This is a genomic window from Desulforhabdus sp. TSK (assembly GCF_022836495.1).
Taxonomy (GTDB): domain Bacteria; phylum Desulfobacterota; class Syntrophobacteria; order Syntrophobacterales; family Syntrophobacteraceae; genus Desulforhabdus.
In genome coordinates this window covers 115,343-173,013 of sequence record NZ_BQXM01000005.1, presented here as the reverse complement: position 1 = coordinate 173,013, position 57,671 = coordinate 115,343, and the positions used below count along the sequence as shown (strand labels likewise).

The window sequence follows — 57,671 nt, the reverse complement described above, 5'->3', positions numbered from 1 at the left end:
GTTTCGATGTTATGATTCAACACATCCGGCCGAGCTTCAACCACCTTCCGAAGTGCCTCTCCCTGACCCTGGAAGTCCGGGATCAGGACTTCAATTTGCGCCTCGGGGATTTTGTCGCGTATTTGTCTTATGGTTTCCGTAAAAAAAGAGGCCCCGCCATCCTCGAGGTCGTCGCGAGTGACCGATGTCACCACCACATAACGCAGGCCCAGCCTGGAGGCCGCTTCCGCCACTCTTGCCGGTTCTTCGGGGTCCGGTGGACTCAGCGGGCCGTGCTCTATGGCGCAAAAACGGCAGTTGCGGGTGCAACGTGGGCCCATGATCAGAAAGGTGGCGGTTTTGCATGAAAAGCATTCATACTGGTTGGGGCATTTGGCTTCCTGGCAGACGGTATGCAGGGCACCGTCCTTGAGCAGAGACCTTACCCGTTCGTATTCGGGCCCCGTGGGCAATTTTCTTCTGAGCCATTGAGGCTTGCGAAGACGTGGTCCAGCTTCCGATTGTTCCGGCATGATTCCCTCGATAAGTTTTACTCTTGCAGGTTAAAAAGCTTCATTTTCACGCTCAGGCGCAGGCGACACAGAGATGATTGCCAGGTGCTTTTCTCCGTGCTCTCCCAGTCTCTGCGTGAGTCAAGAAAGGCAGCTTCTCAAGCTGGGTGCAGTCCAAAGTGATGGGAATCAAGCTGTATGTTGGATCTCAGAGTCCCAATATGCGTCCCAGCCACCATTACTATAGAGGTAAAATCCCCAAACGGACAGCCCGATGCGGGAGTCGCACCTGCCCGGTTCGGAGGGAGATGCGGCGCAAACCCATGCGTTGTCCCGCCCCTACAGCGTTTTCAGCCATTTTCAGCCCACCTGGACCCCGGTTTTCACTGGGGCGACGGCCTCTTGAGAATCCATCATTGCCGCGCTTTCAGGCAGAAAGCCTCCATTTACACTTCGTACAAAATTGTTCCGCTTTTTCCACGGAAATCAGTTGATATCCTCCGATTAATCGTTACAATTGCTCGGCTGATATTTCGGAGGCAGCACGTTGTGAGCCCATCTGAAAGGCCGATGGTTCCGAAACCTTTCGTGCTTCGAGTCCCCGTGGCGGGTGGATGGGATTTTTGATCATCTCGGAGGGACAATCATGACTTCTCCATGGAAGCGAAGGAAAGCCATGCTCCTGCTGGAGGATGGCGTCCTGTTCAAGGGATACGCTTTTGCCGGCCAGGGGTATGCGCTGGGCGAAGTGGTCTTCAACACCAGCATGACCGGTTACCAGGAGGTCTTGACGGACCCTTCCTACAAGGGACAGATCGTAGCCATGACCTATCCTCTGACGGGCACTTACGGCATCAACCCTGAAGACATGGAATCGGCGGCCGTACAGGTGGAAGGCTTTGTGGTCAAGGAATACCAGGAATTTGCCAGCAATTGGCGCAGCACCGGGAGCCTGGCCGATTTCCTGAATGAGCACGGTAAGATCGGTATCGAAGGAATCGACACCCGTGCCCTCACTCGACACATTCGACAGGCCGGAGCCATGCGCGGCATCATCGCGACAGATACGGACGACCTGCACCGCCTCATGGAGCGGGTGCAGGGCTTTCCCGGGCTGAGCGGAGCCGACCTGGTCCAGTATGTTTCCTGCGACAAAATCTACCGCTGGGAGGGATGCCCCCGCCTGGACGACACGGCAGCGACATGGACACCGGGCAAGCCGGGTTTCAATGTTGCGGCCATCGACTGCGGTGTCAAATACAATATCCTGAGAAAACTCGAGGCATCCGGCTGCCAGGTCATGGTTTTCCCGGCCCGTTCAACGGCGGAGGAGATTCTGGCGAGACAGCCCGACGGCGTCTTCCTTTCCAACGGCCCGGGCGATCCGGCGGCGGTTCACTACGTCGTCGATACGGTGCGGAACCTCCTGGGAAAGCGACCGATTTTCGGCATCTGCCTGGGCCATCAGCTCATGGGCCTCGCCCTGGGAGGGCAAACCTTCAAGCTGAAGTTCGGCCATCGCGGAGCCAACCAGCCGGTGAAGGACCTCACCACAGGCAAAGTGGAAATCACCTCCCAGAATCACGGGTTTTGCGTCGACCTGGAATCCCTCAAGGATAAGCCCCTGCGCCTGACGCATATCAATCTCAACGACAATACGCTGGAGGGAATGGAGCATCTCGAGATTCCGGCCTTCAGCGTGCAGTACCACCCGGAAGCGGCCCCCGGGCCCCATGATGCATCATACCTCTTCCAGCGATTTGTCGAGCTCATGGAAAACCAGAAAAAGTAGAAGGAACGGGAGCACATGCCCAAGCGTACAGACATCCACAAGATTCTCATCATTGGCTCCGGCCCCATCATCATCAGTCAGGCCTGTGAATTCGACTATTCGGGAACGCAGGCGTGCAAGGCGCTCCGGGAAGAAGGATACGGAGTCGTCCTCATCAACAGCAATCCCGCCACCATCATGACGGACCCTGAAACGGCCGACCGCACCTATGTCGAGCCCATCACGCCCGAAGCGGTGGCCAAGGTCATTGCCCGCGAGCGCCCCGACGCCCTCCTGCCCACCCTGGGGGGCCAGACCGCTCTGAACGTCGCCGTCAGGCTGGCGGAGATGGGAGTCCTGGAAAAATATGGTGTGGACATGCTGGGCGCCCGAGTGGATGTCATCAAGAAGGCCGAAGATCGCGAGCTCTTCCGCGATGCCATGAAGCAAATCGGTCTCAAGGTCCCAGCCAGTGGGATCGCTCACACGCTGGAGGAAGTGAAAAGCATCGCCGGCGAGATCGGCTTCCCCATCATCGTCCGTCCGTCCTTTACGCTGGGAGGGACCGGCGGGGGAGTCGCCTACAACCGGGAGGAGCTCCTGGAGCTTTCTCAGGGGGGCCTCGATGCGAGCCCCATCCACACGGTCATGCTCGAACAGTCCGTCCTGGGATGGAAGGAATTCGAGCTGGAAGTCATGCGCGATGGCATGGACAATGTGGTCATCATCTGTTCCATCGAGAACATGGACCCCATGGGGGTCCACACGGGGGATTCCATCACCGTGGCGCCCGCTCAGACCCTGACGGACCAGGAATACCAGGTTCTGCGGGACGCCTCCATAGCCATCCTGCGAGAGATCGGCGTGGAGACGGGCGGCTCCAATGTTCAATTCGCCGTCAACCCCGAAAACGGTGAAATGGTGGTCATTGAAATGAACCCGCGCGTTTCCAGGTCTTCCGCTCTCGCCTCCAAGGCCACGGGCTTCCCCATTGCCAAGATCGCCGCCAAGCTGGCGGTAGGCTATTCCCTGGATGAGCTCGCCAACGATATCACACGGGAAACCCGCGCCTCCTTCGAGCCCACCATCGACTACTGCGTGGTGAAAATTCCCCGGTTCACCTTTGAAAAATTCCCCAACACCGACGATTTTCTCACCACCTCCATGAAGTCCGTGGGAGAGACCATGGCCATCGGCCGCACCTTCAAGGAGGCCCTGCAGAAGGCTATTCGCTCCCTGGAAACCGGCCATTTCGGTTTCGGGGATCCCCCCGTCGACACGAGCCGCGACTACCTGGATGCCCTCAAATTGAAGCTGCGGCGCCCCAATTCCAAGCGCCTGCTCCAGGTCGCCGAGGCGCTGAAGCTGGGTGTTTCCGTGGAAGAGCTTTACCGCCTCACCTGGATCGATCCCTGGTTTTTGCATCACATCCATCAGATCGTCCAGATGGAAGCGGCCATTCGGGCCTCCGGGTCCGACGGGAGCTTTCTCGACGATCCCGACCACCTGCGCTTCACCAAAACATGGGGGTTTTCCGACAGGCGCCTGGCCGACCTGACCGGAACCGACGAGGAAGCGATTCGGCAGAAGCGTATCCAGCACGGAATCAAGCCCGTGTACAAGCTGGTGGACACCTGTGCCGCGGAATTTGAGGCGTATACACCCTATTATTATTCCACCTACGAGACCGAAGACGAATCCCGTGCGACGGACCGCCCCAAAGTCGTCATCCTCGGGGGAGGCCCCAACCGTATCGGCCAGGGCATCGAATTCGATTACTGCTGCGTGCACGCTTCCTTTTCCCTGCGGGAAGAAAATCACGAATCCGTCATGGTCAACTCCAACCCCGAGACGGTTTCGACGGATTACGACACCTCCGACAAGCTTTACTTCGAACCCCTCACTCGTGAGGACGTCCTGCATATCCTCGAAACCGAAAAGCCCAAAGGGATCATCGTGCAGTTCGGGGGGCAGACGCCTCTCAATCTCGCCGTGCCGTTGGAAAAGGCCGGAGCCAAGATCCTGGGCACTTCTCCCGACGCCATCGATCTGGCTGAAGACCGCAAGCGGTTTCAGCAGCTTTTGCAGAAGTTGGGCCTGAAGCAGCCCCGCAATGCGACGGCCTTCACCGTCGAAGAGGCTCGGGCAGCGGCTCAAAGCATCGGCTACCCCGTGGTGGTGCGCCCCTCCTATGTGCTGGGCGGACGGGCCATGGAAATCGTGTACGACGATGCCATGCTGAACAAGTTCATGGAAACGGCCGTACACGTGTCTCCCGGCCACCCGATACTTCTGGACCAGTTCCTGGAAGATGCCGTGGAGGTGGATGTGGATGCCATCAGCGACGGGAGCATGACTGTAATCGGCGGCATCATGGAGCACATCGAAGAGGCCGGCATTCATTCCGGAGACAGCGCCTGCGTGCTCCCGCCCATTTCCATTCCCAAAGAGACGCAGGAGGAGATCAAGCGACAGACGAAGCTCATGGCCGGGGAACTGGGCGTCGTCGGGCTCATGAACGTTCAGTTCGCCCTCCAAAGGGGGGAGATATTTATCCTGGAAGTCAACCCGAGGGCTTCCCGCACCATCCCTTTTGTCAGCAAGGCTATCGGGCGCCCCCTGGCAAAACTTGCCACAAAGGTTATGCTTGGAATGTCTCTTAAAGAATTGGGATTTGACCGTGAAGTTGAGCCGCGGCACCTTTCCGTGAAGGAAGCTGTTTTCCCCTTCTCACGATTTCCTCAAGTGGACCTTCTCCTCGGGCCCGAAATGAAATCGACGGGGGAAGTCATGGGCATTGGAGAGAATTTCGGCATCGCTTTCGCCAAGGCGCAGTCGGCGGCCGGCTACGATCTCCCGACTGGGGGGACCGTGTTCATCAGCGTCTACGATGCCGACAAGCCCAAGGCCCTCCCCGTCGCCAAAAAATTCAAGGAATTGGGCTTCCGCCTCATCGCTACGTCAGGAACCGCTGCATACCTGCGCGAGCACGATGTTCCCACGGAAACGGTCTTCAAGCTGAAGGAGGGGCGTCCCAATGTCATGGACTATATCAAGAACGGCGAAATACAGCTGGTGATCAACACCAGTTTTGGCAAGCGAACCTTTTCGGATTCCTACGAAATCCGGCGTACAACGCTTCTGTACAACGTTCCGTACACAACAACGATCTCCGCGGCAAAGGCCATGGCTGAAGCGGTGGAGGAGCTGCAGCGGGGCGACTGGGATGTGAAGACGCTTCAGGAATATCATGCCGGAACGTAACGGAGGCAGAACCCATTATGACCGACTACCCTACCCGCATCACTCACAAGGCATCGCTCCTCCCGCAACGCTATTTTCCACGAAAGCGTGAAGAGTGTGGAATCTTCGGCGTTTTCGGCAACAGTGATGCGGCCAAACTGAGCTACTTCGGGCTTTACGCCCTGCAGCACCGGGGGCAGGAGAGCGCCGGCATCGCCGTATCCGACGGGTGCCAGGTTCTCGAATACAAGCACATGGGGCTGGTCCACGACGTCTTCAAGGAACGGACGCTTCAAAAGCTCAAGGGGCACCTGGCCATCGGGCATGTGCGTTATTCCACGACCGGGTCTTCTCTGCTTGCCAATGCACAGCCGTTCGTCATGTTCCATGGCAACGAGTATTACGGCATCGCCCACAACGGCAACATCGTCAATGCGGTGGAGCTGCGGCGGGAACTGGAAAAGGAGGGTGCCATCTTTCAGTCCACCATGGACACGGAAATCATCATGCACCTGGTGGCCCGGAACCTGAAATACGGCATCGAAGAAGCCCTTGTCGAGGCTCTGAAAAGAGTCAAAGGCGCATATTCACTTGTCATGTGCACCCGCGACAAGCTCATCGCCATGCGGGACCCCAGAGGATTTCGCCCCCTCTGCCTGGGAGAAATCAACGGCAGCTACGTTCTGGCTTCCGAAACCTGCGCCTTCGATCTCATCGAAGCGACCTACATCCGAGATATCGAACCGGGTGAAATCCTCATCATCGACGCGAACGGATTCCGGTCCCTCAAACCGTTTCCCGAGACACCGCCCGCCTACTGTATCTTTGAATTCGTCTACTTCGCGCGCCCCGACAGCAACATCTTCGGCCAGAATGTCTACCTCTGCCGCAAGCGCCTCGGGAACCTCCTGGCGCAAGAAAACTGCCCGATTTCTGCGGATTTCATCATGCCCTTTCCCGATTCAGGCAACTACGCCGCCATCGGGTTTGCGGAGGCGTCCAGGATCCCCCTGGAGATGGGCATCATCCGGAACCACTACGTGGGGAGGACCTTCATTCAACCCAGTCAGGCCATGCGTGATTTTGGAGTGCGCGTCAAGCTCAATCCCGTCAAAGAGCTTTTGAGAGACAAGCGGGTTGTCCTGGTGGAGGACTCCATCATCCGCGGGACCACCACGCGCACCCGCATCAGCTCCCTCCGCCAGGCAGGGGCCAGGGAGGTGCACATGGTGGTGAGTTGCCCGCCCCATCGCTTTCCATGCCCCTATGGCATCGATTTTTCCACCAAGGGAGAGCTCATTGCCTCTTCCCATTCGGTTGATGAAATTCGAGACTTCATCGGGCTCGATTCATTGAACTACCTGAGCCTCGAAGGGCTCCTGAAGGGTGCGCAGGCTTCGCCTCAGAATCATTCCTTCTGCCTGGCCTGCTTCACAGGGGATTATTCCATTCCCATGCAGGAGCAGTACGGTAAGAATTGCTTTGAGCATCAACCCTCCTGAGAGGGATACCCGATTGAGATAGAAAGGAAGATGGATTGAAAGACGGAATTCCGGCACGTGCGGCCTCTGAGGGGAAAAAGCCCTTGGGCGAAACGGCAGCCGACAGCACTTCCGCGCTTCTTTGCAGGGGCCAGAATGTCATCGAGATCGCCCGGGAAGTGCTCCGCATCGAAGCCGAAGGAATCATCCACCTTTTGGATCACATGGATGAAAAGTTCGCCCGGCTGGTCCAATGGATTTATGAGGCCCGAGGGAGGGTCATTGTCACGGGGATTGGGAAGTCCGGCATCGTCGGCCGCAAGATTGTCGCCACCCTCAGCAGCACGGGAACTCCCTCGCTGTTCATCCATCCCGTGGAAGCCATGCACGGGGACTTGGGAATGGTGCGGAGTGAGGATATCGTCCTGGCACTCTCCAACAGTGGAGAGACCGACGAGCTCAACATCATCCTCCCCAGCCTCCGAAGCCTCGGCACACGGGTGATTGCCTTCACGGGCGCCCTTTCTTCCACTCTGGCCCGATACAGTGATTTGGCCATTTACACGGGAGTCCCGCGAGAAGCATGCCCTCTCGGCCTGGCACCCACCGCCAGCACGACAGCCCAGCTGGCCATGGGAGACGCCCTGGCCGTGGCCCTCATTCGCATCCGCAACTTCCAGGCACAGGATTTCCGCCGCTTTCACCCCGGGGGGCATCTGGGTGAGCGCCTTCAGGTTCCCCTGTACGACGTCATGCGCCAGGGAGACGCTATTCCCACCGTGCGCCAGGACACGCTCATTCCCGAAGCTCTGAAGGTTATGAACGACAAGGGGCTCGGAGCCACCCTCATCGTGGGCGATCGCAACGAGCTGCTGGGAATTTTCACCGATGGCGATCTGCGCAGGCACCTCAACACCTGCCCGGATCTCAGCCGAAAATCCATTTCAGAGGTTATGACTCCACACCCGCGGTCTATTTCCGCTGAACATTCCGTGGCAGAAGCGCTCGAGGTCATGGAACAGCATCTCATCACGGTCATGCCGGTGGTCGACGCCGAGGGGTGCCTGCAGGGCATCCTGCACCTGCACGATTTGCTGGGAAAAGGAAGGATCCGCTTCACGCTCCAGCCGGAATCCAAATGCTGAAATGTTGTGCGCATACGGACGCGGGGATGTGTGGCCGGCCGGCCCCCTGGTCAAACTTGCGTTGAACCGCCGATAGCAGACCGATCATGTACAGCCAGCTCATTTATTTCATCGTCGCACTGATGCTCTTCAGCATTCAGCAGCCGGGACACAAAGCCTCGTTTCCTCCGTTGCCCACGCTCCTGGCGGCAATGGGAATCGTGCTCCTGTACACTTCGCTTTGCCGCGCGGCCTTTCGCCGCCTCCTTTTCGCCGCGTGGCAGGATGCCCCGCAATCTGCATTGAGCTACCGGTACCACCGGATGCAGTCCCGGCTCTCCATTGTGGCCATCGGAGTCTTCGCCCTCCTTGTCTATTTTCTCAATATCAAATTTTACCTCCAACTGATCCCGGGCTTTCAAAAGTTCCTCACCCTTTCAGAAGCCTCCGGCTTGGCGATTTATCTTTTGCTCCTTGGGATCATGTGGTTCTTCAGCTATCCGGTCTATCGGCATATTACCCGCTCAGAGCTTGGAATCACGGAATTCATGAAGGGTCAGTTCTCGCTTCAGGCCGCCATACTCTTCCCGTGGTTTTTCCTCTCCGGTTTACTGGACCTGTCTGAATTTGTGGAGGCGACCTCATTTCTGAAATCCGATTCGGGCCAGGGGGTGTCGCTCCTCATCATCCTTCTGACCTTCATCCTTTTCGCGCCGTTTTTCATCGTGCGCCTCTGGGGATGCCGGCCACTCCCTCAGAGCCCGTTGCGGGAAGAACTGGAGGGCTTCATCCACGCCCATCGCTTCAAAATTGGAAATTTTCTCCATTGGCCCCTCCTGGGAGGTGAAATGCCGACGGCCGGCATCATGGGCATTCTGCCGCGGCTGCGTTACATTCTCATCACCCGCGGCCTGATTTCTCTTCTCTCCATCGATGAACTGAAAGCCGTCGTGGCCCACGAAATGGGACACGTCAGGCGGCATCACCTGTTGTTTTACCTCCTCTTCTTCCTTTCTTATTCCGTCATGCTCTATTCCCTGAGCGACCTGCTGCTCCTGGCGCTGTTCCGGAGTGATGCTTTCCTCGGGTGGGCTTTGAAAGACGACGCCATCCATCTCACCCTCTTTTCCGCTATGTACAGCATCCCCATCCTGGTGCTCATGGTTGTCTATTTTCGCTATATCTTTGGCTTTTTTTTACGAAACAGTGAAAGGCAGGCTGATCTCTACGCCATGCAGCTCATCGGGCATCCGTATACACTCATTGCATCGCTGAAGAAAATTGCGGTACAAAGCGGTCACATCGAGGATCTGCCGAGCTGGCATCACTTCAGCATTCGCCAGCGGGTGGAGTTCCTCCTTCGATCCCATGAGGACCCTACTCTTGTCACGAGGCACCATCGCAAGCTCTACGGGATGGCGGCACTCCTGTTCACCACCATGGCGGCCATCACTTTTGGGGCAGGGCATGTGGAAGACTCTTCTCTCGTGAAAAACTGGCGGGCTGACCTGCAGGTCGAGATCCTGACAGAGGAAATCTTGAGGAAACCGGAAAATCCTGAATTTTATGCGGCTTACGGCGGGGCACTTTTGGAAAAGGGCCGCATCGCCGAGGCCGAAACCGTCCTGTTAAAAGCCATGGAGAAATCCCCCAGGAACCCGACGATACTCAACAATCTGGCCTGGCTGTATGCCACCTCCCCCCCACCTCATTTCGATCCGGCGAGGGCTCTCGAGCTGGCCCTGGCTGCAGTGGCCCTGGAGCCCGCACCTCATGCCCTGGACACGCTGGCGGAAGCCTACCATGCTACGGGCCATCATCAGGAGGCCCTGCAAACCATCGAGAGGGCTTTGGCAGCGGATCCCGAAAACAAGGCTTATTTTCAGGGGCAGCGGCAGAAGTTTCTCAGAGCCCTGGAAAGCAGTCAAAAGACGACGGCTGAAGAGAGCGACAAATGAAACTCCTCCGGCGGCATCCCTCGCCCCCAATGTTACTGATTTACTTTCGTCATTCCGGCGAAAGCCGGAATCCAGGAATATAAAGACTTTTTGTACCCCGGTTTTCACCGGGGTGACGTTAAGGCAGCACCATCGTCCTCGCCCCGCCGTGCAGCGGACCGAATAGCCGCTCCCGGGATCAGAACTGAGACATGATCCCCAGCAGGTGAGTGACCTCGCTCAGGGGAGCGTTGATGTTGGCACGGTGGTTGGCGATAAAACCATCTAAATTACCGTCCGTGATGAGCCAAGGATCCATCTCCTCCACACGATACAGCTCGTGGATGATCTCATCCATCACATCGATGCCGTAGAGTGTCATGCCGAGCTGATTCTGGAATCCCACCCGCACGACCCGCAGGATTTCGTAATAAACATGGGCCACTCCCTTGGCATAGTAAAAATAATCGTCCGATTTGAAGAGGCTGACGTTGGACAGGATGAGGGTCTTGTTGACGTTACCCAACAGATCCTTGTAGGAGGAGAGCAACGCAAGAAGCGTATCTTTGCGATAGTAAAAATTGCGCTTTCCCGTCTTCAATTTGACCAGGAAGTTTTTCAAATGATCCACAGCTTCACTGTAAGAGGTCTCCGCAGAAGGAAACCAGAACAGCGTGGCCCGGTTCATGAAGAGGTTCAGGGCCTGTTCCAGTTCCGGATCGTACACGTCGGCATCCCCCATGCGGGTCAGGCTGTCTTTCAACCGCAGCGTGGTGAAACGAAGGGCCTCCAGGACGCCCAACTGGTAATAATTGATGTTGTCCGTGAACAGTCCGACCACGATATCGTTGGGACGCCACCCGAAGAAACGGCCGTGCAGCTCGGCATCCATGAGGTTGATCATGGTTTCCACGAAAGTGACACCGGGAATGGGAGAGATCTGGGGCAGCTGTGGCCCATGCTCCCCATGGGCTTCAGCTGCCGCTTCATGGGGCACGGGAAGCTCTTCCCCGGACTTCAGGGATTCCAGCTCTTTGGCGGCAGACCCTGGAGGAACGGGCGATGGGTTAAGGGTTGGGGGCTCCTTGGCCGTCTCGTGTCCCCCGGCAGCGGCAGGCATTCCGGGAGTTGCTTCTCCGCCCGGACCGGCTGAGGCATGGACACTTCCCCACTGCACCACCCAAAAGGTCAGTAGACAACACAACAGGAGTAACCCGCGTCTTTGCGGTTCAAATCTCACCTGACAGCCATCGACATGTCCAATCGGAACTCCCATTGTCGCCACTCCTTTTCTATGGTCCTTCTATCGTAACTTTGAATCATTCATACATGAAGGTTGCAGAGGCGTCAGCCGATTCCCAGGCCGAAACTCGATAAAGCCAGCGATTTTCGTTGTCGAGCTTTTCGGACAATCGTTCGAACAGGTAACGGGCAATGTTTTCGGAAGAAGGATTTCGATCTTTAAAAAAAGGCAGATCATTCAAATAGAGGTGATCCACCTCGGACAGGATCTCGCGAGTTGCCTGCTTGACTTCCCCAAAATCCACCAGGACTCCACAGCCTTCCAGTTCCGTCCCCCTCAGTACGACTTCCACTTTCCAGTTGTGGCCGTGGAGATTCTCGCACTTGCCTCGAAAGTTTCTGAGCTGGTGGGCCGCCGCAAAATCACTGATGATCTTGACTTCATAAATCCCTTTTTTCAAGACAGATTCTCCTTGTGAACCTCATTCTTTTTCAGAGCAGATGTCCCAAGAGACCGTTCCCCAGCCCGAAAGTGTCGGCTCAATTGTCGCATCCAGGGAACCGGGCAGAGCCGGATGGGATTGTTGGGAGCCCACTGGCTGAAAAACAGCAAAAAGCCCTTTCCTTCAATGGGTTATCCACATTTAACTGAAAGGTATTTTTTTGTCAATCTCAATCCCGCCTGTCCTTTCACGAGTGGTTTCGCCGAAAATAATGTTCATTTTGCTATTGACGGAGATGCATTTTTCTTTTACATATCTCCCTGCTCAGCGGCGGTGTAGCTCAGGTGGTCAGAGCATACGGCTCATATCCGTAGTGTCCGGGGTTCGAAGCCCTGCACCGCCACCAAATGAAAACGACGGGGTTCCAAACTTGGTCTGGAGCCCCATTTTTTTGTTGAAAAACAGCGAATTATCCATTAATAGATTCAGAGCGGCGTGTTTTGTGGCGGGATGATCGAGAAGTCGCGGGGCGGTTCATCTTCCAGAAATTGGATCAAGGAACGAAAGGGACACACAATGACACTGACGAAGGCACATATTGTCGAAAATTTGTTCGCCAAGAATATTTTCACCAAGACCGAGTCGGCACAAATCATTGAAACCCTTTTTGAAATCGTCAAACAGACCCTTGAGACCGGGGAAGACGTACTCATCAGCGGATTCGGCAAGTTCAGTGTCAAGGAGAAGAATCAGCGTCGCGGCCGCAACCCCCAGACGGGCGACCCTATCATGCTCTCACCCCGTAAGGTCGTTACGTTCAAGTGCTCCGGTGTTCTGCGTGAGAGGATCAACGTGGGCAAGTGATTGGGGGTATGCCTCCTACCCGCAATGCCGCCTCCAAGGGAAATTCAGTTTCGTCCTGCGGGCGAGAGGCTGATGTACCATGATCACTTCCCATACATGAACGCACGGGGTTTATGGCTGCAATTCCTCAACAGGGTCGGCCCCCTCATCTCAATCTTTCCTGTCAGAATGAAAATTCCCCTCGTAACATACCCGCGAAAACTCCGTCATTGTCGTCGTTGCCGAGAGGATTGAGCACGTACTGGATGTCGGGACTGATGGCGAAGTGCTCCGCCAGAACAATGCGGTAGTAGGCTTCCATGTGAAATTCAGTGCCGTCCTTGGGGTCTTCGCCGCTGCCTTTTAGCCCCGCCAGGCCGATTCCGAGCTCATCATTCTCCCGGCAGGGCAGGATTCCCTTGAGGTTTGCTCCCACGGACCAGAACCATTCCACCTCGTAGGCATCCTTGTTGCTATACCCCAGCCGAGAGAAAAGCCCCACCATATCCGTAATCTGTTGATCCATGCTGATCCCGACGCCCCAGCCGGCTGTTTCGGAATCTCCATGTGAAACGGAATGCTCATGGAGCGCGTCCCAGGCATAGACACGGTAATTCCCCTGCCGCCCTCCAAACTTGGGAGACCAGGCCAACTCGCCGGCCACCAGAGGCGTGGTGAAAATATCGTCCCAGATGCTCTTTTGCTCTTCGTCCGAAGCATTGGGAAATGTCGAGGAGGCACAGAGCGCCGTGAAGGTCAAGGTTTCAAGGGGAGTAATAGAAGCTGCCACGATGGGACCGTATTCATCCTCACTGTCGAGCACGGGGTTGTTCACGAAAGGCTTTCCCACAAACTGCGTTATCTCGTCATTGGCAAAAGTGTTGTTGTCGATGAAGACCAGGGGTTCCGTCTTGCCGATGGAAAAAAGCGCTTTGCCCCCAAAAAATTCATGCGCATAGTAGGCTTCCAGCAAGCGGAAAGTCTCGTCATCGCTGTCATCGGCAATGGTATTGAGATTGGCAAAAAGCCGGTCTCCCAGATTCTCATCCGCCCCCCTTCCCTCTCCCACATGGGCCCTCATGAAGAAGCGACCGTTTTCAAAAAGATCCATTCCGGGCTTCCAGGTCAATTCGAGATCCGCGCTGATTCCGGCTCCCGAGGAACTGTCGATATGCTCGTCCTCGATCTCCACGGAAGGAGAACCCTGGTAGAAAGGAACCGCCCTGCCATGGAATTCCAGCCCCAGCTTTTCCTGGATCTCTTCCTTCACTTCCGTCAGGCGGGGCTTCACTTCCTCGGCCCCCTCCCGACTCTCGGCAGCGTTCTCTGCTGCAAGCGTCTCCTTCTCCTTGTCCGCCGCCTCCACCTTGGATTCCAGTTCCAAAATCCGCTGCTTGAGCATCTCCACTTCTTTTTTAAGGGGCTCGTCGTTTGCCTCGGCACAATTCACCGGACAGAATGCCAACAGTGCTGCAGTCAACAAAAAAATCATCTGTCTCAACGCCATACCTGCCTCCTCAAAGTTTTCTCGGATCCAATTTAAAAATTCCATGTAAATACAAAATGTTATAGCAACAAAAAAAGCCACGAAGGCTTTTGACCCGGATGGGTCGAAAGCCTTCGTGGCTTCATTGTCCATTCAGTGAAAATGAATGGAAGAACCAGTCTTTCTATGGAAGGACCCTGCCTCAGGCGGATTGGATCACCGGGGTGAGGGCAGCCCGTGATCAGCCATGCTGAGGCAATCCCGGCATTCGTGCCGGCTGTTTTCGTGTTTTGCTACGGACAGAATAAACCCTGAAAAATCCCTCCGTCCATGCTATGCACGGACCGGATTGCACACCGGGCATCCCTGGAGCCGCAGCGGCTTCTCGAGACTGCAGGCGTGGAGGAGCGGCTCGTTCTGGAGGATCTCCTCCGTAGGTCCGTCGGCGGCAATGTGTCCCCCCTTGAGAATCATCGTCCGACCGCAGACATCCAGGACCATATCCAGGTCATGAGTAGCGATGATCATGGTGTGCTCGAAGCTCTTGAGCAAATGAATGAGCTGCCTGCGGGCCTTGGGATCCAGGTTGGAGCTCGGTTCATCCATGATGAGAATGCTGGGCCCCATGGAAAGGACGGAAGCGATGGCGACAGCGCGCTTTTCTCCGCCGGAAAGCCTGTAGGGGGGACGGTTCCGCAGGTGCGCGGCTCCCACGGTGGCGAGGGCTTCCATCACCCGATCCTCGATTTCGTCGGGAGGGAGGCCCAGGTTGAGGGGGCCGAAGGCCACGTCATCGTAAACCGTGGGCATGAAAAGCTGATCATCAGGATCTTGAAAAACCATTCCCACCGTCTGCCGCACATGGGGCAGCGTCTTTTTGGTCAGAGGGAAATCCCCCATCCGCACCGTGCCGGCCTCGGGGATCAGGCACCCGTTCAAATGAAGCAGGAGCGTAGACTTGCCCGCACCGTTCGCCCCGATGAGAGCGACCGACTCACCGTGAGTGATGCGAAACCCCACACCGCCCAGAGCGGCAGTTCCATCCGGGTAGGTGTAGTGCAGGTCTTTCACTTCCACAATGTGATGGCTCATCCAAGAACCTCCGTCACCAGCAGGCCCATCCACTGGGGAATGTTGACCAGGCGCATGAGAATGAAGAGGCTCGACCAGCCCGCAAGAAAACCCATGTCACGCCACGAAAATTTCAAGGGAACGGGAAGACGAAGCTCTCCGGTGAAGCCGCGGCAAAGCATCGCCTGGTGAATCCGTTGTGCACGGTCCATGGTGCGCAGCAACAAATGCCCGATCATGTAGCCGAAAACCTTCACCTCTGTTCCCTTTATGCCGAAAGACCGCAGGGAGCGTGCCCGCACCATGCGCGCGGCTTCATCGGTGAGCACAAAAAGATACCGGTAAAGAAAGGTGAGCTGTACCGCAAAACTATTGGGAGCTCCCAATTTTTCCAGTCCTGCGCCTATGCCGTTCATCCCCGTTGTGGCCACGAGCACCAGGGCAGCACCCACTGTCAGGCCAAAGCGGAGCATGATGGAAGCAAAGGAAACCCACCCCCCGGAGATGCCCACCGGTCCGAGGTGTATGAGGACCTCGCTATCGAGAAGCGGATTGAAGATTCCCACAAAGAATGCGAACGGTGCCGCCAGGAGTACCTTTTGGAAGAGATAACCCGGGGGAAGGTTCGCCAGAGCGATGAGCACCACGGGGTAGAGCGTGAAAGGAACCAGGGCGGTTACTTCGTGTTTGGGAAAAGAAACGACGATAAAAATGAATATGAGGGTGGTGACGATCTTGGCGCGGGGATCCAGTCCATGAATGAGAGTCCGCTGGGATGCAAGGGCATCCAGGCGGCTGATATCAAGGAAGGAAGATTCGATTTTTGGCATGCAGCGGTGTCTCAGTCAAAAAGGCACAGCAGACCGGCAAGCCTGCCGTGCCCATGGTCCATGGATTGAAACAGTCATCGATGATGTGGGGGCGATCAAGAAATGCTTTCAACCGCCGCCATTTTTCATGCGCCGCGAATCAAGCCCGCTGCTGATACCTTCTCAAACCGAAACCGATCAGTCCGGCCATGGCCAGGGTCAACATGGCACCGACGATGCCCGAAACAGATGTTCCCCCGTTGACGGAAGGCCAGGATTCCACTTCCTGGACTTTGGCTGCCGGCTCCCGGGGAACGACCTTATCCTGTTCTTGCTCCTTGAAGCCGTAGTCGGGCAAAAAGGCCGTCGCCTTTTGTGCTGCAGCCAGCAGAGCATGGAGCCCGTGCTCCGGCGCTTCCAGTTCTTCTTTCCCCGAAGTGCGTGCCATGGACCATTCCAGACCGTCGGGGCTGGCCGAGGCAAACCAGGAAAGCACGCCTGCTGTAATGAATGCCACCGCCAGCAGCCCAACCAGTACGGGCTTCAAAGAAACCCGCGTCAGCGGCTCCGGTGCTGCAGCCAATTCCATGACTTCCGGACGGGCCTTCCACACGAAAGTCACGACAGCGGCTGTCGCCATTCCCTCCACGATGCCGATGGCCAGGTGAATGGGCTGCATCACGAGCAGAAAGGTGGAGAAGGGCAATTCAGATATGCCCGAAAAGAATGTTTCGAGCACCACGCCCAGGGCTCCCATTTGCAGCGCCAGAATGGCGGAAATCATGGAGCCCGTCAGGATACGCCTGGCGTTTGCGCCTGCACCCACAATATTCCTGAAGATGAAAGGGTATGCAACGAAGCACGGGAAAAAGCCAAGATTGAAGATGTTACACCCAAGCGCCAGAAGACCTCCATCTGCAAAAAAGAGTGCCTGGACCGTCAGGATGGAAGCCATAGTGAGAAAGGCGGCGTAAGGCCCCAGGAGAATCGCCAGGATCATTCCACCTCCCAGGTGCCCGCTCGACCCTGTGGCGGGTATGGTGAAATTGATCATTTGGGCAGCAAAGATGAAAGCCCCCAGGACCCCCATGAGCGGGACTTTGCGGTCATCCAATTCTTCCTTGACCTTCCGGGCGCTGTAAACGGTCAGTCCAGCCGTGGCCGCCCACATGAGACCACCAACTGCAGGGGAAATCAGTGCATCCGCCATGTGCATCGCATCTGTTCCTTTCGTTCAAAAGCATTTATTCCAGACGATTCACCAAGACTCCGCCGAAGAATCGCCGCCCGAACCGACAAAAAAAGGCCAAAAATATCTCCTTTCGGATCCATTTTTGGCCTTCATGACCTGACTCTCGATTGCAAATTTCTTTAATTTGTCGCGCACATTCCTGGACTGGAAAGGCTTCATGCCCCCGGTTTACCGCACCTTACACAGGCGGTGGATCCGTGTCAACAGGTTTCTGTCGAGGGGAGCTCGGGACACTTGCAGGGCAACACCATGTCTACCGGGGTTCAGAAAAAGTTCAGCAGGACCCCGGTCAAGACGGCAAAGCAAAGGACGACTGCGCTTGCCAGCGCGCACGAACCGGCCAGCGTTTTATGGAGCAGGGTCTCAGGGGTTCTCTCCCTGTACCCCAGCAGGAATCCCAGCACGATTCCCGCCAAAAGCCCACCGCCGTGCGCCCAGTTGTTGATGCCGGGAAACAGCAGTCCGAAGGCAAACAGGCCGATGACCCACCCGCCGATTTGCTTGTAGATAGCTTCACCGTAAATCCCTCCACGGCTCTTTCCATAATAGAGCCCCGCCCCGATCAGCCCGCACACCGCAGCCGACGCCCCAAGAGTGAAAGCAACCCCGGCGACATATGAAACCACATACCCCAGGACTCCAGCCAAGGTGTAGATAATGAACATGCGATAGGGTCCATATTCCGCAATCACAAGTGCACCGATCTGCTTGAGAGCCATCATGTTGAAAAGGATGTGGAGGATGCTCGCATGCAGATAGTTAGCGGACAGCAGCGTCCACCAGCGGTGAAACCGGGCGATGGGAATCGAACCCGTTGCCCCCAGGAGCAGGAGGCTCTGATTGTCTGGGGATAAAAAGGAAAAAGGGCTCATGGAGAAGCCCATCCCGCGTGGATTGAGCAAAAGCGACAGAATGAACATCCCCGCATTGACATAAATGATGGTCTGAATGAGCTGGTCCGGATTCTGGAATCCCCGCATCCAGGGGTTATTTTTCCAGCGTGATCCGGGATTGCTGATGCCGCAGTAAGGGCACTGGGGCTCATCTTCACTGATGAGCTTCCGGCAGTTGGGACAGAGGATGGAATGCCTTCCATGTTCTTGCACGAGTTGAATCCCCTTCAATAGGGTTCGGCAGTTAAGGGATTTCAATGCATGGGAATCTCATCCTCGCGAAGGGACGCAAGGGAGACACCCCACAGAGCTTCTGTTGATAACATCGACTCCCCGGGTTGTAAAGGACCGACTCCCCATGGGGTCGGGTATGTAACAGGAGGGCAAAAATAAGATGCTCCTGCGGAGGAAGGGGGACATGGAACTTCCGACGGCAACCTTTTGGAATATGGATTAAAACGTTGACACGACGACCTGAGATGATACATTGATTGGACTGAAAAAAACACTAAATCCCTTTCCACATTTTTCGTGTCCATTCAGCCCGAAAGGGGCCTCCATGACCGTCACAGCCCGCGATGTTATGGATACCGTTTTCTTTACCCTCCGACCCGGCATGTCTGTTGCCGAAGCCGTCAAGATTTTCAAGCTGGCCAGTGAAGAACAGAAATCCAAGAGCTTTGGTCTTCTGGTCACCAACGATCACTCAGAGCTCGTGGGGATGGTTTCCATGTTTGACATCCTCCTCCTCATGCGCCCCAAGCACATTCATATCTGGGGAGAGATGAACGACATGGACGTTGGAGGCTTTCTGGACGAAACCTGCCGCCGGGCCAAGATTGTACGGGTGGAAGACATCATGACCACCGACCTGACCTCGATCACCCCGGATACGCAGCTTCTTTTCATCGTGGACATCATGATCCGAAAGCACATGCGCCGCATTCCCGTCCTGGAAGACGGAAAACTTGTCGGGATCGTGTACATTTCCAAGGTGTTTTACTACCTCATGGAGCGATCCGGCTGCGAGACCACCTGATCTCTTCAGGCCGCCTTCACCGCATCATTTTTTGTGAGCTGACCATGCCCATCATCGACAAAAAAAGCGTCCTGAGTGGTCTCAAGGTCCGAGACGCCATGCGGAGGATTGCCACTCATCTGCATAAACAAGCATCCATCAACGAGGCAGCCAAGCTGCTCATCAAGTTCCGCATCAACTCGCTCCTCATCGTCGATGCAAATGACGAAGTCATCGGGGTGGTTTCCAAGACCAACATCATGGGAGCCTATTACGCGGGCATACCCATCGAGACACCCCTTGAAGCCATCATGATGCCGTCCCCAGTGCTCTGTTCTCCTGAAGACACCCTGGAATCCGCTCTCGACCTCATGCGCACTCACAAGGTTCACCGCGTGTTTGTCACGGGAGATGATCCGAAGCAGGCATCGGGGGTCTTGGCCTATTACGACATTTGCGGACTGCTCTACAGGTATTGCCATAGGTGCGAAAGAAATGTAGCCCGGCCACGGGCGAGTCTTTCGGACAGCAGCATGGCAGATGCTCTCCGGGTCCACGAGGTCATGACTCCTTCGGTCTTCTTCAACCGCAAGGATGAAAGTATCATGACCATCATGGAAGGTCTCGAAGCCGGCAACGTGGGCGCGGTGCTCATCTTGAGCCGCGAGGGGCAGCCCGTGGGGGTGGTTTCCAAAACGGATCTGCTCATGGCCTACAAACGCGGGATCTCTCCGGAAGATCCCGCAAAATCCATCATGAACAGCCCGGTCCGGTCATGTGATTACGACGATCCGCTGGTTCTCGTCATACGAGAAATGGTTTTTGCTGACGTTCAAAGGCTCTTCATTCACAGGGAAACCCCTGCAAACATCGTGGGGGTGCTCTCACTCTCGGATGCCGCCCGCATTCGATCGGGGTCTTGCCGTGCCTGCCTCAGCAGCCGCATCGAGGTTTTGGACGGCCCTTGACCTCCCCGCATCAAATATGTATCTGCCGGACCCACTCCCCGGCTACTGCCCCCCTTTTGACGCTTTCGAGCTTAGAGAAGTTTAGACATATAGGGGTTGGAAAACTTCTGAAAGTGCGTTACTATTTGTACATTTTGATCGGATAACTATTTAAACTTTCAATGAAATTAATGAATGCTATGCCTGTTCACGGTCTAAGAAGAATGTTCCCCTGGATGGCCCTGCTTTTTTTCAGCGCCATCGCTGTGCTGTTGTGGCAGGCACAAAACAGGCATGAACGCCAAATGATGCTTCACCTCCTGGAAACCACCGCAGACCAGCTCCGGATACGCATTGAAGGGCTCATCCACGCGCGCATCGCATCCCTGGAAATTCTGGCCGACCGGTGGGTGGAGCGAGAGCCCCCCGATTTCAGGAAAGAGCGTTTCCTGGCGTTTGCCGCCTCTTTGTATCGACGCTATCCCGGGTTCACATCCCTCCACTGGATGGACCCCGAAGGCACCGTCCGCTGGGTTTACCCCGAGCATGAAAATTCCCAGGCAAACGGAAAAAATGTTTCTGCGCATGAGGATCCCCGCTACGCTGAAACCCTTAAGAAGGCGATGGAAGAACGGCATTACGCCGTGACGCCCGCCATGGATCTCTACGAAGGAGGAACCGGGTTCGAAGTGCTCCTTCCCCTGATGCACGACGACAGACTCCAGGGCTACCTGGCTGGGGTCTTCCGCATGGACACTCTGCTGAATATTTCCGTGTCCGGTAAAATCTTTGAGACCTTTCGAGTCATCCTTTCCGAGGGGGAGCAAACTGTCTATGACTCGCGGAAGACACTCGGAGGGCATGGGGAAGCCGGCGGATCCGACCCGCTCCAGGTGGTCCGGGAAATTTCTTTTGCCGATCGGACATGGCAACTGCGTCTCGAGCCCACCGGGGAGCTCCGCAGTGCGGAACGGACACCCAATCTCGCCTACCTCGCCTTTGGACTGGCCTTGTCGGGAGGCCTTGCACTTCTCCTTCACCAGCTCATCCGACGCGTCGAGCTGTACAAGGGATCCCGGGACCTGGCGCTCCACGAAGTCAGCGAGCGCAAGAAGGCGGAAGACGCTCTGCGGGAAAACGAGAAAAAACTGAAGGCCGCCATGAACGAACTGAGTGCCGCCAACGTGGAGATGGAATCTTTTGTCTACACGGTCTCTCACGATCTCAAGACACCCATCGTCACCATCGAGGGATTCATCGGGGCACTGAGAGAAGATTACGGACAGGTTCTGACAGGCGATGCGGAGAAATATCTTCGGTACATGAGCGATGCCGCCCTCAAGATGGAATCTCTCATCAACGACCTGTTGAATCTCTCGCGCATTGGCAGAATGACTGAAGAGAAAACGCTTTTTCCCATGGGACCCATCGTCCACCAATCGCTGGAGCTGTTGAAGCCTCGAATCGACGCCCGCGGCATTCAGGTCACTGTCCAGGAAAACCTCCCGGAGGTGTATGGCGAAAGCAAACGCATCGCCCAGGCAGTGGACAACCTGCTGTCCAATGCCGTCAAGTACATTGGACCAGACAATCCCGCGCCGCGCATCGAGATCGGGGTACGGAAAGAGGACGGGGAGAACGTCTTCTACATCCGCGACAACGGCATGGGGATCGAGGAAGCCTATTTCGAAAAAATATTCAAAATATTCCAAAGGCTTCCATCGGCAAAGCGGGTGGAGGAAGGGACCGGCATGGGATTGACCATTGTCAAACGCATCATCGAGTACCATGGCGGCAGGATCTGGCTGGATTCCAAGCCCGGTGAGGGAACGACCTTCTTTTTCACCCTCGGTTCATCTTAAGGATTTCTTGCCATGAACAGTTATTCAGCTCATGTTTTGATCATCGAAGATGAGGAAGCTCATGCGGAGCTGACCAAGCGGGCCATCCGCAAAGCCGGGCGGGCCACCCGCATCGATGTTGTGGGCGACGGTGAACAGGCCCTTGAATATCTTTTCAACCAGGGCGCCTACAGCGACCGCACGGAATACCCTCCCCCATCCCTGATCCTCCTCGACCTGAAGCTCCCCGGCATCGACGGTATCGAGGTTTTGAAAAGGATCAAGGAAGACGTCCGATTGAAAAAGATCCCGGTGATCATGCTGACGACGTCTCAGAGAGAAGAGGACATTGCGGCATCCTACAGTCATTATGCCAACAGCTATCTCACCAAGCCCGTGGGATTCAAGGAGTTCGAAGACAAAGTCATGCAAATCGATTACTATTGGATGAGCCTCAATGAATCACCGAAGACAACCGATAAATAGGCATGTATACAGGCATGGCATGCGGACAGTGTACGGAACCTGAAAGGTTATGAAATTGGAAGAACCGCTGAACATAGTCATCATAGAAGATGAGGAACCTCATTTTCAGCTCATGAAGCGAGCGATCCTGAAGACATATCCCCATTCCAATGTCCACTATTTTGAAGAAGCGACGGCATGCTTCGAGAAAATCAACGAGATTCACCCCGATATCATCATGGTGGACTACCTGATGCCGCGAATGAACGGCATCGAATTTTTGGAAGCTCTTCAGGCCGGGGGCATGAATATTCCTGTCATCATGATCACCGGGCAGGGCGACGAAGGGATCGCCGTCAAGGCCATGAAGCTCGGGGCTTCGGATTACCTGGTAAAATCCTCCGATTTCTTTGCCCAGGTTCCCCGCCTCATCGAGCGTGTCATGCGGGAGAGACACCTCAAGAATACCCTGGACGAAACGGAAAAGCGCTTCAGAGACCTGGCGGAAGGGACTTCAGACTGGATCTGGGAAGTGGACATGGAAGGTCGCTATGTCTACTCCAATCCCATGGTGGAGCGTATCACGGGCTACACGACGGAAGAGATTCTTCAGAAGCACTTTTACGACCTCTTTCCGACCAAGGAGAAGGAAAGCCAGCGGCGCGTCACCTTTCAAGTCATGCAGGAGGGAAAGCCTCTCACCGGCTTTGTCAACCGTATCCTGCACAAACAGCAACGGGAAGTCATTCTGGAAACGAACGGCGTCCCCATCGTGGACAAACTGGGGAAGCTCTGCGGATATCGGGGCATCGACCGGGATATCACGCGGAGAAAAAGAACGGAAGAGGCCCTGCGGGAGAGCGAGGAGCGCTTCCGGAGCATCTACGAGGAATCCCCCATCGGCATCGGACTCTATAGCGCATCGGGCACCCTCATCGACGTCAATGAGGCAAGCCTCAAAATTTTCGGCATTTCCGATGCCGCGCGTCTTCAAAAGGTGAATCTTTTCAAGGACCCCAATCTGCCGGCCGGCATGGGCGAAAAACTCCGCCAGGGCCAAAGCGTGCGTTATGAAATCCCCATAAACTTCAGGAAAATCAGGGAGCAGAATTTTTTCGAAACGCGGAAGACCGAAACCATCTATGCCGATATCCTGATCACTCCTCTCTACGATGGTGGCCAGATCCAGGAGTATTTGGCCCAGATCCAGGACATCACGCACCGCAGGCGGGCCGAAGAGGCGCTCAAGATCTCTCACCAATTTCTGGAAATTTCCAACAGAGACCTGGACATGCCCGTGCTCCTCCAGGAATATGTGACGGAATTGAAGCGATTCACTCAGTGCGCCGCTGCGGGAATACGCATCCTTCACGAAGATGGGAGCATACCGTATCAGGCATGGGAAGGCTTTCACCCCGATTTTCTCGAACAGGAAAACCTTCTTTCCACGGCCTGCCATGACTGCCGGTGTACCAGCATTGCCGGAGGAAAATCGGATTTCCACTGGTCCTGCAGCACCCGCGGCGGATCATTGCACATCTCCAGCAGCTCCCGATTTCTCGCCAGCCTGACTGCAGAGGAAAGACGGAACCTCCGCAACAAATGCAAGGAGTTCGGTTTTGAGACGCTTGTATTGATCCCCATCCGCTGGGAAAATTCGATCCTCGGTCTGATCCACCTGGCAGATCCCAGAGAAAATGCCGTCCCTCTTGAAATGGTGGAGGTGCTGGAAGGGGTTGCCATGGGACTGGGAACTTCCATTAAACGCGTCCAGGCGAAAGAGGAGCTGAGCCGGGCTCATGATGAGCTCGAACTGAGGGTACAGAGGAGAACCCGAGAGCTTGCTCTGGCCAACAAGATGCTGACGGAAGAAATCGAAGAGCGCAAAAAGGCGGAAGAAGCGCTCCGCCAAAGCTCTGAAAAGCTGAAACTTTTTGCCTACTCCGTCATGCACGACTTGAAAAGCCCGGCCATAGGCATTCACGGGCTGACGAAGCTCCTGCAAAAGCAGTATGCCTGCCAGCTGGATGAAAGAGGAAAGCGTTATTGCGATCAAATCACCAAGGCATCGGAGCTGAGCGCGGCCCTGGTGGAAAAGATCAACAATTACATTGCCAGCAAGGAAGCACCCCTGGAGATGGAAAGGCTGCATTCCTCGGACTTGTTCCAATTCATACGGAACGAATTCACTGAACGGATGCAGGAGCGTCACATTCGATGGACTGAGCCGGAATACGATGTGGAGATATTGGCAGACCGCCTGTCACTGCTCCGGGTCATCCGGAACCTGGTGGACAACGCTTTGAAATACGGAGGCGAAAAGCTTTCATGCATTCGCATCGGCCACGAGGCGTCCCACGATTTTCATACCTTTTCTGTCGAGGATGACGGCATCGGGATCAAGAAGGAAGACTGTGAAAAAATTTTCGGCCTCTTCAAACGCCACACGAGCTCCAGCGGTGTGGCGGGAACGGGCCTGGGGCTCAGCATCGTGCGGGAAATCGCTGAGCGGCACGGAGGCAAAGTCTGGGCGGAGCCCGGACAGGGAGGTGGAACCGTCTTCTACATTGCCCTTCCTCGGAAGGAGCCTGAAGAGCGATCCCTTTCCCTGGTCGGATGATCCGTGCAGCAACGGTCATGAAAACGACGGTGTCCACCCCCGTCAATAAAATCCCCCTGCCCCCTTTGCAAAAGGGGGGAAAACGCAACGCTTCCCCCTTTATCAAAGGGGGATTGAGGGGGATTTTCACGGTAATCAGCATGTTGTCGTTGAGTGCGAAACAGAACACGCATAAGGAGCAAAAAATGCCCGAATTCACGTATCAGGATCCCTTTCCCCTCGGAAAAGACAACACAAAGTACAGACTGCTGAGCAAAGATTATGTTTCGGTCGCCAATTTTGAAGGAAAAGAAATCCTCAAGGTCGATCCCGAAGGGCTGACTTTCCTCGCCAATAACGCCATGCGGGATGTTTCTTTCCTGCTCCGGCCCGCACACCTGGAAAAAGTGGCCGCCATTCTGGATGATCCTGAATCTTCACCCAACGATCGTGGTGTGGCTGTCGCCATGCTGCGGAATGCCGAAGTCGCCGCCAAAGGAGTCCTTCCCCTTTGCCAGGACACGGGAACGGCCACCATCGCCGGTAAGAAGGGCCAGCAGGTCTGGACGGGCGTCAACGACGCAGAATATCTTTCCAAAGGTGTATACAAGACCTACACGGAAGAAAATCTTCGGTATTCCCAGACCATACCCCTGAACATGTACGACGAGAAGAACTCCGGCACCAACCTTCCCGCTCAGATCGACCTCTATGCCACGGACGGCATGGAATACAAGTTCCTTTTCGTAGCCAAGGGGGGCGGTTCGGCCAACAAGACCTACCTTTACCAGGAAACCAAGGCTCTGCTGAACCCCGCAAGCCTGGAAAAATTCCTCGTGGAAAAGATGAAAACCCTCGGCACGGCAGCGTGCCCCCCCTATCATCTGGCCTTCGTCATTGGCGGGACATCGGCGGAAGTGTGCTTGCGCACGGTCAAGTACGCATCCACGGGCTACCTGGATGCTCTGCCGACCGTGGGCAATGAAGGGGGCCAGGCCTTCCGTGATTTGGAACTGGAAGAAAAGCTGCTCCAGGCCGCCTGCAAGTGTGGCTTTGGAGCCCAGTTCGGCGGCAAGCACTTCGCTCTCGATGTGCGTGTCATACGCATGCCCCGCCACGGAGCCTCCTGCCCTGTGGGCATGGGAGTATCCTGTTCGGCGGACCGAAACGTCAAGGCCAGGATCAACAAGGACGGCATCTGGCTGGAAGAGCTCGAAGCCAATCCCGGCCGTTTCATCCCCGAGAAGTACCGTGGCAAACACGAGCATGGGGTCGTGAAGATCGATCTCAATCGCCCCATGAAAGAGATCCTCGCCGAGCTGACACTCTACCCCGTGACTACCCAGCTCTCCCTTACGGGCACCATCATTGTCGGCCGCGACATCGCCCACGCCAAGCTCAAAGAGCGCATCGACAGAGGGGAAGGACTGCCCCAGTACATGAAGGACCATCCCATTTATTACGCGGGTCCCGCCAAGACGCCGGCGGGCATGCCCTCGGGCTCCTTCGGCCCCACCACGGCAGGCCGCATGGACTCTTATGTCGATCTTTTCCAGGCCCACGGCGGTTCCCTCATCATGATCGCCAAAGGCAACCGCAGCCAGCAGGTGACGGATGCGTGCAAGAAGCACGGCGGCTTCTACCTGGGCTCCATCGGCGGTCCCGCCGCACTTCTGGCCCAGGAGAACATCAAGAAGGTCGAGGTGCTCGAATACCCCGAACTGGGAATGGAAGCCATCTGGAAAATCGAGGTGGAGGATTTCCCGGCTTTCATCCTGGTGGACGACAAGGGGAACGACTTCTTTCAGCAGCTCACCTGCTGAAATGGCTGAATAGGTGAAAAACTTCATTTTCACGCGGAGCCGCAGAGGGCGCAGAGTCTATTGCCACTTGCTCTTCACCGCGCTCTCCGCGTCTCTGCGTGAGTCAAGAAGGGCAACTTTTCAAGCGAAGCAAGTATAGTTTACTGACTTTCCTTCGCCCTGGCCTTTTCCTTCGCTTCCACGACGCAGTAGAGGCCTTTCCCGGTCATGGCCGGTTTGAAGCACTGGTTATCCGAAAGGCAGGTCGACTTGCGGGTATCGCCCGATTTCCACCGGTTGACGAGGTGCGGTTCGCGGATGAGAGGGCGCGAAAGGGAGACGAAGTCCGTCAGTCCCTCCTCCACGAGCTTTGCAGCCACCTCGTAGGACCGGATGCCCCCCACAACCATGAGGGGTATTCGGATCTTTTCCTTGAACAGGCGGGCTTCCTGCCGGTAGTAAACCTCTTTGTCCGGTGATTCCAGCTTCCCTACCCGCACGGGACTGAGCTTTGCCCCGGAATGAGCGGTTCCTCCACTCAACTCGACGGCATCCATCCCGGCCTGTTCCAGGAGGGAAGCCACGCGGACCATTTCCTCGGCGCTCAGGCCTCCTTCCACAAAGTCCTGGGCATTCATCTTGATGAGCACCGGAAAGTCGGGGCCTACGGCTTTGCGTATGCTGTCGTAGACTTCCAGGACAATGCGCGCCCGGTTTTCGATGCTTCCGCCATAGGCATCCTGTCTTTTATTGTAAAAGGGAGACAGGAACTGGCTCAAACAATAGCCATGGGCGCTGTGGATCTGGACGGCATCGAAACCGGCCCTCTTTGCCCGCTCGGCTGCCTGACGGAAGGCATGGACAAGGCGGGAAATGTCTTCCAGGGTGGCTTCCCGGCCACGAGACCCCTTTTCTCCCTCCCAGACGGAGGGGCCGAGCGGGGGCAGACCTGTCAGCGCCTCTGCGGCGTTACAGCCGGCATGCGCCAGTTGGAGGGCTATTTTGCCGCCGGCGTGGTGGACGGCAGCCGTCATGCTCGCCAGAGCGGGTATCAGAGCGTCGTCATAAATCCCGAGCTGCCCGGGTCCTGCCTGTCCCTCGCGGCTGACATACGCATGCCCGGAAATGATCAAACCGACTCCTCCTTCCACGAGCTGCACCATATAATCGGTAAGCTTTTGAGTGCAGGAACCATCTTCTGCCGCCATTCCTTCCCAGGTGGCGGAACGCACGAAACGATTCTTCAGGGAGAGACTGGAGATGCGCATGGCATCGAAAAGATTGGACATGATCTGCCTTCCTCCATCAGAAAATGTTTTTGAAATTTAATGGGATCAAAAGGTTAAACTCCCATTCCAGGCTTATCATCATCACATGAGTACTTGCTTTGCACCACAAATATGAGCACAATACTTCAAATACAAAAAAAGCGAAAGGACAGCTGGCGCCGACAGGCTCCGGAGCATTTGAGTCCTCACGAGACAGCGAAATTACGGTCATCTCCAGAACAAGCTTCTGCAGAGGACGATGCGGAAGCGTTTTTCATCCAAACCTTTTGAGGTGGACGCCAACAGGTATGCACAAGGATTCGAATCAAGAGCTGAAACGGAAGGCCGCCATCAAAGCGGTGGAATGCATCGAAAGCGGTATGGTCGTGGGAATCGGCCATGGCAGTACCGCCATGGAAGCGCTTCATTGCCTGGCGTCTCATTTGAAAGATGGCCGGCTCCAGAGCATAGTGGCTGTGCCCTGTTCGACCCTGATGATCCAGGAGTCACAGCGCCTGGACATCCCTCTCAGCACGCTGGATGAACATCCCGTCGTGGATCTCACCATCGACGGCGCGGATGAGGTCGATCCACAGCTGAATCTCATCAAAGGGGGAGGCGGTGCTTTTTTGCAGGAAAAAATCCTGGCGGAAGCCAGCCGACGGGAAATCATCATCGTGGATGAAACGAAGCTCTCGCCGACGCTGGGGATGCGCTGGGCCGTCCCCGTAGAGGTCATCGACTTCGGCTGGCGGTCTCAGGCCGATTATCTCGAAAGTCTGAGCGCCCGTGTGCGGCTGCGTCGCGATGCCTCGGGCAGTCCCATCCGGACGGATCAAAACAACCTCATTCTGGACTGTAACTTTGGCCCCATCACGGATCCCGCAGCTCTCGCCGTCCGCATCAAGGGGCGCGCCGGCATCGTAGAGCACGGTCTTTTCCTCAGCCTGGCCTCGGAAGTCATCGTTGGCTGCTCCAACGGGGTGCGTCGGCTCACGAGATAAAGATCACCCCGGATGGATGAGGAAACATGATGAACCCCACAGCTCAAGGACATCCTGCCTGGCGCTCGCGAAGCGATGCGCTCCATGTAAAGGAAGCTTCATGGAAATGACCTCGTGCCGACCCGTTGAAAACCGTCGAAGCACTTTTTTGAAAGCGTTTATACTTTTCGCCCTCATCCTGACGGCCTACATCACCGTTCGCCATACCCCAGCTCGTCACTATCTCGACGGTGAGGTTCTGACCGCGTTCGTAGACAGCGCCGGTTTTTGGGCGCCTGCCGTTTTTCTTCTCATTTATACGGTGGGCGTCACTCTTTTTGTCCCCGCCACGGTTTTCATGGCCCTCGGAGCCGCTCTTTTCGGGCCTTACTGGGGATTCCTCTATCTCATGGCAGGCGCTCTGTGCGGGGCTACAGTGGGATTTTGTATCGCACGCTACCTCGGGCGTGGGTTCATTGCGTCGGTAGGGGGACCCTGGCTGAGGAAATACGATGAAGCCATCGCCCGCAATGGCTTTGCCACAGTCCTCTACCTCCGCCTCATGTATTCCCCCTTTGCTCCAGTGAACTTCGGGATGGGACTGAGCAAAATCAGCTTTTGGGACTACTTCATTGGAACCGCCCTGGGCATTTCCGTTGAAACCTTCGTCTTCAGCTCACTCTTCGGGACTCTGCGGCAAATTTGGATGTCAGGTAACTGGCAGGAGCTTTTTTCCCTCAAAGTGCTATCCCTTTTCGGCCTTTTTGCCGCTTCATTTCTAATTCCCGTAGTCGTCAAAAAATTCAGCCGAAGGAGCGGAGATGTCTAAGACGATGGAAAATCGGAGGAAATGCCCTTGCTTTGAAGGGAGGGCGATGCATTCCTGCTGGAAGTCGCCGGGACGGCGGAGCCTTTTTGCTCCTGCCGTCCATGACGTGCATGAGTCTGAAGGAAAAGGACGCCTCACCGTTTGACGATGAGAATGGGCGCCTTGCATTTACGAACGACTTTTTCGGCAACGGAGCCCATCAGCGCATCCAGAATGTTGCTCTTTCCATGAGAGCCCATGACCACAAGGGAGAAATCACCGATTTCCTTCTCCATGGCCAGGATCTGCGCGAAGGGAACCCCGACCCGGACGAAGGTCTGGACCCTCAGTCCGGCATCCTCCAATTCCCTGGCCAGGTCGGTCATGCTCTTTTGCGATTGGTCCTTCAACTGCTCCAGAATTGAGTCGACGTAGCCAGCCTCGATGAGGGTTCGATCATCGATGGCATGCAGTGCGACCACCTCCTCAGCACCGGCCGCTTTCAATTGTTTGATATGCTCCAGAGCCTTCTTGGAGATGTCCGAAAAGTCTGTGGGAAAAAGAATTTTCTTAAACATTTTCATTCCTCCTTTGGTCAAAAGATGCGCTGCGCAGTGGTGAGAAAGGATGATAAACTTTAATAAATATCATATCCCAACCACCGCCGGCGTCAACTCTCTGTTCAAAGGCTCTGAGATTGACACTTTATGCAGCCGCCGGCTCGTGCTCAGAGATCGGTATCTGCACCGAACCTTCGAAGGGCAGGAGTAGCCCAGACCCTCTGCCACCCCTGAATAAATGTACTTCGTGAGGTATAAAATTTTAGAGTGGATGAATCCCGGTTTTTTGTAGGAGCGGCATCCTGCCGCGACTGGCTTACCGTCGCGGCAGGATGCCGCTCCTACAAAGATGAAGATTTCAATCCTCAATGCGTATAGTTTGTCTTGACGAACGTTTTTGTTCAGGCATTCAATTTGGCGCCAAAACTGGTCCCTACGGAAAGCGCCGTCCTGATGAGGGGGGAATCCAGGGGCACCAGCCGCTGCCTCCCAGCCACATCTTTCAGAGGCACCGCCACCATTTGGGTTCCATTCAGGGCTGCCATGTGATTGAATTGTCCCGTGGCGACGAGGTCCATGGCTTTCACGGCCAATTGGGTCCCCAGCAACCGGTCGCTCGGCGATGGAGAACCTCCCCTCTGCACGTGGCCCAGGATAGCAACACGGCACTCAATGCCCGTTTCTTTTTCCAATTGGTCGGCAATGACGTGGCTGACTCCTCCCAAACGCACCGGATCGGGACTGTCTTCCACGATGCGCTTGATCGTCTGCTTCCCCCCTGCAGGCAGGGCACCTTCAGCCACTGCAATGATGCTGAAGCGTCGGCCGAAGTGACTCCTTTTTCGAATCATGCTGGTGATTTCTTTGATATCGTATGGAATCTCCGGGATGAGAATGACATCGGCACCGCCTGCTATCCCGGATTCCAGGGTGAGCCAGCCGGCATTTCTTCCCATGATTTCCACCAGCAGCACCCGGTGATGGGACTGGGCGGTGGTATGCACCCGGTCCAGTGCTTCCGTGGCAATGGCCCGCGCCGAATCGAATCCAAAGGTGATGTCCGTTCCTTCGATGTCCTTGTCGATGGTTTTGGGTAATCCCACAATTTTGGCGCCTTTCTCAGCGAGCAACCCCGCAATGGTCATGGTGCCGTCCCCGCCGACACAAATCAAGGCATCGAGTCCGAGATCCTCATACAGCTCCATGCACTGCTCGGATACATCCACCTTGACCGGCTCGTTGCACTCCGTCACGGTAAACTCAAAGGGATTCGCCTTGTTGTCCGAGCCGAGGATGGTTCCGCCCTGGGTAAGGATCCCGGACACGCTCTCGAAGCTCAAAAGGCTGAACCGCTTTTCAATGAGTCCCAAAAATCCGTCGTGGAACCCGATCACCTCCATGCCATGTTCATTGATGGCGCATTTAGTGACGCCGCGGATGACCGCGTTCAATCCAGGACAGTCGCCCCCCCCAGTCAAAATGCCGATTTTCTTCTTGCTCATGCAGCCCCCCTTCCTTGCTTCTTGTCATAATTGTTCCATCAGTAATCTCTTTGTAAGCGTGACGGGGAGTTAAAGAAAGGAAAAAAATCCTGGATTGGACACCCGATTTTGCCGAGGGCTTCGGAATCGCGGGCATAATTTTTCCCATTTATTGTCCAACAAGGCTATAAACTGCGCGGCCGTGCCATGGATATCCGGTGGAATAGCTGGAAGCTCGGGAAAAGAAAGTGTTATACTTTATGCCCAAAAAGTGAGATTCTGCAGAGCCGACAACGACTTCGATGCACAACCGGAAACAGCATGCCAAAGAGCAAGAAGATTTTCAAAATGAATCAATGGGGATACCATTCGGCATGCCGGATCCGGAGCGGGGGACTTTCCGACATTCCACAATATCCGGTTATCCTCACGAGGCCCCTGCGATCTCCACGGAGGTGCCATGACCATTCTTGAAGCACAGCAACTCACAAAAACCTATCGCTTGGGAGATCGTGAGATCTGCGTTTTGGACGGGGTGTCCGTTGCCGTGGCGGAGGGAGAGTTCCTCGTCATTCAAGGCAGCAGCGGAAGCGGGAAAACCACGCTCCTTACCCTCCTGTCAGGGCTCGACAAGCCCACTTCCGGCCGCATCCTCCTGGAAGGTATAGACATTACGGACTTCAAGGAAGAGGAGCTCGCCCCCCTCCGCAACACGTCCATCGGCTTCGTCTTCCAGTCTTTCCACCTGGTTCCTTCCCTTACGGCAATAGAGAACGTCATGTTCCCCGCCGAGCTAAGGCACGACCACGACGCCGAAGAAAAAGCGAACATTCTGCTGCGGCGAGTGGGATTGCTGGACCGGGCCGGCAATTTTCCCCATCAGCTTTCAGGAGGCGAGCGACAGCGGGTGGCCATCTGCCGGGCCCTCATCAACAACCCCAAAATCGTTTTTGCCGACGAGCCGACGGGAAATCTTGATTCCTCCAACGGCAAGGCCATCCTGGACCTGCTCCTGGAGCTCCAGAAAGAGCGCCGGGCCACCCTGATCCTGGTGACCCACAGCCAGGAAATCGCTCGAACATCCGACCGCATCATTTTCCTGAAGGACGGCAGGATTGCCGCTCACGGCCTCGGCAGTCATCAGGGCGGTCGGGATGGCTTCAGCGAGCAGCACCATGTTTCATAAATCTTTTATCCGGCGTCAGCTCACCCGTTCGAGACAGCAGACCGTAGTGTTCGTGCTCTGTGTCGTGCTCTCCATGGTCACCCTCATCGCCCTGGACAGCTTCAGTCGCAGCGTGAATGAATCCATGCTCATGGATGCTCGAACCCTCCATGCGGGCGATATCATCATCCACTCCCATTACGATTTCTCACCCACATTGGATGATGCAGTAGGATCCCTGGTGAAACAGGGACTTATTCAGGCGGCCAGGGTCTACGATCTTTATTCCGTCGTCCGCACCGCAGGAGACAAAGACTCCCTCCTGGTGGATCTCAAGATCGTGGAACCGGGCTACCCCTTTTACGGTGCTGTCGAGCTGAAGTCTCAACGCCCCTTGGAAAAAGTGCTGACCCAGGGAAATATCATCGTTGAACAGGGAGTTCTGGACCGCCTGCACCTCCAGGCGGGAGACACCCTGAACGTGGGCGAGGCGACCCTCATGATCGCCGATGTTGTCCTCCATGAACCCGACCGACCGGTAAACTTTTTCTCCCTGGGACCACGCGTATTCGTTTCGAGCAGGGACCTCGAAGCTCTGAATCTGGTCCAGAAGGGAAGCCGGGTGGACCACCTGTATCTCCTCAAGGTCCAGGACCCCGGGAACGTCGACCGACTGGCGGCCGAACTGCGCGACGTGGCGACGCCGGACCGGGAGAGGGTCGACACCTACCGGACAGCGGGTTCACGCATCAAGCGTTTTTTCGATAATTTTCTGTTTTTCCTGGACCTCATCGCCATCTTCACCCTGCTCCTGGCCGGAATCGGCATTCAGAGCGCCGTCACTGCCTTTCTCCAGGAGAAGGAAAAGACCGTCGCCATCATGAAGGCGGTGGGCGCCACCAATCGGTTCATCACTCTGCAGTTCATTGTGGTGCTGTGTCTTTTGGGGTTGGCGGGAACGGTATTGGGTGTCCTCCTGGGTTTTTTCCTCCAGAATTTCCTTCCCTTCGTGTTCCAGGGCCTGCTCCCCCAGAACATCCGTACGGGCATTTCGGGATGGGCCGTTTTGAAGGGTTTTTTTCTGGGGGTCTTCGCCGTGGCCATTTTCACCTCCCTGCCCCTCTACCGACTGCGAGACCTCAAACCTGCCGTCATTTTCAGGAAGGAAGAAACCGGCAATCGGCGCGGACTCCCTTTTTACCTGACAGTTCTTGGAGTGGTGCTGGTTTTTGCGGCAATGATCCTCTGGCAGCTCCGGGATGTCAGGATTGGGCTCTATTTCATTTCGGGAGTCGGCGTCCTCATCGCTCTCGCAACACTCCTGAGCGAGGCCGTGCTTCTCTCCATCCGGAAAAGAAAAATAAAATCCCTCCCTCTGCGGCAGGCTTTCAAAGGGCTTTTCCGCCCCCGCAACGCCACCAAAGCCGTTATCGTCACACTGACCGCATCACTTTCGGTCATCTTTTCCATCACACTGCTAGATAAAAACCTGGACGCCAATTTCATCCAGTCCTACCCGGAGGACGCTCCCAATGTCTTTTTCCTTGACATTCAGACATCGCAGTTGGAAGCCTTTTCCAGGGAATTGGGAATCCAGGCGGAATACTACCCGGTGGTGCGGGGCCGCATTCGTTCCATCAATGGAGAACCGGTCGATGTGGCCCGGGAATGGCAGCGGCGGGGAGACAACCTCGCCAGGGAGTTCAACCTCACCTACCGGGATTATCTGTTGAAGGATGAAGCCCTTCTCCAGGGGGAAAGCCTCTTTCGTACAGGCGTAGAGGGCGTGCAGGTCTCGGTCCTCGATACGTTCGCGGAAGCCAACGGCATCAAAATGGGAGATCGCATTGCCTTCAATATCCAGGGAGTCCCCCTGGATACGACCGTCGTGAGCATCCGAACACGCACGAAGGAATTCATTCAGCCCTTTTTTTATTTCGTTTTTCAGGAAAAGGTTCTGAAGGCTGCGCCTCAAACGGTTTTCACCGCTGTGCGCCTTCCGCCCCGCGAGATATCCGCCATTCAAAACAGGATGGTCGCCTCCTTTCCCAACGTCAGTGTCATCGATCTCACGGAGACCGTCCAGGTTTTTGCCAGAATCCTGGGAAAGCTTTCGGGCATCACACGCTTTTTCACTCTCTTCAGCATCATCGCCGGGGTCCTCATCCTCGTGAGCTCCGTACTGGCCACTCGGTTTGTCCGCACACAGGAAACCGTCTACTTCAAGATCCTCGGAGCGCGAAGAAGCTTCATCCTGAAAGTGCTCACCCTGGAAAACGGGATTTTGGGATTGTTGAGCGCCCTCATCGCCCTGCTCCTCTCCCAGGCGGGAAGCTGGACGATCTCCCGGTGGATCTTCGACATCGCCTACCATCCCTTCCCCCTGTGGAGCCTGCTCATGATTTTTTCAACGCTCGCCCTGGTGGTGGCGGTTGGGCTGGTTTCATCCATTTCTATTCTCAGGCAGAAACCGGTCATCTTTTTGAGAGAACAGACGGAGGAATAATCCATGACAAAGCGATTAATCTTGCTGAGCCTCGTTCTGTCGACCTGCCTGCTGGTGCTTGGCCTGGGTGCCCACGCCAGCGGGGCCGGGGTGCTCGAGGCCGGGTCTCAACGGAACACTCCGAAGGGTGAGGGAGTGATTGTCGCCATGGGGAACAGCCTCACGGCGGGCTACGGTATTTCCGAAAGCGAGGCCTATCCCGCCCTCCTGCAAAAGCAACTGGCTGTCGACGGATACGCCTGCCGGGTCGTCAATGCGGGCATCAGCGGAGAAACCAGCAGCGGCGCATTGTCCCGTGTGCAGTGGATTCTGACGCTGAAGCCGGATATCGTGATCCTGGAAACAGGAGCAAACGACGGATTTCGGGGAATCGACCCGGTCCTGGTGGAAAAAAACATCGACGAAACCGTCCGTATCCTTCATGAGAGTGGCGCGACCGTCGTGCTGGCAGGAATGCAGATCGTTCGAAATCTGGGCAAGGAATACACGGATGCCTTCAACGCTATCTATCCGCGGGTCGCCCAGAAGCACGGGGTGATCCTCATTCCCTTTTTCCTGGAGGGAGTGGCGGGAGAACCGGAATTGAACCAGGCGGACACCATTCATCCCACGGCCAGGGGGTATGAAATCATCACCAAAACGGTATATCCCTACGTCGTAAAGGCCATCGAGAAGCGTAAGGCAAAGGGGCCCCAAAATCCGTGAGACGGCAGTGAGCATCCACAGCATGACAAAGACTCTGCCGTGCCGCTGAGCGGCCTTGCCCAATGGTGTTGACTTAACGTCACCCCGGTGAAAACCGGGGTCCAAAAAATCTTTATTTGCCTGGATTCCGGCTTTCGCCGGAATGACGAAAGTTGGTTAAGTCAACGCCATTGGCGGCCTTGCTCTGGAATCGTCCATCGAAAGCGAATTGGCAAAATATTCGGATCGGCCACTTGATGAACCGCTCCGTCGAGCTTAATATATGAGTCATTCAATTTGAGAGCACATTCACAATCCCTTGAATCACGGCACAACCATCGACATTTTCATTTTTTATAGCTGCTTTTATTGCTACGGCGCAATTCGATTTGTATCCCGGAAGAACGATGGCGGAACGACAACGCGTCCAAGTCAATGACAAGCCGTTGAAGGTATAACTGGAGAGGCAAATCAGGACTGCAGGTTTACTCAACCAAGGAGGGTAAAATGAAGGTATTGGTTCCCACCGATGGCTCGGATCGGTCCATGAAAGCTGTAGAGATGGCAGTGAAAATGGCCGAAAAAGAAAGCGCAGAAGTTACCCTGTTGTCGATAGCCCATTATGCGACGGGCGATTTCGAGGCCTTGCCGGCCGATCTTCAGATCAGATTTGAGCTGGCAGCCAAGAGCGTTCTGGAGAAGGCCAAGGCCCTGTTCGATCAAAAGCAATTGAAAGTCGAAACCCGCCTGGAGTACGGTATTATACCCGGCAACAATATCCTCAAACTGGCAGAGGAAGGCGGTTTCGACCAGATCATTATTGGTAGCACCGGCGTGACAGGATTGACTCGCCTCATCATGGGCAGCACCGCCCTGAAGGTGGCACAGCACGCCCCCTGCACCGTAACCATCGTTCGATAGCTACTTTTCAATCGATTGTGTTGTAACCCAACCCAATGCTCCTCATTTCCGGGAATGACGACATACAAAATATGTCTTCATTCCCAACCGTTATACCTCAAATGGACATCCTTACTTAATGCATCCCCCCGGCGGTGAACCCGAATTCATCTTGCCGGGAGTGCAGATTGGCGAAAATTTCCATCCCATTGGACGGTGCGATTCCCCCCTCAACCTGCCTCCCTCGAGACACTCATCCCCTATTGTTTTCTATTGGGACAAGTGGTAATTCAATCGGTGTTCCAAAGCGTTTCACTTGGCATCTTGCCTGAGACTTTGGTCCTCGGCGGTTCCGCCATTGCTTCGCAGAAGGCCATTGCGAAAAGGAGCTCCCATGCGTTGGCCGTTTCCTTTGTACCTGAATATACGACAGAAGGTCCTGGTTGCGCTCACCCTCTGCATCCTTGCCATCGGCTCCATTGGAATGATGTCCTTCCACAACCTGCAGGCCATCGAGGTGAAGCACCATATCCTTGAAGTGGCCGACGATCTGGGAAACGTTATTCTGGAGATTCGACGTTATGAAAAGAACTATCTGCTGTACGGATCTCCCGAAGATTTGAAGGAAACACACAACTATATCGAGCAGGCCCGGGAAGTTTTGAACAGCATCTCGGACGAGGAGAGCAATCTTCGAGCAGCCCCTCTCATGGGACGCCTGCGTACGGAGCTCGGGACCTACCAGGAGCTGCTGGATCAATTGACGGTCGCCGGCAGCCAGGAGAAACTTCCTCCTGGTGGGGGATTGCTGGAACAGACGCGTGAAAGCGGCAAGACTCTCGTCAATCTCTCTCAGGAACTGAGAGCCCTCGAGCACCATCGCATTCTCTATCTTCTCAATACTCTCAAAGCGCAGCTTTTGTCCTCCCTGGCAATCATTTTACTTCTCGGCCTGTCTCTCGTCTCGGTCGTCGCCAATAAAATTGTTCGCCCCCTGCGCATTATCGAAAATACCACGCTCCGCATCGCCGAGGGGGATTTTCGCCCCATACCGGTCCTCGATACGCGGGATGAAACCCAGAGGGTGGTCGAAGCCTTGAACCGCATGGTTTCAGAACTTGAAAAGCGTCGCAGCCAGCTGGTTCAAGCGGAAAAGCTGTCTTCCCTCGGCATCCTCTCTTCCGGAGTTGCCCACCAGCTCAACAATCCTCTCAACAACATCTCCACCTCCTGCCAGATTCTGCTTGAAGAACTGGACGAGGCAGACAAGGACTTCGCCCGCAGGATGCTCACCAACGTGGAGCAGGAGGTCCGGCGGGCAAGAGACATTGTCAGGGGACTCCTCGAGTTTTCCAGGGTAAAGGAATTCTGTCTGGCGCCCGCTTCCCTGTCCCAGGTCGTCGACCGATCCGTAAAGCTCATTTCCAGCCAGGTTCCCCCCGGAATTGAAATTCTTACGGACATTCCGGATAACCTGGTGCTCCAGCTGGATTTTCAGCACATGCAGCAGGTTTTTCTCAACCTGATCATGAATGCCATCCAGGCCATTGAAAATCCCCCGGGACAAATCCTGCTGCGTGCCGAAATCGATACGACCGGGGAAGCGCCCATGGCGATCGTTCAAGTGAAAGACACTGGAGGAGGCATTCGCCGGGAGCATGTCCGTCACATCTTCGATCCTTTCTTCACCACCAAGGAGGTGGGCACGGGAACCGGCCTGGGGCTTTCCATTGTCTACGGCATCATTCAAAAGCACAACGGGTCCATTTCCGTGGACAGCCGCGAAGGGGAGGGAACCTGCTTCACCATGCGTCTGCCGCTTCCAACGCCCCAGTCTTAAGGAGGATTTCGTCATGCAGGGGGCCAAGATCCTGATTGCGGAAGATGAAGTCATCGCGCGGGAGAATTTACAGCACATCCTGCGCAAGGACGGATACACGGTGGTTTCCGTCGAGCACGGCGCAGCGGCCATCCGTGAGCTGGAAAAGAGTGAATTCGACCTGGTGATGACGGACCTTCGCATGCAGCCCGTCGATGGACTGCAGGTCCTCAAACGGGCCAAAGAGCTCTACCCCAATCTTGAAGTGATCGTGGTCACAGGGTTCGCCACGGTGGGATCGGCCGTCGAGGCCATGCAGCAGGGAGCCTACTATTACGTTCCCAAGCCCTACAAAATCGACGAAGTTCGAATCATCGTACGCCAGGCCCTGGAAAAAAAGTCTCTCAAGCAGGAAGTGAGAGAGCTGCGCGAACGCGTCAAGTGCCGGCAGGATACCCCTCTCCTCATCGGGAACAGCCCCCAGATGGAAATCCTCAAGAAAACCATCGAGCAGATCGCACCGGCTGACTGCAGCGTTCTCATCCTGGGCGAAACGGGAACCGGCAAGGAATTGGTCGCCAAGACCATCCACAGCCAAAGCCTCCGCACCGACCGACGGTTTCTCGCCATCAACTGCGGCGCATTCAGCGAAGAGCTCCTGGCCAATGAGCTTTTCGGCCATGAGAAGGAAGCCTTCACGGGAGCCCGAGGCATCAAAAAAGGCCTCCTCGAGGCCGCACAGGGAGGGACGGTATTCCTGGACGAAATCGGCGATATGCCTCTCTCCATGCAGGTCAAGCTGCTGCGGGTGCTGCAGGAAAAAGCGTTCATCCGCGTGGGCGGCACAGATGAAATTCCCGTCGATATACGCATCCTGGCAGCGACAAACAAGGATTTGAAGCGCGAGGTGGAGCTCGGTAAATTCCGGCAGGATCTCTACTACCGACTGAACGTCATCACCTTGCAAGTCCCTCGCCTGGCCGACCGAAAGGACGATATTCTTCTTCTCTCCCTCCATTTCCTGCGCCGTATTTGCCAGGCCCAGGAGAAGCATATCGAGGCGATTTCAGATGAGGTGATGGACATTCTCCTCTCTTACGAATTTCCGGGCAACGTACGGGAACTGGAAAACATCATGGAACGGGCCGTTACACTGGCTCAAGACAAGACGATCGAGGTCGAGCACCTGCCGCCGGACCTGCGTCAATTGGCCCTTCAAGTCCGAAAGCCCGAGAACCACTTCCTCTCGCTCGAAGAGAACGAGCGGCAATACATCTCCTGGGTACTGGAGCAGGTGGACTACAACAAGACAAAGGCCGCGGAAATTCTCGAAATCGACCGAGTCTCACTTTGGCGCAAACTGAAGCGCTACCATATGGATTGAATCCCCCGTCAACTCTGACCGAGCACGGCTTCCAGAAGGGTCTGAACAGCCTCCGCAAAAACCACTTCGAGACTGTCCGTCACATCGGGCTCCAGGCTCATCGCATCCACTGCATTGGCTTTGGGCAGGACGACGACTTTCACGCCGGCCCTCTGCGCCGCGAGCAGTTTGTCACGAATCCCGCTCACCGGCAGAATCCTGCCGCTGAGGGTCAGTTCCCCCGTGAGGGCCACATCGCGCCGTGCAGGCTTGCGGGTGAGGAGCGAAATGAGGGCAACGGCTATGGTGACACCCGCCGACGGCCCATCCTTTGTCACCGCTCCCGACGGAATATGAATGTGGATATCGCTCCCGCTAAAAAAATCCGGATCGATGGAAAAGTCCTCGGCGTGGCTGCGGATATAGCTCAGAGCGGTTTGGGCCGATTCTCTCAGCACGCTTCCCAGGGAGCCCGTCAAAATGAGCTGCTGGCTGCCTTTCATGATTCCAGCCTCCACGGAAATGATTTCCCCGCCAAACTCCGTCCAGACGAGTCCCGTCGTCACTCCCACCTGCCGCCCGGCCGAGGCGATCTCATGGGTAAATTTGCGGGGGCCCAGGAGACTCTCCAGGAGGGATTCATCCACCTTCAATTCCGGATCGTCTTTTTCATCCCGAACATAAATCCGTGCCAGCTTCCGGCAGACTGTCGCAATCTGCCGCTCCAGGTTGCGCAATCCCGCTTCAAGGGTATAATTCTCGATCAGCTTGTTTAAAGCGCCCTCGGTAAATTCTATCTTTCGACTCGTCAGGGCATGCTCCCGCATCTGGCGGGGGATGAGGTAATGCTTCGCGATCATCCTCTTCTCCCTGGCCGTGTAGCTGGGGAAATGGATGACTTCCATGCGGTCCAGAAGCGGCTCCGGCAGTTTTTCCACCGCGTTGGCCGTGGCAATGAACATGACCCCCGAGAGATCGAAGGGAACATCGAGGTAATTGTCCACGAAGCGCTGGTTCTGCTCGGGATCAAGAATTTCGAGGAGGACGGAGGCGGGGTCGCCTCGAAAATCCTGCCCGATCTTATCGATTTCATCCAGCATGAACACAGGGTTCCTCACTCCTACCCTTTTGATTTCACTGATGATCCGTCCCGGCATAGCCCCAACGTAGGTCCTCCTGTGTCCTCGCAGCTCTGCTTCGTCCCGCAGACCGGCCAGTGAAATCCGAACGAACTCTCTTTGCAGCGCCTGGGCAATGGAGCAACCGACGGAAGTCTTTCCGGTTCCGGGAGGACCGGCAAAACACAGGACCGGACTGCGGGTCATGGTGAGGTGCACTTTCTTTTGGTGGATGCCTCTCACGGTGGCTCGCAGCTCTTCAAGATCGATGGGTTTCGGCAGGTAGTGGGCCGCACCTTTCTGCAATGCATCCACCGCCGAGCTCACGGTGGCATACCCCGTAATCAGGACGATCTCCGGTCGTGGCTCCAACTCCCTGGCATATTCGAGGAGCTGGATGCCGTCCATTTCCTTCATTTTCAAGTCTGTCAACACCAGGTCACAATGATGCTGCTTCAACACTTCCACGGCTTCGAGGCCGTTTGCTGCCGTAAGAACCCGGTACCCGTCCTTCTTGAGAACATAGGCCAGGTTGGTTCGGGCGATCTCTTCGTCATCCACGACAAGGACCTGGAAGTCTGCCACGCTGGAAAGCGTTCGTACGGCAAGATATTCCGCAATGCGCTCCTTGACGAGTTGGAGTCCATGGTGATGCGACTCCAGGATGTTTTCCGCCCGTTTCAGGTCGAGATTGTCATCGGTAAAGGCATGCCAGGGAAGAGCGAGCAGATAGTCGATGTAATTGAGTCCGATGGTGTAATCAGGACTGGAAGCATCCATTTTCTCCAGCCGTTCCAATTCCTTTTGGGCCACAAGGTTTACGGGAGTCGGAAGCTTCGCCTTTTCGATGCCTTTGCGAAGATCATCCAGATCCGTATCCGTCTGTGCCTCTTCTTTCTCCGCATGATCCGACTTCCAAAACATGACCATCAGCTTATCCTTTCCATGAATAAAAGGGTCAACCCGTGAAGCAACCCAACCTCGGAGGTCCTGCTTGTTGCATTATGCAACAAGGCCCCTTCCCCCTGCAACACTCCCAAAAACCCGTTCCCAACAGCCTCTCCAAAATAACATGCCGAGAGCGAAATACAATAAACTTAATTATATCGGATATTTTTATCCGTAAGGCGTGAGCGGCCATACCACAAGCTCTGTAAAAACCGTCGGACTCGAACGCGGGCTATTGCGTATTGCAACACCCTTCAAAAGGAGCCAGACTGACGCTCTTATTGTTTTAAACAATAATTTCATACAGATATCCACCTATCCCTCTCATGGCATAATGCTTGATAAAAACGTTGCTAACAAATTGCAAATTCAAGACCTCGAAAACGCAGGGAATGAAGGAGGTCAGTATGCAGGGAAGAAGCGAAGGAATTGGAGCCAGCGCAATCCGCGAAGGCAGAGAGCGACGGAAAATCCTTGTCTTGGGAAAAGGGGAAACCTTCTCCAGGGATGTCATGGACTATGCCGTTCTCCTTGCCGAGCGCCTCGACTTCGACATCATCGCCCTCAATGTCGCCGCTTCATTGCGGGGAAATTTAGACTCGCAGGAGGAGCGAAAGCGACGTGAAGCCTTTGTCAAACAGGCGCTCGTCGGAGGCAGAACATTCCAATCGAGAGCCGCCCAAACCGCCATCGAATGCGAGCATGCGATCAAGTTTGGGGACATTCTTTCAGCGATCGAAGAAGTGAGCCAAAAGGTGAAGCGCATTGAGTTTGTGGTTACGGATTCAGATGCAGACCGCACTGAAATCGTCGGAGATGTTTCGATCCCAGTATTCAGTTTAATGTCCAACCATTTTAACCCAAAAGGAGAAAAGACCATGGCTAGTGTATCGAATGTAGGCAGAAAGAATCTGGCGCTCAAGACGGCGGGTTTTGGAGCGCTGACGGTTGCTATGTACGCTGCTGTATTCGCCAAGGCCGACGTCGTAATGCACCTGTTCACTCAGGGTGGGTGGCATGCCGCTCTGCCGGTTACGACAGTCCTGGCCTTTTCATTCATCCACGGGGCCTTTGCAAGCAACTTATGGTCTCTGCTTGGAATCCAGGCGAGGGACAGGCACAGTCTGCACAAGACGGACAAGGCAACCCTTCAGAAGAAAAAACAGGCCACCAAAAGACCCCGGGTCTATGCATACGTCAACCCATTCCACAGGTTGTAATGCTTTCCCGGAGCAGATCGTGCGCAGGATTGAAACCATTGGTCTCATTTAACATTTAGAAATCATAAAGTAAAAGGAGTCAGAGATGCATAACTTGGGTCAGGACGCCATTCAATTCATTGACTTGAACGCCTTAAACATCACATTCCTCTTCCTCGTGGGGTTTGTCGGAGGGTTGGTGAGCGGATTCATCGGCTCAGGGGGCGCCTTCGTTCTAACCCCCGCCATGATGAGCATGGGTGTCGCCGGGACGGTGGCTGTTGCAAGCAATATGTGCCACAAATTCCCCAAAGCGATGGTGGGAGCATACAAGCGTTTCAAGTACGGCCAGGTGGACATCAAGCTCGGCCTTATCATTGCGGCATCTGCGGGCATTGGGGTCCAGATCGGCATCAAGATCCAAAATCTCATTTTGGAAACCTGGGGGGAAGCAGGATCCAATTTGTATGTGAGTGTCTCTTTTGTCGCGGTGCTCGCCATCGTGGGAGGTTATGTGCTGCGTGACGCGCTTGCCCTTTCGAAATCGGGAGAGGAGCCCAAAGTAGCTTCTGTGGCCAGGAAGCTCCAATCCATCCACCTCCCCCCCATGATTCACTTCAAGAAAGCCAACCTCAAAATTTCCCTCTGGTTCACCATCCCCATCGGCTTCGCAACGGGAATGCTCGCCGCCACCATCGCTGTGGGCGGATTCATAGGCGTACCCGGCATGATTTATGTTCTGGGTGCTTCCAGCATCGTTGCTTCAGCCACTGAACTGGTAGTCGCTTTCGCCATGGGCCTTGGAGGCTCCATCAATTGGGCCATGCACGGCATGGTCGACATCCGTCTGACCCTGATCATTCTGGCCGGGTCCTTGCTCGGAGTCCAACTGGGTGCTATCGGAACCACTTATGTTAAAGAGCACATGATCAAGCTCGTCATGGCAACCATCATGCTCATCGTGGCCGTCAGCCGAATCCTGGCCATCCCCAAATACCTCACCAAGCTTGGATTGATAACAATGGATTCCCGGATCATTTCTTACCTCGATTCGGCCAGTTTCATCATTATGTGTCTCGCTCTTGCGACAGGGGCCATCATCATTCTGGGCAGCATGTGGCAGGGCAGCCGTGCGGCAGCCGCACCGCTGGTCGCGGAAAGCGCATGAACCACCCGATGCGGGTTGCCGTGGACGATTGAGTCCCATGAACCAATTTGAAAAATGAGGATACTCTTATGGCGATCATCACGATATCAAGGGATTCGTATAGCAGGGGGAAAGAAGTCGCCGAGCAGGTTGCGAGTCGATTGGGGTACCAATGCATCTCGCGAGAAATCCTTCTCGAGGCTTCGGAAGTCTTTAACATCCCGGAAATCAAACTCTATCGAGCCATTCACGATGCTCCTTCCATCCTGGCACGTCTCACCTACGGTCAGGAAAGGTACATGGCGTTCATCCGGGCGACAATTCTCGACTATATGCGCAAGGACAACGTCGTCTACCACGGGCTGGCAGGCCATTTCTTCGTCAAAGACATTCCGCATGCTTTCCGAGTGCGCCTCATTGCGAACATGGAGGAACGCATCCGCCTCGAGATGGAACGGGAGCACATTTCCCGAAAGGAAGCCGTGGAGCTTCTGAAAAGCGACGATGAACAACGCCGAAAATGGAGCCGGTCCCTCTACCGCATCGATACATCGGACCCTTCGCTTTATGACATGGTCATCCACTTGAAAAAAATGTCGACTGCCGAAGCTGCCGACGCCATTTGCCATGCCGCTCAGCTCAAATGCTTCCAGACCACGAAGGAATCTCAAAAAGCTATCAACGATCTGGCTCTCGCAGCTGAAGTGCATGCGGCGATCATCGAAATGGCCCCCCACGCCGCGGTGACCGCCGACAATGGTGAGGTTTTCATAACCGTCAAGTCCCAGCTGACGGATACGGACCTTGCCTCACAGCTGGCGGAAATGGCCGAAAAGGTCGATGGAGTCAAGTCTGCGCGAGTCGAAATGCATCCCTTCTCCTTCCACGAAGGCTATGCATGATCCATCTGGAGCTCTGGACCCGAAGGAAAAGCCGGGAGACTGACACAAGGGAGGTCAGTCTCCTATTGGAGCTTGTATTCCTTCATCTTTCGCCAGAGGGTGGTACGGGGAATGTTGAGGATCTGAGCGGTTAGACTTTTATTGTAGCCCGTTTTCTCAAGCACTCTTGCAATATGGCGTCTTTCGATCTCCTCGAGGGATAGAAGCCCTTCACCCTGGATGATATCGAGCTCGAGCTGCTGAAGATCTTCTGGAAGATCCGGCACTCTGATGTGATCGCTGTCCGTCAGGGCAACCGCCCTTTCGATGATATTCTCGAGCTCACGTACGTTGCCAGGATAACTGTAGTTGATGAGCAGTTGAAGCGCCTGGCTTTGGATGTCGACGACAGGCTTGTGAAAAGCCAGGCTGTATTTTTTGATGAAATGTTTGACAAGGAGCGGAATATCTTCTTTCCGCTCATTCAACTGAGGAAGCTGTATCGTCACGACGTTCAAGCGAAAGAACAGATCTTCACGGAAGTTGCCCGACGCAACCTCGTGCTTCAAGTCTCGATTGGTCGCCGCAATGATGCGAAGATCGAGATCGATGGGACGGATTCCGCCCACACGCAGAATGCATTTTTCCTGAAGCACATGCAGCAGCTTCACCTGCATGGAAAAGGGCATTTCCCCCACCTCGTCCAGGAATACGGTCCCACCTGAACCGGACTCCAGCAGTCCCACTTTAGAGACGGTAGCCCCAGTGAACGATCCCTTCTCGTAACCGAAAAGCTCGCTGCTGATGAGCTCCTCGGTAAAGCCGCCGCAGTTGAACGACACAAAGGGACGGGACTTCCTGGGGCTCAGCTGGTGGATGGCTCTTGCCACGAGAGCCTTTCCTGTACCGCTCGCCCCCTGGAGCAGGACATTGCAATCCACGGGAGCGACCTTTTGAATCATTGAGAAAAGGCTCTGGATGGGGGGGCTGTTTCCTACGATGGCACTGAGCTGATCTTCACCCTTCAGCGCCTCTCGCAATCGAACATTTTCCTCGCGGAGCATCAATTTCTCTATTGCGCCCTTGGCGAGGGCACGGATTTCATTCAACCGGAGTGGTTTTGTCGTGTAGTAGTATGCTCCCTCCTTGATCGCCTGTATGGCGCTGTCTATAGACCCAAAACCGGTGATGACAATGACTTCCGTGTCCGCCCTGAGCGCCTTGGTTCGGGATAAAATTTCCATCCCGTCAAAATCGGGCAGCCTGAGGTCGGTGAAGACGACATCAAACGGGCTGCGGGACATGACGTCAAGAAAAGCCTGCCCTGAAGTGAAGGCTTCAACCAAATAGCCTTCCTTAGCCAGGGCATGGCTCAAACGCCGACACACGGTGATTTCATCGTCAACTATTGCAATGCGCATTGGTATGGTCATCCATCCGTTCCACTATTCCATCAACTTCCTATGGGCCGTTCCGAACCGGCCTTCAGAAGAAAGACCGAAAAGGCACTCCCCTTGCCCACTTCACTTTTGACCTCCAGGCGACCTCCGTGTCTTTTCACAATGGAATAGACCACGGCAAGACCGAGTCCAGTTCCACGACCGACCTCCTTGGTGGTAAAAAACGGTTCGAAGATGTGCTGCAGGACATCTTCGTCGATCCCTTTTCCGTTGTCCTCAACATCGATGCGTACAAAATCAGGCAGCTCATCCGTGGCCCTCACGGTGATCGCTCCTCCGCCCGGCATGGCCTGGATCGCATTGAGGAGAAGATTCATGAAAACCTGTTGAAGGTTCCTCAGGTTTCCATTCACTTGAGCCAGGTGGGCGGGGATCTCCAGGTTGAGCTTGATGCCGGCAAGCATGATCTGATTTCTCAGAAGCTTTACAGTGGACTGAATGACTTCGAGGGGGTTGAGGCTCGAAAAAACGGGACGTTCCGTCCGGGAAAAATCCAGGAGATTTCTGACGATCTCCCCTGCCCTCTCGGCCTGGGAGAGAATGTCATGGACGAGCTCCCGGCCATCGGGCGACAGGGCTTCCAAATGGTCTTCCATCATGGCTTGCGCACAGAGATAGACATTGTTGATCGGGTTATTGATTTCATGAGCAATCCCTGCGGTGAATGTACCGAGGGCGGCGATTTTTCTCGCTTGCAGAAGATCTTCCTGATTCATTTCGAGCTCCCGGGACATGCGGTTGAAGGCGGAAAAAAGATCCGACATCTCATCTGTATGCAGGCCCTTGTAGAGAATCTGGCTGTAGTCTCCCTTGGCCATCCTCGGAAGGACGCTCCGCATCACCTGGAGCGGCTTCAACAAACCGTGGGAAATGAGTGCAATGATGAATAGCATCAATACGAAGAAAACTGCAAGAAAGGCAAACGGGAGCACAAAGGTCTGCGCGATGGCCTTATGAATTTTAGCCCGCTTGGTTTGAAGCAACTGTTCCGCGGTGTCAACCAGAGCCTTTCCCCGCTGCCGAATTTCTTCTCGGGCTGAAACGGACCGGCCGTTTTGTTCATACGTCTTCAAAGCCCGGTCGTAATCATTCACAATACCCTGGAAGAACTGAAGATTTTCTTGATCGGTCACCCTGCGGATGTCTCCTGAAAGCTCCTCGATCATGACATCGATCATCTTCAGATATTCTTCGCCTTCTCGCAGGCTGGCGAGATCGCCGTAAAAGAGATAATTTTTTTCGAACCTGCGCAATTCAAGAATATTATTCAGCAGGTCATCGTAACTCTCTCCCAGCAGGAGTCTCTCCTTGATGCTGGCGAGACTCCAAAAGTTCACACCCGTTATAATGCAAACAGAAAGAAAAGTGGCGGCAAAGACAATGAATATCTGCCCCTTGATAGAGCGAAAGATGGAGCTGAAAGGTTTTTGAAGCTTTGGGCCGGCCCAGGCCCAAAAGCGGCTCGAAAATATATCCTGTGCATGCATGTCGTTTCCTTGATCCGTGGATTAGAAAGCGGTGAAGGGATAGCATTCAGGAGATTTTTTGAGCTCCTGATGCCGTCCTGTCCGTTTCAGAAGGATGACAGGGGTGACTCGCCGGGGAACCTTTCGCCCGCACTGTTCCGGAATTCTGTCGAAGCAGCTTAGAAGCAAGGAGCATTCCAGGATTTCCGCCCCTCACCCCGCTTCACTTTCTCACCAGGAGCACCATGACACTGTTTCAAAACGAAATACAGGAATATCCAATCCCAGGGTCGCTTTTCATATTGAAACACCCACTCACATCTCCTCCCATCGAAAACAAACCAAATTATAAACAATTCCTTAGAAATCGGAATCTTATGATGATGGCATTCTTGTTGCTCTTCTCTGCTGCGGGAAAGGAGACGCATGGAACGAATTCTAGTGAGCATGAAGGCTTTCAACGGCGCATGGGAAGCATGGTCGAGAGCGATATCACTGGCCAAGCGCATCGATGCGAAGGTCTACGCTCTTCTTGTGACGCCGCGAGAAACCAAGGGAATGAAAGGTCCGGTGCTGCAGAATACGACCTCCATCGTCCGAGATCGCCTGGAACTGCTGATGGAGGCAGCCAAGTTGGATGGAATTCACATCGATTTCTTTATTTCAGAGGGGAGCTACGATGAAGAAGTGGTTCGATTTGTTGAGCTCAACAGGATAACGCTGGTCGTGGTTGAGCATTCGGAAATGGACACGAATCATAACCATCGGGAGTGGGCTTCCATTCAAAAGATCCTGCATCGAATCAACTGCCGCGTGGAAGTTGTGAGTAGCAGAGCAAGAGCTTCTTAGCATTTCACTCACCCAAGCTTCATTCTCATGGGCCTGAGGATCCAGGTTTCCAGAGAAGAATGCCCGAAGGGGTTTCTGGGCGACCGGCCATGTGAATGTTGGAACGTGAATGAGGCTGACTGTACCCGAACAACTCAAGAGGTCGAAAGAAGGGACACTACATGGTTATCCCAGCAAGCTTGTACTTACCCATCGCCGGAAATAGCGTGAACATGTTCGCCATCCTCAGCCTGGGAGGAGTGGTGGGGCTGTTGTCAGGAATCTTTGGCGTCGGTGGGGGGTTTCTGATGACACCCCTCCTCATCATGATGGGCATCCCGCCAACGGTCGCAGCCGCCTCGGATTCGAATCAAATCGTGGGCGCTTCAACCTCCGGGACCCTCGCGCATTTTCGCCTTGGCAATGTGGATTTCAAGATGGGGCTCCTGCTTCTTTTAGGTGGCATCATCGGGGGAACCGTCGGAGTGCAGATCATCAAAATCCTCCGGCAAATGGGCAATGCTGATTTTCTCATCAATGTCACGTACGTATTGATGCTTGGAATGATTGGAGGCTACATGTTTGTGGAGAGCCTCCAGGCCATGCGCAACATTGAAAAGGAGAAGCCCGCTCCCAAAGAATCCGCCTACGTAAAATTCATGAATCTTCTCCCTTTCCAAATGGAATTCCAACGTTCCGGGGTGAAGCTTTCCCTCCTGATGCCTTTGCTCCTGGGAATATTGGTAGGAATATTGGCTGCCATCATGGGAGTCGGCGGCGGGTTCATCATGGTGCCGATCATGGTTTACCTTTTGAGGATGCCGATGCATGTCGTTGTCGGAACGAGTCTTTTTCAAATTCTTTTTACCTGTATCAATGTCACCATCATGCAGTCCTGGGAAAACCACACGGTCGATTTTGTCCTGGCCCTTCTGCTGCTCATCGGTTCTGCGCTGGGGGCTCAGCTTGGAACAAAAATTGGCAGGAAGCTCAATGGGGAACATCTCAAAATATTGCTTGCCTCTCTGGTGCTGGTGGTAATGGTCAAGATGCTTTATGGCCTCCTCGCCACACCGTCCGTCCTTTTAGCTTACACAGGAGGGCACTGATCCATGATACGACCAGCCATGCTCATCCATCTCACTGCAGCCTTTCTCGTATTTCTCTGTACCTCCGCATTCGCGGCGGAGGAGCAGGTCAATTTTCAGGTTCAGCCCGACAGCATCATCATCGATGCGCTTTACAATGGGACCACTCTCACGGTAACGGGGAATGTCCCGGCCGACAGCGAGGTGGTTGCACGTTTCGTGGGAACCCCTACCGACCTTCACATGAAAGAGAAGGGCAAAGTCTTCGGCTTACTCTGGATGAACCTTGAGTCGCTGACTTTTAAAAACGTACCCAATATCTGCATCGTCTGCACATCCAAAGATCTCAAGGATGGGACTTCCTCCCCGAATCCCGCGCTGCAGGAGCTCGAGCTTTCGGGATTGAAGAGCTCGGTACAGGTGGAATCTGCAGCGAACATCGATCCGCAGAAGGACATCGAAGAATTGCTGAAGCTCAAACAGGACGAAGGCTTGTACCGCCAGTTGACGCAGAAGCTCACTTACGAGGCTGCATCGTCCGGAATGAAAACGTTCAAGGCCACTATTCCGGTACCCTCTCGCCTCTCTCCCGGTAAATACACCGTAGAGGTCGCAGCAGTTCGTAACGACGAGATTGTGGCACGTGCTTCGATGCCGGTTGATGTTGCACTGACGGGATTTCCCGCCCTTCTTTCCACCCTGGCCTTCGGCAACGGCGCCATGTACGGAATTCTTGCCACCGTCATTGCCGTATTGGCCGGCCTGGGCATCGGGTTGGTATTCCAGAGCAAGGGTGCACATTGAGGGCAGGTGGTGTGGATATCATGGTCGGTCTAAAGAACGTTTTCTCCTTTTTCAGGCCGTCAAAGCCCATTGTCCCTTTTACGGTGCTGTTCAAGAAGTTCAGAAGCATCCTGGTGAAAAATAACAGAATCCTCGAACTGATGGCGGACATGGGTGACAAGCTGGGAGGGGAATACGTTTTTGACCGTCAATACATCGTTGAAGCCTGTGACCGGCTCAACGACCTGGTATTCAAGATGATCTCGGATCTCTGTATTTTGAATCAGCAGGAAAATGTTGATCTGTTCATCGCTTTTGAACGCATTCAGCATGAAATCCAGGAGGAGTTGGAGGGAAGGCATGCCTTTCCCGTCACCAAACAGACCATCCTTCTCGAAGATCTGGAGGCCGATTCCAACGATCTGGTCGGCAACAAATTCGCCACTCTCGGCAAGATAAAAAATATCCTGGACTTGCAGACTCCGGACGGGTTTGTCATTACGACCAAGGCGTTCTTCGACTTCATGGAATACAACGGTCTGACAAAGTACATTGAAGCGACACTCCCACCGCGGGAGCATCTGGATGATGACTTCCTGGAGAAATTGTCCCATGAGGTTCGCGAACGCATCCTGAAAGGAAAGATACCCCGTACCCTGGCTGCTCATGTGACGGCTGCAACGGACATTCTTTCGGTCAAATACCCCAAGAGCAGACTCCGATTCGCGGTCAGGAGCAGCGCCTGGGGTGAAGATGGCGAATACAGTTTTGCCGGTCAGTACGAAAGCGTACTCAATGTCCCGTCCAAATCCATTCTCGAGGCATACAAAAGAGTTCTGGCCAGCGCCTATTCGATGGAGGCCTGGCACTACAGGATGCAGAGGGGATACCATGAGCATGAGCTGGCCATGGCTGTTGGATGCCAACTGATGGTGGATGCGGAGGTGAGCGGAGCCATGTACACCTATGCCCCCCTCTCAACGGAGAACGAACAAATGCTCATCAGTGCCGCATGGGGGTTGGGACCGAGTGTCGTCCAGGGCATGGCCGAATCGGACACGATCTTTATCGACCGGACCCCTCCCTACCGTTTCCAGTCCATGGATGTCGCATCCAAAGAAATGATGCTCATCCCAAAGGCCGACTCGGGAACAGAATGGACCCAGGTTCCCGAAGCACTTCGAAACGCACCGAGCCTGAATGCCGAGCAGATGGAAAAGCTCGCCCAGGCTGCTCTCGTCATTGAAAAATACCAGAAAAGACCCCAGGATGTGGAATGGGCGTTTGACAAAGACGGCAAGCTTTTCATCCTTCAGTCCAGACCTCTCAACATTCGCCCGAAAGAACCTGAAAAAATGCTCCAGTACGTGGACTCCGCGGGTAACGATCAGGTCATTTTTGCTGGTAAAGGCGTTGTCGTGCAGCATGGGATTGCCATGGGAAAGGCTTTCGTCGTTCAAAACGAAGAAGATTTGCAAGTCTTCCCTCACGGATCCATCCTGGTGAGCCGTTACACCTCGCCCCGTTATTCGCGCATCATGCAAAGGGCACAGGGAATCATAACGGATATCGGATCGGCGACTGGCCATATGTCGACGCTCGCCCGTGAGCACCGGGTGCCGACCATTGTGGACACGGGCATAGCGACCCAGGTTCTTTCAACAGGAGACGAAATCACCCTCGATGCCACCCGTAACACCGTGTATCGCGGCATCATCAAGGAGCTCGGCCGATTTGAGCTGGCCGGGGAGGATGTGTTCGAAGACTCCTACGAATACCGCCTGCTTCGAAGGATTCTCAAGAAAATCAACCCTCTCAACCTGGTGGATCCGCACAGCCAGGATTTCAAGCCCTCGCGATGCATCACATACCACGACATCACACGGTACATCCATGAAGTGGCGGTTGAAAAGCTCATCAACCTGAGTGAAAAATATCAGCAATACCACAATACGACGCCCAAGAAGCTCGATTTGAGCATTCCCCTCGGACTGGTCGTCATCGATGTGGACAAAGGCACGAATGTAGCTCCACAGGCCAAACGCATGGCGAGAGAAAATATCCTGTCCCTGCCATTGAAGGCTTTGATTCAGGGGCTTATCGAATCCGGCATGTGGGAAACTCAGCCCGTCACAGTCGATCTCGGCAGTTTCATGTCGAGCTTCACAAAGCCGGCCACCTCCACTCTGGCCCACCTGCATCAGCAGGGGCGCAATCTGGCCGTCATTTCAAAGGAATATATGAATCTGAGCTTGAAGCTTGGTTATCATTACAATCTGCTCGATGCATATATTGGTGATGTGGTGAACAATAATTACATCTATTTCAGATTTCTTGGAGGTGTGACAGATTTGCTCCGCCGGTCCCGCAGGGCAAAGTTTATCGGTGACGTCCTGGAAAAATTTGATTTCCTGGTGGAAGTACACGGGGACCTCGTGGTAGCAAAAATCAAGAAAAGCTCCAGGGAACGGATGATCGAGAACATGAAAATGCTGGGCGGGCTGATCGGATACACGCGACAGCTCGATGTAAGGTTAACGAATGAGCATCAAGTCAGCTGGTGCGTCGAAGATTTCCTCCGGCGCATCCAAGCCACGACAGAGGTTTCCCATGAGCGATTCTCTTGAAAACAGGAACATCAGCGATAAGCTTCAACTCCTCATCCTGGACGATGAGGCGATTGTTTGCAAACGGCTGAAACCCGCCTTCCAGAAAGCGGGATACGAAGTGGAAACCTTCGTGGACAGTGCGTCGGCCAAGTCGAGAATAAACGAAAAACGATTCGATATCGTCATCACCGATTTGAAGATGGAAGGTGATGACGGCCTGCGTTTTCTCTCGCACATCAAGACCATTAGCCCTGAGACCGGCGTCATTATCATCACGGGCTTCGCCACCCCTGAGACGGCCAAAGAATCCTTTCAAAAAGGGGCATTTGATTTCGTGGCCAAACCCTTCAGGCTGAATGACATCATCGATCTTGTCCGACGGATGGAAAAACGCATTCGATCGGGAGCTTAGAGTATCAACATGACTCATGGATAAATTTCCAGTCGACAGCTCCTCGGGGCTTGTCAGGGGAGAATTTGGGAGTCCATGCACCTACCTTTTTTCCGACGCTGGAGGGCGCGCCACGTTCTTCGGGATGGGCAGGAAACGATACGATCGATTTTTTCCAAGTTCCGCAGGATTCAGAAGCTCAACACGGGCATCCTGGAGCTCATGGCAGAGATGGATCGCGCATTGGGAGGCGAGTATATCTTTGACCGTGCCTTCCTGGAGAGCTCGGTACACAAACTGGGTGATTCCGTCTATCAGGTCGTCTACTGCCTGAACGCCCTTTCACAGAATAAATATGTCGCACTTTTCGAACGGTTTCAGAGCGTCAAGGACATCCTTGACGACATTCTCCGTGGTGGTGCGGGTCCCCTCGCATCGAGTTTGACGATTCCCTACCCCGCACTGGGCTGGGAAATGGAGCCTCTCGTGGGGATGATGAATATTTGCCTTGCCGAAGCACGTCATCGCTACGCTCTCCGAGCCCCCGACGGCTTTGTCGTGACAGCCGCGGGCTGCAAGGCGTTTTTGGAAGCAAACGGCTTCAGTAAAGACTATTGCCTGGGACGAGACAGTCAGTCATTGAAAGAAGCCTTCGCGGGTGCCGCCATCCCGCTTGACCTCGAAAAAGCGGTCGAGAGGGAGATGCACGCACTGCAGGGTCGATGCCCAGAGGCAATCCGCCTGTCCGTAAGACCCTGTCCGACAGAGGCGGGCTCAATGGAACCATTTCCCATAGGCATCGACAATATCTCGCCGGGCGAGCTCCTCAGTGTCTGTAAACTGGCGCTTGCCGGGTACGCAAGCCATGCCGCGGCATGGGTGGAACGGGACCTCTGTGTGGCACTGGCCGTTCACGAAGCCATGCCCGTTTCTCTGAGCGGATCCATTTCACCAGACAGGCTACCGGGATCAAACTTCGAGGCATTTTCCATCACCGCCGCTCCCGTACAGGATCCCGAAGCAGTCGAAACCTACTGGGTGAGCAGCTCTCCACCTTTCGACCTGCTTCAGTCCCATATCCTCAGCAAAGACCCGGCACGGCATCCTGAACACACAGCCAGGGCGCTCACTTCCCGGCACAGAGGATTCTACGCCGGCTCCGGATGGACTGGACCGGGCTTCCTCAAAACGGTTGCACAATCCGCGGCAACCATTGAAAAAATGATGGGGGCCTCCTTCGAGGTACAATGGGGGCGGGACGAATCCAAAAGCCCGGTCATACTCGGCATCTCACAGGTCTGCCATACGATGGAACAGTCCCACCTTTCTGCTGATCTCTTCGACATCCTTCAAGGAAGGGATATCCTGTTGAAAGGTGGAGAAACGGCGCAAGCCGGCATATCCTACGGCAAAATTGTTCATGTTTCGGAGAACACCCCGGCAGGCGGTGTCCCTTTCGGAGCCATCGCCGTGGCGCGGAAAGCGACTCCCCAACTCAGCCAAATCCTGGACCGCGTTTCAGCCCTCATCACGGAAATCGGTACTCCGGCGGGGCATCTGGCGACCATAGCAAGAGAACTGCGGGTTCCCGCGATCTTTGGAGCAACGGGCGCCCTCGACATCCTGGCCGAAGGGACCGATGTGACGGTTGACGCGGGAGATCGAGTCATCTACAGCGGCCGAATCGATCCCCTCCTTTCCTACCGCGCCTCCGGTGCGGACCTCTGCCCCACCGAACCCGAATACATCGTTCTACGAAGCCTGCTGCGCTGGATCAGGAAACTGAATCTCATCGATCCCGAGGATGACAACTTTTCCATCGAAAATTGCAACACATACCACGACATCATCCACTTCGCTCACGAACGCTCCATCGAAGAATTGATCCACATCCAGGAGCACGCGAATCTCCAGAACAGCGTGCCCGCTCGCCGCCTGGAAGTCGATTTCCCTTTGCACATCTACGTCATCGATGTGGAAGAGGATGATCCCGAGGGAATCCCCGATGCGCGGCAAGGCACGCAAGTGCATTCGGAGCCACTCCAGGCGTTTCTGCAAGGGCTCGCTTCCAAGGCACTTTGGGAGGACAACCCAAATCCGCCGATCAGTCTGCAGGATATCTTCTCGGGTCTCGACAGGACAGAGGCGACTCTCGCAGGCCCACCAGAGCATACGGGAAGGAACCTCGCCATCATCGCCCGAAACTATATGAATTTGAGCCTCCATTTGGGTTATCATTCCAGCATCATTGACGCTTATCTCGACGAAAACCCAGGACGCAATACCATTTCTTTCCGATTTGCAGGCGGATTCGCCGACGCCAGGCGGCGTGGGCGTAGAGTGGCTCTCATAAAAAATGTTCTCGACAAAATCGGATTCAAAACGACTGTGAAAGGAGACCTTTTGAGCGGATACCTTCGATGGACCACCAAAGAGGAATCCACCCAGGCTCTGAATACCCTTGGATCGCTGACGGGCTTCACCCGCCGGTTGGATGTCTCCATGGTCTCTGAAGGCAGCATAGAGGACATGCTACGGTTGTTCACCTCCAAGACAAGCAAGGACAGCCGCTGAAATGAAAATGTGGAAGCTCTACCTCAAAAAATTCCCTCACAAGATCATCGAAACCTGGCACGCCCGCCAAGAGGCGCGTAACGAGGAGGTGCTGAACGACCTTAGAATTTCCTATCACACCTTTCGGATTCTTTTGGCCAACAATGACCATTCTTTGGATCTGCTGTTGAATGTCAATCGTCTGCTCACTTCAGCCGTCCCATCCTGGTCGGCCATTGCCGACGAGACGGAAGAGCTCCTGAGCATTACCTATGAGATTGTAGACGGGTTGAACCGCCTGACCGGCAACGGGCATGCCGGACTGTATGAAAAGCATCGGGCCCTTGCCGTCGCCATCAGGCAATCTTTGCGCGACATATCCACCCTTTCGCCGAAGGAATGCAGCTGCATCTTCCTGGAAGATCTGACGCCTTCCCATCAGTCGATTGTGGGAGGCAAGGCCGGCTCCCTGGGCAGCTTGAAGCAATCCGGCATGCCGGTCCCCGCCGGCTTTGTCATCCCTTCCAGAGCCTGCCGTGAAATCCTTGCCAAAAACCATCTGGATGCTCTCATCAGCGAAAGGCTTGACGATCTGGCCAATCAAGAAGTCCGTTCAGCATACACTGAAGCCGATGCAGAGGAGATTCGCAAACACATTCTGGGCGCAGAAATCCCCGAGGATCTCGCGAGCGACATCCGAGCCGCTTACGACCGGCTGAGCGGGGGTTCCGCCATCAGACTATCCGTCAGAAGCAGTGCATCCGTAGAAGATCATCCGGACCACACCTTCGCGGGCCAGTTCAAAACGGTGCTCAACGTGGCATCGTTCGATTCACTGATCGCTGCCGTCAAAGAAGTGCTGGCGAGCAATTTCAATGTTCGCGCCACCATCTATCGTTTTCATG

44 protein-coding genes and 1 tRNA gene (2 of these 45 running past the window's edge) are annotated in these 57,671 nt (G+C 54.9%); 31 read left to right on the top strand and 14 right to left on the bottom strand.

The features are described 5' to 3' along the window. Positions 1–512: the 5' portion of a lipoyl synthase gene (gene lipA, locus MWC30_RS05045; protein WP_244083067.1), read on the bottom strand. 394 nt of this gene lie to the left of the window's left edge; only the first 512 of its 906 coding nucleotides appear in the window; its start codon is at positions 510–512; its stop codon lies off the left edge, out of view. Positions 513–1,137: 625 nt separating this feature from the next. Here lipA and carA point away from each other — a divergent pair. From carA to MWC30_RS05020, 5 genes are all read left to right on the top strand, one after another. Then, the gene (gene carA / locus MWC30_RS05040) at positions 1,138–2,283 is read left to right on the top strand and encodes a glutamine-hydrolyzing carbamoyl-phosphate synthase small subunit (RefSeq protein ID WP_244083066.1); all 1,146 of its coding nucleotides are present in this window, start codon (positions 1,138–1,140) and stop codon (positions 2,281–2,283) included. A gap of 15 nt (positions 2,284–2,298) precedes the next feature. Continuing rightward, positions 2,299–5,526 (top strand): carbamoyl-phosphate synthase large subunit, encoded by a 3,228-nt coding sequence (gene carB, locus MWC30_RS05035; RefSeq protein ID WP_244083065.1) that lies wholly within the window; start codon positions 2,299–2,301, stop codon positions 5,524–5,526. Positions 5,527–5,543: 17 nt separating this feature from the next. Beyond that, positions 5,544–7,007, top strand: coding sequence for an amidophosphoribosyltransferase (gene purF / locus MWC30_RS05030; RefSeq protein ID WP_244083064.1), 1,464 nt, complete (start codon positions 5,544–5,546; stop codon positions 7,005–7,007). A 35-nt stretch (positions 7,008–7,042) separates the two neighbouring features. After that, entirely contained in the window at positions 7,043–8,131 is a 1,089-nt protein-coding gene (locus MWC30_RS05025; protein ID WP_244083063.1) for an SIS domain-containing protein, read from the top strand. An 86-nt stretch (positions 8,132–8,217) separates the two neighbouring features. After that, entirely contained in the window at positions 8,218–10,068 is a 1,851-nt protein-coding gene (locus MWC30_RS05020) for a M48 family metallopeptidase (protein ID WP_244083062.1), read from the top strand. A 178-nt stretch (positions 10,069–10,246) separates the two neighbouring features. On the opposite strand, the gene MWC30_RS05015 is transcribed toward MWC30_RS05020, so the two are convergent. Next, positions 10,247–11,323 (bottom strand): DUF2333 family protein, encoded by a 1,077-nt coding sequence (locus tag MWC30_RS05015; protein WP_244083061.1) that lies wholly within the window; start codon positions 11,321–11,323, stop codon positions 10,247–10,249. 43 nt (positions 11,324–11,366) lie between these two features. Beyond that, on the bottom strand, positions 11,367–11,750 hold the full coding sequence (queD, locus tag MWC30_RS05010) for a 6-carboxytetrahydropterin synthase QueD (RefSeq protein ID WP_244083060.1): 384 nt from the start codon (positions 11,748–11,750) through the stop codon (positions 11,367–11,369). A gap of 311 nt (positions 11,751–12,061) precedes the next feature. On the opposite strand from queD, the gene MWC30_RS05005 reads away from it, so the two are divergent. Both MWC30_RS05005 and MWC30_RS05000 read left to right on the top strand, forming a co-directional pair. Beyond that, positions 12,062–12,138, top strand: a tRNA-Met gene (locus MWC30_RS05005). Between the two features lie 170 nt (positions 12,139–12,308). Then, entirely contained in the window at positions 12,309–12,596 is a 288-nt protein-coding gene (locus tag MWC30_RS05000; protein WP_244083059.1) for an integration host factor subunit alpha, read from the top strand. 163 nt (positions 12,597–12,759) lie between these two features. On the opposite strand, the gene MWC30_RS04995 is transcribed toward MWC30_RS05000, so the two are convergent. The 5 genes from MWC30_RS04995 to MWC30_RS04975 form a co-directional block, all read right to left on the bottom strand. Continuing rightward, on the bottom strand, positions 12,760–14,082 hold the full coding sequence (locus MWC30_RS04995; protein WP_244083058.1) for a carbohydrate porin: 1,323 nt from the start codon (positions 14,080–14,082) through the stop codon (positions 12,760–12,762). 312 nt (positions 14,083–14,394) lie between these two features. Continuing rightward, positions 14,395–15,153 carry an energy-coupling factor ABC transporter ATP-binding protein gene (locus tag MWC30_RS04990; RefSeq protein WP_244083057.1) on the bottom strand — a complete coding sequence of 253 codons (759 nt, stop codon included), beginning with the start codon at positions 15,151–15,153 and terminating at the stop codon, positions 14,395–14,397. Further along, positions 15,150–15,962 carry a cobalt ECF transporter T component CbiQ gene (cbiQ, locus tag MWC30_RS04985; RefSeq protein ID WP_244083056.1) on the bottom strand — a complete coding sequence of 271 codons (813 nt, stop codon included), beginning with the start codon at positions 15,960–15,962 and terminating at the stop codon, positions 15,150–15,152. The genes MWC30_RS04990 and cbiQ overlap by 4 nt, the downstream gene beginning before the upstream one ends. Positions 15,963–16,101: 139 nt before the next feature. Next, the gene (locus tag MWC30_RS04980; protein ID WP_368860800.1) at positions 16,102–17,157 is read right to left on the bottom strand and encodes an energy-coupling factor ABC transporter permease; all 1,056 of its coding nucleotides are present in this window, start codon (positions 17,155–17,157) and stop codon (positions 16,102–16,104) included. 299 nt (positions 17,158–17,456) lie between these two features. Beyond that, positions 17,457–18,299 (bottom strand): rhomboid family intramembrane serine protease, encoded by an 843-nt coding sequence (locus tag MWC30_RS04975; protein WP_244083054.1) that lies wholly within the window; start codon positions 18,297–18,299, stop codon positions 17,457–17,459. 346 nt (positions 18,300–18,645) lie between these two features. On the opposite strand from MWC30_RS04975, the gene MWC30_RS04970 reads away from it, so the two are divergent. The 6 genes from MWC30_RS04970 (at position 18,646) to MWC30_RS04945 (ending at position 26,779) form a co-directional block, all read left to right on the top strand. Further along, entirely contained in the window at positions 18,646–19,125 is a 480-nt protein-coding gene (locus MWC30_RS04970; RefSeq protein WP_244083053.1) for an HPP family protein, read from the top strand. Between the two features lie 44 nt (positions 19,126–19,169). Next, entirely contained in the window at positions 19,170–20,072 is a 903-nt protein-coding gene (locus MWC30_RS04965; protein WP_244083052.1) for a CBS domain-containing protein, read from the top strand. Between the two features lie 215 nt (positions 20,073–20,287). Then, positions 20,288–21,913, top strand: coding sequence for an ATP-binding protein (locus MWC30_RS04960; RefSeq protein ID WP_244083051.1), 1,626 nt, complete (start codon positions 20,288–20,290; stop codon positions 21,911–21,913). A gap of 12 nt (positions 21,914–21,925) precedes the next feature. Next, positions 21,926–22,378 carry a response regulator gene (locus MWC30_RS04955; protein ID WP_244083050.1) on the top strand — a complete coding sequence of 151 codons (453 nt, stop codon included), beginning with the start codon at positions 21,926–21,928 and terminating at the stop codon, positions 22,376–22,378. A gap of 49 nt (positions 22,379–22,427) precedes the next feature. Beyond that, on the top strand, positions 22,428–24,977 hold the full coding sequence (locus MWC30_RS04950) for a PAS domain S-box protein (RefSeq protein ID WP_244083049.1): 2,550 nt from the start codon (positions 22,428–22,430) through the stop codon (positions 24,975–24,977). Between the two features lie 185 nt (positions 24,978–25,162). Continuing rightward, positions 25,163–26,779 carry a fumarate hydratase gene (locus MWC30_RS04945; protein ID WP_244083048.1) on the top strand — a complete coding sequence of 539 codons (1,617 nt, stop codon included), beginning with the start codon at positions 25,163–25,165 and terminating at the stop codon, positions 26,777–26,779. Positions 26,780–26,919: 140 nt separating this feature from the next. Here MWC30_RS04945 and MWC30_RS04940 read toward each other — a convergent pair whose 3' ends face one another. Then, positions 26,920–28,047 carry an NADH:flavin oxidoreductase gene (locus MWC30_RS04940; RefSeq protein ID WP_244083047.1) on the bottom strand — a complete coding sequence of 376 codons (1,128 nt, stop codon included), beginning with the start codon at positions 28,045–28,047 and terminating at the stop codon, positions 26,920–26,922. A gap of 287 nt (positions 28,048–28,334) precedes the next feature. On the opposite strand from MWC30_RS04940, the gene rpiA reads away from it, so the two are divergent. Both rpiA and MWC30_RS04930 read left to right on the top strand, forming a co-directional pair. Then, positions 28,335–29,030, top strand: coding sequence for a ribose-5-phosphate isomerase RpiA (gene rpiA, locus MWC30_RS04935; protein WP_244083046.1), 696 nt, complete (start codon positions 28,335–28,337; stop codon positions 29,028–29,030). Between the two features lie 100 nt (positions 29,031–29,130). After that, positions 29,131–29,838, top strand: a complete 708-nt coding sequence (locus MWC30_RS04930) for a TVP38/TMEM64 family protein (protein ID WP_244083045.1) — start codon at positions 29,131–29,133, stop codon at positions 29,836–29,838. Between the two features lie 134 nt (positions 29,839–29,972). Here MWC30_RS04930 and MWC30_RS04925 read toward each other — a convergent pair whose 3' ends face one another. Beyond that, on the bottom strand, positions 29,973–30,395 hold the full coding sequence (locus MWC30_RS04925; RefSeq protein ID WP_244083044.1) for a universal stress protein: 423 nt from the start codon (positions 30,393–30,395) through the stop codon (positions 29,973–29,975). 383 nt (positions 30,396–30,778) lie between these two features. After that, positions 30,779–31,879: a 6-phosphofructokinase gene (locus MWC30_RS04920; RefSeq protein ID WP_244083043.1), complete on the bottom strand. Its 1,101-nt coding sequence runs from the start codon at positions 31,877–31,879 to the stop codon at positions 30,779–30,781. Between the two features lie 439 nt (positions 31,880–32,318). Here MWC30_RS04920 and MWC30_RS04915 point away from each other — a divergent pair, with 439 nt between their 5' ends. From MWC30_RS04915 to MWC30_RS04890, 6 genes are all read left to right on the top strand, one after another. Continuing rightward, entirely contained in the window at positions 32,319–33,044 is a 726-nt protein-coding gene (locus MWC30_RS04915) for an ABC transporter ATP-binding protein (RefSeq protein WP_244083042.1), read from the top strand. After that, positions 33,034–35,529, top strand: coding sequence for an ABC transporter permease (locus MWC30_RS04910; RefSeq protein ID WP_244083041.1), 2,496 nt, complete (start codon positions 33,034–33,036; stop codon positions 35,527–35,529). Before MWC30_RS04915 ends, MWC30_RS04910 begins: the two co-directional genes overlap by 11 nt. A 3-nt stretch (positions 35,530–35,532) precedes the next feature. Next, positions 35,533–36,234 (top strand): arylesterase, encoded by a 702-nt coding sequence (locus MWC30_RS04905; protein ID WP_244083040.1) that lies wholly within the window; start codon positions 35,533–35,535, stop codon positions 36,232–36,234. A 486-nt stretch (positions 36,235–36,720) separates the two neighbouring features. Further along, on the top strand, positions 36,721–37,134 hold the full coding sequence (locus MWC30_RS04900) for a universal stress protein (RefSeq protein WP_244083039.1): 414 nt from the start codon (positions 36,721–36,723) through the stop codon (positions 37,132–37,134). A gap of 373 nt (positions 37,135–37,507) precedes the next feature. Further along, positions 37,508–38,953 (top strand): ATP-binding protein, encoded by a 1,446-nt coding sequence (locus tag MWC30_RS04895; protein ID WP_244083038.1) that lies wholly within the window; start codon positions 37,508–37,510, stop codon positions 38,951–38,953. A 13-nt stretch (positions 38,954–38,966) separates the two neighbouring features. Beyond that, positions 38,967–40,316: a sigma-54 dependent transcriptional regulator gene (locus MWC30_RS04890; protein ID WP_244083037.1), complete on the top strand. Its 1,350-nt coding sequence runs from the start codon at positions 38,967–38,969 to the stop codon at positions 40,314–40,316. 8 nt (positions 40,317–40,324) lie between these two features. Here MWC30_RS04890 and lon read toward each other — a convergent pair whose 3' ends face one another. Next, on the bottom strand, positions 40,325–42,337 hold the full coding sequence (gene lon, locus MWC30_RS04885) for an endopeptidase La (RefSeq protein ID WP_244083036.1): 2,013 nt from the start codon (positions 42,335–42,337) through the stop codon (positions 40,325–40,327). A gap of 431 nt (positions 42,338–42,768) precedes the next feature. Between lon and MWC30_RS04880 the strand changes: the two genes are divergently transcribed. The 3 genes from MWC30_RS04880 to MWC30_RS04870 all read left to right on the top strand — a co-directional run bounded on the left by MWC30_RS04880 (position 42,769) and on the right by MWC30_RS04870 (position 45,609). Beyond that, the gene (locus MWC30_RS04880) at positions 42,769–43,581 is read left to right on the top strand and encodes a hypothetical protein (protein WP_244083035.1); all 813 of its coding nucleotides are present in this window, start codon (positions 42,769–42,771) and stop codon (positions 43,579–43,581) included. An 85-nt stretch (positions 43,582–43,666) separates the two neighbouring features. Then, positions 43,667–44,728 (top strand): sulfite exporter TauE/SafE family protein, encoded by a 1,062-nt coding sequence (locus tag MWC30_RS04875; protein ID WP_244083034.1) that lies wholly within the window; start codon positions 43,667–43,669, stop codon positions 44,726–44,728. A 68-nt stretch (positions 44,729–44,796) separates the two neighbouring features. After that, positions 44,797–45,609, top strand: coding sequence for an AAA family ATPase (locus MWC30_RS04870; RefSeq protein ID WP_244083033.1), 813 nt, complete (start codon positions 44,797–44,799; stop codon positions 45,607–45,609). Between the two features lie 62 nt (positions 45,610–45,671). On the opposite strand, the gene MWC30_RS04865 is transcribed toward MWC30_RS04870, so the two are convergent. Next, positions 45,672–47,021, bottom strand: coding sequence for a sigma-54 dependent transcriptional regulator (locus tag MWC30_RS04865; protein ID WP_244083032.1), 1,350 nt, complete (start codon positions 47,019–47,021; stop codon positions 45,672–45,674). Positions 47,022–47,041: 20 nt separating this feature from the next. Further along, the gene (locus tag MWC30_RS04860; RefSeq protein ID WP_244083031.1) at positions 47,042–48,535 is read right to left on the bottom strand and encodes a HAMP domain-containing sensor histidine kinase; all 1,494 of its coding nucleotides are present in this window, start codon (positions 48,533–48,535) and stop codon (positions 47,042–47,044) included. A gap of 405 nt (positions 48,536–48,940) precedes the next feature. Between MWC30_RS04860 and MWC30_RS04855 the strand changes: the two genes are divergently transcribed. The 7 genes from MWC30_RS04855 to MWC30_RS04825 form a co-directional block, all read left to right on the top strand. Continuing rightward, positions 48,941–49,363 carry a universal stress protein gene (locus tag MWC30_RS04855; RefSeq protein ID WP_244083030.1) on the top strand — a complete coding sequence of 141 codons (423 nt, stop codon included), beginning with the start codon at positions 48,941–48,943 and terminating at the stop codon, positions 49,361–49,363. Positions 49,364–49,524: 161 nt separating this feature from the next. Further along, positions 49,525–50,451: a sulfite exporter TauE/SafE family protein gene (locus MWC30_RS04850; RefSeq protein WP_244083029.1), complete on the top strand. Its 927-nt coding sequence runs from the start codon at positions 49,525–49,527 to the stop codon at positions 50,449–50,451. A 3-nt stretch (positions 50,452–50,454) separates the two neighbouring features. Next, positions 50,455–51,234: a TIGR02186 family protein gene (locus MWC30_RS04845; protein ID WP_244083028.1), complete on the top strand. Its 780-nt coding sequence runs from the start codon at positions 50,455–50,457 to the stop codon at positions 51,232–51,234. A 20-nt stretch (positions 51,235–51,254) separates the two neighbouring features. Continuing rightward, on the top strand, positions 51,255–53,840 hold the full coding sequence (locus MWC30_RS04840) for a PEP/pyruvate-binding domain-containing protein (RefSeq protein WP_244083027.1): 2,586 nt from the start codon (positions 51,255–51,257) through the stop codon (positions 53,838–53,840). Beyond that, entirely contained in the window at positions 53,824–54,234 is a 411-nt protein-coding gene (locus tag MWC30_RS04835; protein WP_244083026.1) for a response regulator, read from the top strand. The genes MWC30_RS04840 and MWC30_RS04835 overlap by 17 nt, the downstream gene beginning before the upstream one ends. A 75-nt stretch (positions 54,235–54,309) precedes the next feature. Beyond that, positions 54,310–56,787, top strand: a complete 2,478-nt coding sequence (locus MWC30_RS04830) for a PEP-utilizing enzyme (RefSeq protein ID WP_244083025.1) — start codon at positions 54,310–54,312, stop codon at positions 56,785–56,787. Between the two features lies 1 nt (position 56,788). Continuing rightward, positions 56,789–57,671: the 5' end (the start) of a PEP/pyruvate-binding domain-containing protein gene (locus MWC30_RS04825; RefSeq protein WP_244083024.1), read on the top strand. 1,781 nt of this gene lie beyond the right edge of the window; 883 of the gene's 2,664 nt are visible here — the first part of the coding sequence; it begins with the start codon at positions 56,789–56,791; its stop codon lies beyond the right edge, outside the window.

What these genes read in the sequence shown, in the direction of transcription:
- carA (WP_244083066.1), top strand. Translation starts at nt 1,138, where the DNA reads ATGACTTCTCCATGGAAGCGAAGGAAAGCCATGCTCCTGCTGGAGGAT.
- carB (WP_244083065.1), top strand. Translation starts at nt 2,299, where the DNA reads ATGCCCAAGCGTACAGACATCCACAAGATTCTCATCATTGGCTCCGGC.
- purF (WP_244083064.1), top strand. Translation starts at nt 5,544, where the DNA reads ATGACCGACTACCCTACCCGCATCACTCACAAGGCATCGCTCCTCCCG.
- MWC30_RS05020 (WP_244083062.1), top strand. Translation starts at nt 8,218, where the DNA reads ATGTACAGCCAGCTCATTTATTTCATCGTCGCACTGATGCTCTTCAGC.
- MWC30_RS05015 (WP_244083061.1), bottom strand. Translation starts at nt 11,323, where the DNA reads ATGGGAGTTCCGATTGGACATGTCGATGGCTGTCAGGTGAGATTTGAA.
- MWC30_RS05000 (WP_244083059.1), top strand. Translation starts at nt 12,309, where the DNA reads ATGACACTGACGAAGGCACATATTGTCGAAAATTTGTTCGCCAAGAAT.
- MWC30_RS04995 (WP_244083058.1), bottom strand. Translation starts at nt 14,082, where the DNA reads ATGGCGTTGAGACAGATGATTTTTTTGTTGACTGCAGCACTGTTGGCA.
- MWC30_RS04990 (WP_244083057.1), bottom strand. Translation starts at nt 15,153, where the DNA reads ATGAGCCATCACATTGTGGAAGTGAAAGACCTGCACTACACCTACCCG.
- cbiQ (WP_244083056.1), bottom strand. Translation starts at nt 15,962, where the DNA reads ATGCCAAAAATCGAATCTTCCTTCCTTGATATCAGCCGCCTGGATGCC.
- MWC30_RS04980 (WP_368860800.1), bottom strand. Translation starts at nt 17,157, where the DNA reads ATGCACATGGCGGATGCACTGATTTCCCCTGCAGTTGGTGGTCTCATG.
- MWC30_RS04970 (WP_244083053.1), top strand. Translation starts at nt 18,646, where the DNA reads ATGACCGTCACAGCCCGCGATGTTATGGATACCGTTTTCTTTACCCTC.
- MWC30_RS04965 (WP_244083052.1), top strand. Translation starts at nt 19,170, where the DNA reads ATGCCCATCATCGACAAAAAAAGCGTCCTGAGTGGTCTCAAGGTCCGA.
- MWC30_RS04960 (WP_244083051.1), top strand. Translation starts at nt 20,288, where the DNA reads ATGGCCCTGCTTTTTTTCAGCGCCATCGCTGTGCTGTTGTGGCAGGCA.
- MWC30_RS04955 (WP_244083050.1), top strand. Translation starts at nt 21,926, where the DNA reads ATGAACAGTTATTCAGCTCATGTTTTGATCATCGAAGATGAGGAAGCT.
- MWC30_RS04950 (WP_244083049.1), top strand. Translation starts at nt 22,428, where the DNA reads ATGAAATTGGAAGAACCGCTGAACATAGTCATCATAGAAGATGAGGAA.
- MWC30_RS04945 (WP_244083048.1), top strand. Translation starts at nt 25,163, where the DNA reads ATGCCCGAATTCACGTATCAGGATCCCTTTCCCCTCGGAAAAGACAAC.
- MWC30_RS04940 (WP_244083047.1), bottom strand. Translation starts at nt 28,047, where the DNA reads ATGTCCAATCTTTTCGATGCCATGCGCATCTCCAGTCTCTCCCTGAAG.
- rpiA (WP_244083046.1), top strand. Translation starts at nt 28,335, where the DNA reads ATGCACAAGGATTCGAATCAAGAGCTGAAACGGAAGGCCGCCATCAAA.
- MWC30_RS04930 (WP_244083045.1), top strand. Translation starts at nt 29,131, where the DNA reads ATGGAAATGACCTCGTGCCGACCCGTTGAAAACCGTCGAAGCACTTTT.
- MWC30_RS04925 (WP_244083044.1), bottom strand. Translation starts at nt 30,395, where the DNA reads ATGTTTAAGAAAATTCTTTTTCCCACAGACTTTTCGGACATCTCCAAG.
- MWC30_RS04920 (WP_244083043.1), bottom strand. Translation starts at nt 31,879, where the DNA reads ATGAGCAAGAAGAAAATCGGCATTTTGACTGGGGGGGGCGACTGTCCT.
- MWC30_RS04915 (WP_244083042.1), top strand. Translation starts at nt 32,319, where the DNA reads ATGACCATTCTTGAAGCACAGCAACTCACAAAAACCTATCGCTTGGGA.
- MWC30_RS04910 (WP_244083041.1), top strand. Translation starts at nt 33,034, where the DNA reads ATGTTTCATAAATCTTTTATCCGGCGTCAGCTCACCCGTTCGAGACAG.
- MWC30_RS04905 (WP_244083040.1), top strand. Translation starts at nt 35,533, where the DNA reads ATGACAAAGCGATTAATCTTGCTGAGCCTCGTTCTGTCGACCTGCCTG.
- MWC30_RS04900 (WP_244083039.1), top strand. Translation starts at nt 36,721, where the DNA reads ATGAAGGTATTGGTTCCCACCGATGGCTCGGATCGGTCCATGAAAGCT.
- MWC30_RS04895 (WP_244083038.1), top strand. Translation starts at nt 37,508, where the DNA reads ATGCGTTGGCCGTTTCCTTTGTACCTGAATATACGACAGAAGGTCCTG.
- MWC30_RS04890 (WP_244083037.1), top strand. Translation starts at nt 38,967, where the DNA reads ATGCAGGGGGCCAAGATCCTGATTGCGGAAGATGAAGTCATCGCGCGG.
- lon (WP_244083036.1), bottom strand. Translation starts at nt 42,337, where the DNA reads ATGTTTTGGAAGTCGGATCATGCGGAGAAAGAAGAGGCACAGACGGAT.
- MWC30_RS04880 (WP_244083035.1), top strand. Translation starts at nt 42,769, where the DNA reads ATGCAGGGAAGAAGCGAAGGAATTGGAGCCAGCGCAATCCGCGAAGGC.
- MWC30_RS04875 (WP_244083034.1), top strand. Translation starts at nt 43,667, where the DNA reads ATGCATAACTTGGGTCAGGACGCCATTCAATTCATTGACTTGAACGCC.
- MWC30_RS04870 (WP_244083033.1), top strand. Translation starts at nt 44,797, where the DNA reads ATGGCGATCATCACGATATCAAGGGATTCGTATAGCAGGGGGAAAGAA.
- MWC30_RS04865 (WP_244083032.1), bottom strand. Translation starts at nt 47,021, where the DNA reads ATGACCATACCAATGCGCATTGCAATAGTTGACGATGAAATCACCGTG.
- MWC30_RS04860 (WP_244083031.1), bottom strand. Translation starts at nt 48,535, where the DNA reads ATGCATGCACAGGATATATTTTCGAGCCGCTTTTGGGCCTGGGCCGGC.
- MWC30_RS04855 (WP_244083030.1), top strand. Translation starts at nt 48,941, where the DNA reads ATGGAACGAATTCTAGTGAGCATGAAGGCTTTCAACGGCGCATGGGAA.
- MWC30_RS04850 (WP_244083029.1), top strand. Translation starts at nt 49,525, where the DNA reads ATGGTTATCCCAGCAAGCTTGTACTTACCCATCGCCGGAAATAGCGTG.
- MWC30_RS04845 (WP_244083028.1), top strand. Translation starts at nt 50,455, where the DNA reads ATGATACGACCAGCCATGCTCATCCATCTCACTGCAGCCTTTCTCGTA.
- MWC30_RS04840 (WP_244083027.1), top strand. Translation starts at nt 51,255, where the DNA reads ATGGTCGGTCTAAAGAACGTTTTCTCCTTTTTCAGGCCGTCAAAGCCC.
- MWC30_RS04835 (WP_244083026.1), top strand. Translation starts at nt 53,824, where the DNA reads ATGAGCGATTCTCTTGAAAACAGGAACATCAGCGATAAGCTTCAACTC.
- MWC30_RS04830 (WP_244083025.1), top strand. Translation starts at nt 54,310, where the DNA reads ATGCACCTACCTTTTTTCCGACGCTGGAGGGCGCGCCACGTTCTTCGG.